Here is a 57,671-nt window from a genome sequence, read left to right as displayed (position 1 = left end):
TGGACTACAGTTACAAATCTAAATAAGTTATATGATAATTGCAAATTCTTACAAACTAACTTTTACGAGTATGAAGACTATGCTATATGTGGTGGTAGAGGGTGGATTTGCCCAAATGATGTAAAATTTGATAGTAAAGATGAACAGATATATAAAAGAGAAGAAAATCGTATAAGAATATCTTTAGAATCAGCTAGAAAAAAAGGATATGAAAAGATAATAGTCATAACTCATTATCCACCTACTAATGATAAATTAGAAGAGTCAATATTTACAAAGCTGTATGAAGAATATAATGTAGAAAAAGTTATATATGGTCATCTACATGGAAGAGAATCTTTTAAGATGGGACTTAAAGGAATTCGAAATGGAGTAGAGTATATATTAGCTTCTTGTGACTATTTAAATTTTAATTTAGTTAAAATATTAGATTAATAAGTAAATTAAATGTAAATAATATAAAAATGGGGGGAAATATTAATTTTATTTATAAAGGAGAATTTAGTAAATGAGATGGATATTAGTATTCATATTTTTATATGTTATACCCCTAATAATATTATTTAGAAATTATAAAAACTTAAAACGCTCATGTATATATGGAAGTATATATGTTGTACTGGTTACAACTATAGCAATTAGTAATGTATATATGAGTGGACTTAGTAAAATAGAGGAATCTTTGTATTATAAAAATTCTGATATTGATCAAAGATATAAAGAAAAATATGAATCAAACTTTGATAATAGCATGAAAAATAATATTGCAAGGGAAGAAAATAAAGAAAAAGAAAATAAAGATAAATCAGTATCTAAAATTGAAGATGAGAAAATCAATATGGAGACTGAAAAGGATGAATCTGTTATAAAAAATAATAAAGTAACTGATTTAGAAAAGTTAGATGAATTTAAAAAAGATATTTATGATATAGAAAGGGTAGCATTAATTCCTATGAGGGAATGTATTCCATATACTAAAGACATAGCTAAAAGTCTTAGTAAAATATCACAAATTAAAGATGATATTTTATATGCACAGGAAATGTGTAGAGATGTAATCGATATATATGAAAGTATGGATATACCAAGTTTATCTAAGGGTGAATATGAATTAGTTCTTAGTAATGCAAGGGATGATGTAAAAAAAGCATATGAGCTAAGAGAAAAAGCTATGGAAAATGCAGTTAAACTTTTAGAAACAAAAAATCCTAAATATATAGGTAAAATAACGGAGTATTTAAAACTATCAGATAATCATATATCTAGCTTTAAAGAAAAAGTAACAGACTTAAAAGAAGAAATAAATGAAGAATAAGTATAAAATATTAAAAAGCTTGCCTTATTAGGCAAGCTTTTTGGTATTATATACATATACTTAGATTATAGATTTTAATTTATAATTGAAGTTGTACTATAATTTAAAACTATTAATTTAGAAGATATTAGTGGAGGGGTTTATGAAAAAATTAAACATATGTGTTGATATAGATGGGACAATAACTAGTCCTTACCATTTCCTACCGTATTTAAATGATATGTATAATAAGAACTTAACTGAAAAAGAATGTACAACTCTTGACTGGAAAGAGTTATACGGAGATGACATGGAAGACTTATTAGGTAAATTTCATAATGAATATATGCATGCTTATGAAGAAGCAGAAGTTATTGAAGGTGCAAATGAGGTTATAGCTGAATTATGTGCAACAAATAACCTATATTTCGTTACAGCAAGGAGCTCAGATTTGACTGATATTACAACTAACTGGCTAAAACAAAAAGGTTTTTCAGACATAGAGGTATATTTACTAGGTAGCGATTATAAAATAGAAAAAGCAAGAGAATTAGGTTGTCATATATTTATAGAAGATAACCCTTGGAATGCTATTCAAATAGCTAATGCAGGAATAGACGTTATCTTAATAGATACAAACTACAATAAAGACATTGATCACAATAGAATAACTAGAGTAAGTAATTGGAGTCAGATAAAAGATTTAATACAAAGTAACTACTAACACTTATTATGGGGGAGGCGATTTAATGATAGAGTTAAAATTAAAAAACAGAAAAGGAAATTTTCGAGCGAATAGCAATGAAGTAAAGGATATTTTAAATTTGCGCCCAGATTTTGAATATGTACAAGATATATCAAATAGTATAAAACAAAATAATATGATGGCATTTGATTGTAAATTATCAGAAGATATATTTTCTATGGAAGAGATAGAAGAGTTGTTAGATGAAATGGGAGAAAATATAGATGAATCTTACTTCGATGTTATTTTTGATGATATAAGAGTTTATTTAAAGGATGCAACAGATGAAATTGAAGCTGAGTTACAAGATAAATATTTAGTGGATAATATAAGATGTTTCTTTGATGTTTATAATATTGATCAAGAATTTACAGACTTTAAGTTTGTATTTTTAGTAAGCTTTGAAGATATAAAGATATCATCACTTACGAACTTAGCAAAAATAGTATCTAAAAGACAGTTAGTAGGAGCATCTAAATTTTATAGCTAGTAAATGTAAAAGGGAATGTTTAAAACATTCCCTTTTACATTTATAATATATAGTTTAAGAATTATGCTTTATTTATTGAACCGAATAATTCCATTTTTTCTTTAACACATGCTTTTATAGCTTCAAATCCTGGAGCTAATAATTTACGAGGGTCAAATCCCTTACCTTCTAAATCTTTTCCAGATTCTATGTATTTACGAGTAGCATCAGCAAATACTAATTGACACTCTGTATTAACATTTATTTTAGAAACCCCTAATGATATAGCTTTTTTTATCATATCTTCAGGTATACCAGTACCACCATGTAATACTAATGGCATTTCACCTGTAGCTTCGTTTATAGCAGCAAGAGCATCGAAGTTTAACCCTGCCCAGTTTTCTGGATATTTACCATGTATATTACCTATACCAGCAGCTAACATATCAACACCTAATTCAGCTATTTGCTTACATTCAGCAGGATCTGCTATTTCACCAGCACCAACAACACCATCTTCTTCTCCACCTATAGAACCAACTTCTGCTTCTACAGATATACCTTTAGAATTTGCTATTGATATTATTTCTTTTGTTTTAGATATATTTTCTTCTATAGAGTAGTGAGAACCATCAAACATAACAGAAGAGAATCCTGCTTCTATTGTTTTTAATGCTCCTTCATAGCTACCATGGTCTAAGTGAAGAGCAACTGGAACTGTTATGTTTAATTCTTCTAACATTCCATTTACCATTCCAACTATAGTTTTATAACCACCCATGTATTTTCCAGCACCTTCAGATACACCTAATATAACTGGTGAATTGTTTTCTTGAGCTGTTAATAATATTGCCTTAGTCCATTCTAAGTTGTTTATGTTGAATTGACCTACAGCATATTTCCCTTCTCTTGCTTTATTTAACATTTCTTTAGCAGAAACTAACATAGTTAAACCTCCATAAAACGATATTTATAAAATTTACCCATCTTCTATATTATAACTTTAAAATAAAAAAAGGTATATAGTAAATTGTAATAACTTTAAAATAAAAGTATAATAATATCTATAAATTAGTATGAGAAGAAATTTTTATTATAACTACCGTAAATGATGGTTATATTGTTAAATGAGGTCAAAATTTTTACTTAAGGAAAGGTAATATAAATGGCAAAAAAATTACGTATTGATAAAGTACTTTCAAATATAGGTTGTGGAAGTAGAGCGGAGATAAAAAAGTATTGCAAGCAAGGTATCATAGTAGTTAATGGAAAAACTGTATCTAATCCAGGATTACAAGTAGATACAGAAAAAGATGAAATATTATTTAATGGAGAAAAAGTTACATATAGAGAATTCATATATCTAATGATGAATAAGCCAGATGGATATATAAGTGCAACTTTTGATAAAAGAGATCCTATAGTACTAGATTTAATAGATTCTTCATACTTGGTATTTGAACCATTTCCAGTTGGTAGATTAGATAAAGATACTGAAGGATTATTAGTACTTACTAATGACGGTCAATTATCTCATAGAGTTTTATCTCCTAAAAAGCATGTACCAAAAACTTATTATGCTAAAATAGATGGAGTAGTTACTGATGAAGATATAAGGGCATTTGAAAAAGGTGTTATTTTAGATGATGGGTATGAGACTATGCCTTCACAATTAAAAATATTGAAAAGTGATGAAGAGTCAGAAATAGAATTAACTATACATGAAGGAAAATTCCACCAGGTAAAAAGAATGTTTGAGAGTGTAGGTAAAAAAGTAGTATACTTAAAAAGACTTTCTATGGGAAAATTAAAATTAGATGAAAGTTTAGCTTTAGGAGAGTATAGAGAGTTAACTGAGGAAGAAATAAAACTAATAGAAGAAAGATAGTTTTAAATATATAATTTAGCGGAGGAAATACAGTGAAAAGAAGAGACATAATTGAATTTGAAGTAGATAAAATGGAGTTTGGCGGAACTACTGTTAGTATGCTAGATAAGAGAGAAATCCACATGAAGGGCGGAATAAGTGGACAAAAAGTTAAAGCGGTAGTAAAAAAGGCTAGAAGTAAAAAAGCAGAAGTTAAGATGATAGAAGTATTAGAAAAATCACCAATAGAAACAGCAACTACTTGTAAACATTTTGGAGAATGTGGAGGGTGCTCTATATTATCTGTTCCATATGAAAAGCAACTTGAAATAAAAGAAAGACAAGTTATGGACTTATTTTTAAGTCAAGATATATTTGGATTCCAATTTTTAGGGATAGAGGGTAGCCCTCAAAATAGGCTTTATAGAAATAAAATGGAGTACACTTTTGGAGATGAAATGAAAGATGGACCACTTACATTAGGTCTTCATAAAAAAGGTAGACACATAGATATATTAACTGTTGATGGATGTTTACTAGTAGATAAGGATTTTATAAAAGTATTAACTTCAACTGTTAAATATTTTGATGAAAAAAAATTGCCATATTACAGATGTATGAGCCATAAAGGATACCTTAGAAATCTTGTTGTGAGAAAAGGTATAAACACTAATGAATTAATGGTTAATATAGTTACTTCATCTCAAGAAGATTTTGATATGACTGAATATAAAGAAATGTTATTAAATCTTGATACAGATGCAGAAATAGTAAGTATATTGCATACTATAAATGATGGGCTTGCTGATGCAGTTCAATGTGATGAATTACGAGTATTACATGGTAGAGATTATATCAATGAAGAACTATTAGGACTTAAATTTACAATATCTCCATTCTCATTCTTCCAGACAAATACTAAAGGAGCTGAAAAACTTTATACAATAGCTAGAGAGTTTGTAGGTGATCATGAAAATAAAGTAGTATTTGACTTATATAGTGGTACAGGAACAATAGGACAAGTTATGGCTGGTGCAGCTAAAAAAGTTTACGGAATCGAATTAATAGAGGAAGCAGTTGTTGCAGCTAATAATAATGCTAAATTAAATGGATTAGATAATTGTGAATTTGTAGCAGGTGATGTTGCTAAGACTGTTAAAAACTTTAAAGTTAAGCCTGATTTAATAATAGTTGATCCACCAAGACCAGGTGTTCATAAAGATGCTATAAGGGATATATCAGGATTTGGTGCGAAAGAAATAGTTTATATTTCATGTAATCCAAAGACTTTAGTTTTAGACTTAGTTGAATTTAAAAAGTTTGGATATGATGTAGAAAAAGTTAAGTGTATGGATATGTTCCCAAATACTCCTCATGTTGAAACTATAGTTAAGTTAAAAAAAGTACAATAAAAATACACTAATATGATCAAAAATGGCTAAACAGATTCTGTTTAGCCATTTTTATTTTTAAGAAATAAGAGTATAATATTAAGCTAGATTATAAAAAATGTTAATTTTGGGAGGATAATATATATTTATGGATTTTAGTGGATTGATTAATTTGCAAATTATGATGTTTTTACTAGTTGTAATTGGTATAGTATTAAAAAAGAAAGATGTTATTACGGAAGAAGGAAAAAATGTTATTACTGATATTGTTATAAATGTTATCTTACCATGTAATGTTATAAATTCTTTTTATGTTGAATTTTCAAAAGATATATTGATAAATGGAATAACTATTCTATTAGTATCTTGTTTACTTCAATTTGTATGCACATTTCTAAGCTCTACATTATTTCAAAAGGTTAATAAGGAAAGACGTACAGTACTTCAATATGCAACTGTTTGTTCTAACGCAGGATTCTTAGGTAATCCTGTAGCAGAAGGAATTTATGGATCGATGGGACTTTTATACGCATCTATTTACTTAATACCTCAAAGAATTGTAATGTGGTCTGCAGGACTTTCTTATTTTACTGAATCCTCTAGTAAAAAAGACTTAATAAAAAAAGTAGTAACTCATCCATGTATAGTAGCAGTTGGAATAGGGCTTATTATTATGATATTTCAAATTAAATTACCGATATTTTTAAGTGATACTATTAAAAGTATTAGCGGGTGTACAACATCAATATCCATGATTTTAATAGGTTCAATACTTGCAGATGTTGATATAAAAGATATGTCATCAAAGCTTATGTGGGCATTTTCTTTATTAAGATTAATTATAATCCCCCTTATAGTTTTAGTTGGATGTAAAATAACTAATATACAATCTTTAATAACGGGAGTAGCAGTTGTTTTAGCTGGTATGCCTGCTGGAAGTACAACTGCAATTTTAGCATCTAAATATGGTGGAGATGCAGAGTTTGCAAGTAAATGTGTCGTTTTAACAACAATACTTTCAATGCTTGCAATACCTATGTGGTGTATAGTATTATCTTTTGTATAGATATTTAAAGCAAGTAATTTTTATGGTTATATTATAATATATAGGTAGAGTATTTTATGAATTAGACCACAAGGGGGAAATATATTTATGATAAAATTAGTAGCAGCAGATATGGATGGAACTTTGTTAAATAGTAAAAAAGAATTATCACCAAATTTATTTGAAACAATAAATAAATTAAAGGAAAAGAATGTTAAATTTGCAATAGCAAGTGGTAGACAATATTATAATTTATTAAAAATATTTGAAGAGATAAAAAATGATTTAATATTTATAAGTGATAATGGTTCGATAGTATTTGAAGGTGAAGAGAGTATATTTATTAGTGAGATAGATGAAGAAAACTTAATTGAACCAATTCAATTAATAAGAAAAATGGATAATGTATATCCTATATTATGTGGGGAAAAATCAGCATATGTTGAAAATGATGATACAGAATTTTTATATAATGCAAAAATGTATTATGAACATTTGGAAATAGTAGAGAATATATTAGAAGTAATAAATAAAGATAGAATATGTAAAATAGCAGTTTATGATGGAAATGGAGCCGAAAAAAATAGCTATCCTAAATTAAAAAAATTTAGTGATAAATTACTTGTTTGCTTATCAGGTGAGAATTGGGTAGATTTTATGAATCTTGATATAAACAAAGGCCAAGCAATAAAAAGACTTCAAGAGATTTATTCTATATCATATGATGAATGCATGGCATTTGGAGATTATTTAAATGATTATGAAATGATGCAAGAATGTAAACATAGTTATGCAATGGCAAATGCTCATCCAAAGTTAAAGGAAGTTTGTAGTTATGAGGCAAAGTCTAATGATGAAGATGGGGTAGTAGAAGCATTAAATAATTATCTAACAAACTATTAAGAATTAAATCTTTAGACAAATTAGTTGGCAATTAGAAACTCTGTCCTATATAGGATGGAGTTTTTTTATAAATTTATAAGGAGATGTAAATATGAATAAAGAGGTTATATTAACAGGGGATAGACCTACAGGAAAATTACATTTAGGACACTACACAGGTTCATTAAAAAATAGAGTTGAGCTTCAAAATACAGATAAATATGAAATGTTTATAATGATAGCAGACCAACAAGCGTTAACTGATAATGCAAGAAATCCAGAGAAAATAAGAAATAACTTATTAGAAGTTTTATTAGATTACTTATCAGTTGGTGTAGATCCAAGTAAATCAAATATATTTATACAATCTCAAATACCTGAACTTAATGAGTTAACAATGCACTATTTAAATTTAGTTACAGTATCTAGACTTGAAAGAAACCCAACTATAAAATATGAAATTAAACAAAGAAATTTTCAAGCGAGTATACCAGCAGGATTTCTTATATATCCAGTAAGTCAAGCAGCAGATATAACTGCATTTAAAGCTAGTATAGTTCCAGTTGGAGAAGATCAAGAGCCTATGATAGAGCAAACAAGGGAATTAGTTAGAAGTTTTAACTCTATATATGGGGAGATTCTTATAGAACCAAAAGGTATATATCCTAAGGGAAATGCAGCTAGAATGCCAGGGATTGATGGAAAATCTAAAATGAGTAAATCATTAGGTAATGCTATATACTTAAGTGATGATCCAGATACTATAAATAGCAAGGTTATGAATATGTACACGGACCCAAATCATATAAGGATTGAAGATCCAGGAAACATTAAAAATAATACAGTATTCACATATTTAGACATATTCTGTAAAGATGGAATATATCTAGAAGAATTAAAAGAAAATTATACAAGGGGTGGATTAGGTGATATAAAGGTAAAAAAATATCTAAATGAAGTACTACAATCACATTTAGAGCCAATTAGGAATAGAAGAAAAGAATATGAAAAGGATAGAGACTATTTATATGAAATTTTAAAAGAAGGAAGTAATGTTGCAAGGAATGTAGCAACATATACTTTAAAAGAAGTCAGAGATGCTATAGGAGTAAATTACTTTAATATGTAATATATTAAAATTTAACAGAATCTTTATCCTATATTAATTATCTTAATACCATATTTATATAAGATTTTATAAGATATTAAGTATAAAAGATGATTAAAAAAGGAGCAATAATATGTTATCGTTTGAATATAAAATAAGTTATTATGAAGAAATGGATAAAGCAATAAATTACTTAAAAAAATATGATTACAAATTAGCTAAAAATCATATATATAATCTTATACTAGAAAATGATTCTAATCCAGAGGCTCATAATTTACTAGGTATTATGTATGAGCTACAAGGGAACTTAGATTTAGCAAGAAAACACTATAGAGCATCATATGATCTTGATCCAACATTCAAATCAGCAGATAAAAACCTACAAAGAATAACAAACTTTCGCTATAGTTTAAATATAGAAGATATAGACTACGGAGATAAAATTTATAGCAATGAAAGTGAGTTTTATAAAATAGAATATGATGAGAAAAACATAGGTCACTTAGTAAGAATATAGTCAAGTGCATGCTTCAATTCATATAAGTTAATATATGCTTGAAGCATGCATTTTTACTTATATTGTGTTTTTATTAAATTATACATATAATTTAATAAAGTGGTTATAAGGAGGTATCTATATATGGATTTAGATGATATATATGATAGTGTTACAGAGAATAGCTATGCTTATAAAAAAAATAAACCTAAAAAATATATATTAGTAATAAATTTATTAAAAATTATACTTATTATGTCAATATCAACGCTTATAGCGTTGTTTTTTAAGCAAATTCAATTAAATGAATCGAGCATAATATTAGTCATCATACTAGGGGTTTTATTTTCCTCAAGTATAACAGACGGATATTTATTTGGTATTTTATCATCTATACTTGGTGTATTGATATTTAATTTCTTTTTTACAGAACCATACTATACTTTTTTAGCATATAGAGCTGATTATCCAATAACCTTTTTTATTATGTTAATATCAGCTATAATAACAAGTACATTAACATCTAAAATAAAAAGGGAAGTAGAAAAATCTAATTTAAGAGAATATAAAATTAGACTGCTATATAAAAATAGTAAAAAATTATTAAAAACAAAAAATAAATGTGAAATCATAGAAGTATGTAATAAAAGCTTAGTAGATATATTAGGTAAATCAGTTGCCACTTCTATAATTGATTCAGGTGGGAATTTAAAAAAACCGGTTATATATGAATTTAAAGAAGAAGATGGACATAGTCTATTTCAATCACCTTTAGAAAAATGTTCATTTAAGGAAAGTTTTATATTAGGTAAAGAGACAGGAATAGGAACTGATTTATATCAAGATGCTTTGATATTCAACTACCCAATAAAAAGTAATGACAATGTCTTAGGGGTTATAGGGGTTGCATGTTTTAACAAGAAATCATTAACAGAAAATGAAAAGTTACTATTAAAATCAATTTGTAATCAAGTTATTATAGCGATTGAAAGAGAAGATTTGTATGAAAGAACAAAACAAGCAAATTTAGCTGTTGAAACAGAGAGACTAAGAAGTAATTTATTAAGATCTATATCACATGATTTAAGAACACCATTAGCTGGAATAATGGGGTCATCATCTGCTATGATAGAAAATTATGAGTCTATAGATGAAGTTACTAAAAAAGATCTTTTAAAAAATATCTATGATGATGCAAGTTGGCTAACAAGATCTGTTGAAAATATAATTAGTATAACTAAAGTGGATGAAGGAAGATTAGAGATCAAAAAAAACTTAGAAGTTGTTGAGGAAATAGTAGCAGAAGCGATTTCTATAGTTGAAAAATACTCTAAAAATCATAAGATTAATGTAGATATACCTGATGAAGTAATTATTTTAAATGTAGATGGATTATTAATAGAACAGGTACTGATAAATATAATTGATAATGCAATTAGATATACTCCAGATTATTCTGAAATAATAGTAAAGGTTATGAAAATAAATGATTATGTATACTTTGAAGTTGAGGATAATGGATATGGATTAAAGGACGAGGATATAGAATATATATTTGATAGATTTTATAGCAAAAATAATGGTAGGTCTTTAGATAAAAGAGGTGTGGGGTTAGGTTTATCTATATGTAAGTCTATAATAGAAGCTCATAATGGTGATATAGAAGCTTTTAATAATAGCTTAGGTGGAGCAACCTTTAGATTTAAGTTGCCTTGTGGAGGAGGAGAAGAATAATGAGTTTAAAGCCACTAATATTAATCATAGAAGATGAAAAACCAATAAGTAAATTTATAAAAGTATCACTTGAGACACAAGGATATGAATGTATAGAAACACAAAGTGGAACTAATGCAATAAGTTTAGTTTATTCTATAAATCCAGATATAATAATTTTAGACTTAGGTCTACCAGATATAGATGGAACCGAGGTTATAAAGAAAATAAGAGATGTAACGTTATCAAACATAATAGTTGTATCTGCAAGAGAGCAAGAAAGAGAAAAAGTAAATGCACTTGATTTAGGTGCTGATGATTACTTAACAAAGCCATTTAGTGTTCCAGAGCTTTTGGCACGAATTAGAGTAGCTCTTAGACATAGGAGTATTAATAATATGGATAAAAATAAAGCTATAACTAAATTTGAAGTTAAAAACTTAAAAATTGATTTTGAAAAACATGAAGTAATTATAGATGATAATGAGATTCACTTAACTCCAATAGAATATAAACTAATGGAATTATTATGCAAAAATGCAGGTAAAGTACTTACACATAAATTCATAATTGATAAAGTTTGGGGAGGATATCTAGATACAGACACACAATCACTGAGAGTATTTATGGCAAATATAAGAAGAAAAATAGAAAAAAATCCAGCTAAACCTGAATATATAAAAACAGAGGTAGGAGTTGGATATAAGTTAATTGATGAATAAATAATCTTAATAAAATCTTTACATCAATATATATATCTTCACACAATCTTTATATCAAATTAATTATACTGTGAATATAAGTAATAGATAAATGAAATTTGATTAGAAGGTGATGTAAGATGAAGGATAGTTATTTTGAATATATAATAGTAGTAGGATGTAGCAGATTTGGTACTAATATAGCTACAACTTTATCACTAAGTGGTAAGGATGTTGTAATTATAGATATAGAAAACAATTCATTTAGAAAGCTATCAAAAAGTTATAGTGGATTTGAAATTATAGGAGATGCTACAGATATTGATGTACTTATTAACGCAGGAATAAAAAAAGCAACAATGTTAGTAGCAGCTACAAATGATGATGATGTTAATATAGCAGTATCCTTAATTGCTAAAAAGGTATTTAATGTAAATAAAGTTATATCAAGACTATACGATTCTGAAAAAGAAGTTGCATATAAAGATACAAATATAAGTTTAATTGAACCTATTACTTTAACTATAAATGAGTTTGAAAAATTAATACAAATGGATGAAAGTGAAACTAATGTATTAACAAAAAGAGTAGGTGTTTGTTAAATGAAAATTGTAATTGTAGGTGGAAGAAAAAAAACTGAATTTTTATTAAAGTCGCTTTTAAATAAGAAGCATAAAGTTTCTGTTGTAAATAAAGATTATGAATATTGTAAGTTTCTTAGTGAGAATTATAATTGCGATGTTATTTGTGGAGATGGAAGTAAAAGTTATATTTTAGAGGAATCGGGGATTAAGAGTTGTGATGTACTAATAGCGATAACATCGAAGGATGCAAGTAATTTGACAATATGTAAATTAGCTAAGAATATATATAATGTCAAAAAAGTATTCTCAGTAGTTTCAAATCCACAAAATGTAGAGGTATTTAAATTATTAGGTGTTAACGATGTAATAAGTGCGACATATATAGTATCAGATATTATTGAACAAATGGCTATGGTAGATGATATATATAACTTTATTCCTATAAATAATAGTAAAATTAATATTTTAGAAATTGGGGTAAAAGATAGTTATAATATATGTAATAAATATATAAGTGAAATTAATTTACCACAAAAATCTATAATAGGGTGCATTATAAGAGGTTCAAATAGTATTATTCCAAATGGTAGTACGAAAATAATTCCATATGATAAGCTTATAATACTTTGTGATGAAAATATACAAGATGACGTTATAAAAAATGTGAGTGAAGGTAAGTAGCACTATGGTTTTAAAAAAAATAAATGATTTTAAAGGAGTACTTTATTGTATTGGTATTTTAAGCTTTATAGTAGGATTAATACTATTACTACCACTTTTGATATTACCTTTTTACCCTGATGAAGTAAAATATATATTTGATTTTATTATACCGTCATTAATATCTATTTTATTAGGATGCATACTTAATAAGATATCAAAACATAATAAAGAAACAACATTATCAGTAGGAGAAGATGCCTTAATAGTAGTACTAGGTTGGATATTAGCAACTGTATTATGTGCAATACCATTTATATTAGGTCAAAAATTAAATTTTACTCAAGCATTTTTTGAGTCTGTAAGTGGATGGACAACAACAGGATTATCTGTTATAAATGTAGAATCAACTCCTAACATATTTCTTATTTTTAGAAGTATAATGCAGTTTTTTGGTGGAGTAGGAATCATACTAGTTATGCTTTCTGCCTTATCATCATTATTTGGAATGAGTCTTTATAATTCTGAAGGGCATACAGATAAGTTACTTCCTAACCTAGTAAAGTCATCAAGAATTATAATTTCAATGTATCTGGGATATATAATTTCAGGGACTATATTATATGTTTTGTTTGGTATGCCTTTATTTGATGCAATAAACCATGCTATAGGTTCTTTATCTACAGGTGGTTTTTCAGTTAAATCAGAAAGTATAGGATTTTATAATAATGTTCATATAGAATTAATAACTATTATTTTAATGATTCTTGGAACTACTAGTTTTGCAACTCATTTATTGATAATAAATGGAAAGTTTAAAAAAGTAATAAAGATTGGTGAAATTAGGTTTATGTTTTTAATTTTAGGTATAGCTATACCTTTAGTTGCATTTATATCACTAAGATATATATATTCTGATATAAATAAATTAATTAGAGTATCAGTATTTGAAACTGTATCAGCACTATCAACAACAGGATATTCTACAGTTAGTTATAATAGATGGCCATCATTTGCGATTTTTATTATGATTATATTGATGCTTATTGGTGGAGGTTCAGGATCAACCTCTGGTGGTATAAAGCTGTATAGAGTATATTTAATATTAAAACAAATTTTTTGGAATATAAAAAGACGATTATTGCCTGAACATATGGTTTATAGTAATTATGTATATAAACCAGAGGGCAAGCATTTTATAAATAAAGAAAATATGATGGAAGTTTATAATTATATCACTTTATATTTATTCATATTTATCTTTGGTGTAGGAGTTATGCTTGCATATAATTATCCTTTGGAAGATGCAATGTTTGAATTTTCATCTGCATTAGGTACAGTTGGGCTATCTATAGGGATAACTAGTGCATCAGCTCCACCTATTGTATTATGGACAGAAATTATAGGGATGCTATTTGGAAGATTAGAAATAGTAGTAATATTGATAGCTATAGTAAAGATAATTAAAGGATTTAAATAACTATAAATTTAGTTATTTAAATCCTTATTTTAATGGATAAAAACACTTAAAAAGTCTAAATATAATTAGAAGAGTTATATTTAGGAGGAAGTTTAATGAAAGTAGCTAAGAACTGGATTAAGCCAATTGTATTTTTGGCTATTGGAATTTTAATTATAATTACTGTTAAGTCAGGAGATATATTCATATTGAAAAAAGAAGTAAAAACTAGTATTGGAGAGTATCTAAAGGTTATAAAGGTAACTGAAGAGAAAATGACAATAAAAGATAAATACATATTTATAGATGCAAAAACACCAAAAATTCACTATGAAAATGATGAAGTAGAAAGATATATAAATTCATATATAAGAAAAGATATTAATGAGTATATTAATCATCAGAGACAGCTAAGTAATATCAATAAGAGTAAATCTAAAGTAAATATTGATATAAACTATCATGTAGTTTATGAAGATGAAAATTTAATAAATATAATAATTTATAAAAATATAAATTTTAATAAAAATGAATTTAAATTAGAAAAAGATAGTTATGTATTTGATTTAAAAACAGGTCAAAGAATATACTTGGATAACTTTTTGAAAGATAATGAAGATTATCAAGAAGTAATAGAAAGGTATATCGAAAAAAGCTTAAAAAGTGGAGATTTGAAAAAATATAAGAATAAAATTAAAATAGATAAAAATACAAATTTTTATATAGGAGATGATGGTATAAATATCTATTTTAATCCATATAAAGAAAGTAATACTAGAGGAGAATTTGAATTTAAGATACCTCTTGGTATTTTTAAATCTAAAATAAGAATGATAAAAACAGATGAAATAGTGGCTAATATAGAAACTCAAACTATAAATAAAAATGATAAATATATTAATAGTATAATAAATATTCCTATAGTTATGACTGAGAATAAGGCAGTAGAAAAAAAGATAAATGATATACTTAGAAATGAGATAATGAACTTTTATAATCAATCTATAGAAGAAGCTAAATCATATCTAAGTAATTATCCAGAAGCAGATAATAAATTTATAGCAAATACAAATTTTGAAGTAAAGAAAAATAGTAATAATATGCTTAGTATAGTGGTGACTTATTATAAGTATAGTGGAGGAGCTCATGGAGATTATAATAATATCGCATATAATGTATATATGAAAAATGGTCAACTTTTAAATTTAAATGATCTGTTTAAAAAAGATACAGATTATAAAGGTATAATAAATAATGAAATAAGAAATCAAATAGAAAATTTAGTAAAACAAGATAAAGATAATTTAGGTATATATCAGTTTACATCTATAAAAGATAATCAGAAATTTTATATACAGGATGATAATATAGTTGTATTTTTTGATCTATATGAAATAGCACCTTATGCAGCAGGTATACCAGAGTTTAGAATTAATAAAGACATATTCAATCATATACTAAAGGATGAGTATGTAGACATATTTAAATAATTAAGCTTAATAATAAAATGACTATATATTACTTTATTAATATATAGTCATTTTATTTATTAAATAGTAGGATTCAGTGAAGCTATTTTTGTAACTGCAACATAAATTCTTGATAATTCGTACCATGTTTTAAAGTCTACGATTCCATTTTGAGGTAATCCGAATATACCTTGGAATGTTCTTACTGCCTCTGCAGTACTTTCTCCATAAATACCGTCTTCTTTAACTTTAGGTATAGCAGGATAAGACCTTGATATAGCATTAAGTTGATTTTGTATCGTTCTTACATACTTATTGTTAGATCCAATTTGCAAAGTTTCATTAGGGTAAGATACAGGAACACCACTTACAACAGGAGCTTGATCAAATACAATTTCATCTCCATAAAAATATCTTAGAATACCTTCATAGCTGTATCCTTGGTCTCCTAAGTCTTTACTACCCCATTGAGTCATCTGGTTTGGACATTGTGATTTTTGACCATCACAATATTGTGCTAAAAGTGGCTGTCTGGAAGTTGGAGGTCTTTTTATAAATGTATTAAAAATATCATCTACAACTACACTTATAGTGTCAAAAAAGTTTCTATTATAAATAAACTTATGATCATAAGCTGTAGAAGATGTTATCGTATATGAATAACCCTTACTTCTATACCATTCTGTATAAACCCTATTTAATGTAAATGAAATTATGGCAATTACATTGGCATAAATTGTTTGTTCTGGCCATGTTGAATAAATTTCTGATGAAGCAACATTTTTTATATACTCTTTAAAAGGTATCCAATAATTCGGAGCAGACGTATTTTCAGGAAGCCCATCATGAACAACTATAAATTCTGGAACTACAGGATTATCTAAAACAACAAATCCAGTAGGTGCAGGCAGAGGTTTTAAATCACTTTCTGGGATTTTAGGAGGAAAATCACCCCATAACGTATTAGGAGGTATATAAAATACTACCTCATTTTGTCTAGAATATGAACCACGAGATCTTTGTCTTGCACTAATTGGAACTCCTTGTCTAGACTCGATAGTAGGAAATAATTGAGTCCCATTTATAATTACAGTTTCATATCCATCCGCTATGACTTCTACAGTATAAGTACTGTAAGGTTTAACATCTGAAGGTTGTTGTGAGTAAGCAATATCTGGAGCAGGTAGTGATAAATTAGTTACTTGACCAGAAATATTACTTTTTAAATTACTATATATAATTGTTTGACTTTCTGAACTATTTTCAGGAATAGAGTATATATTTATAGTAGCACCTTCTATGGGACGATTTGTTGTGGAATCAGTAACACTAACAGTTAAAAAACCATCTTGCATATAATCACCCTTTCTTTAGAGAGATTTAATCCTTATTATATTTTATTCTATGAAGTAAATCTTATTTTGTTAAGGAAATGGAAATAATAATAAATAAAATAAATAGAAAGGGAACATGTAATGAAGATAAGAGTTTTAATATTGGCGATATCACCTGTGTTAGCCTGTTTAATTTGGATTTATTTAAAAGATAGATATGATAAAGAGCCTATAATTATACTAATCAAATACTTTATATTAGGTATTGTCACAAGTATATTAGGAATAGGCATTGAACGATTATTAATAAATACTAATATATTAGATGGAATTGATTTTATATTTTACATATCATTTGTAGTAGCAGGGCTTACAGAAGAGTCTTTAAAAGCATTGATATTAATACCAAGTTTATTAAAAGAGAAGTATTTTAATGAAAAATTAGATGGAATAATATATTCTGTATTTTTATCTTTAGGATTTGCAACTATTGAAAATATAATATATATATTGTATGAAAATGAATCATTAATTTTACAAGTTAGTTTAAGTAGAGCTATTATTTCTATCCCAGCACACATAATGTTTGCTATTACAATGGGATATTATATAGGAAAATATAAATTTGAAGAAAATCAGATTAAAAAAAGACAGTATCTTATGATGTCGGTATTAGTACCTATATTTATTCATGGTGTTTTTGATTTTATATTAATGATAAGATATAAATGGTCAATATCAGTATTTGTAGCTTATTTAGTATTGCTTTGGAAAATAAATCTAGATAAGCTAGATAGATATATGGAGCTATCTAAAATTAGATTTTTAAAATATATAAAAATAAGACAAAAAAAAATTAGACAGAGAAGAAAATAGCAATTTATTAATAAAATATATAATCTTGATAAATACTAAAAATAACACGGTATTTTTAGGAGGTAAATTTATGTACTCTATGGATAAAACTCAAGAATATGTAATCGCTAAATTTTTAGAAAGATATGATTACGGAGGAGTTTTAGAGATTTTAGAAGAATGTGGAATAGAAGAGGGAGATTTATATTTATTGATTAAGTCATGTAAATATGCTGTTAATTTTGATTTTAAAAGTGCCTTGAGTATTTTGGAGTCTATAGATTTTCAAATATTATCAAGAGGAGATGTTCAATTTTTAATTACTAATCTAGAAAATTTAATAGCTGGAGAACCTGAAGACATAATGTCAGAGCTAATAGCAAATATAAAAATCCAAATAGTTAACGAGGAATATATAGATTTTTTAGGAAGATTGTATAGATTAAAGGAAGCATTATTTAAATATATTTTTGTAAACACAAAAGAAAATAAAAAATATAAAGTATGTATGCATGGGAGAATGGTATCGAAGAAAAATATTCTATACACTTTAAAAAAGAAGTATAATATATATAATGCTAACTTAATTCATGGTGTAACAAACTACATACACAGATATGTAAGACAAACAAAAAGAATGGATAGGGTTTTAGAAATTTTAAATGGAGAGAAGCTTGAAAATTTAATAAAACTTAGAAATGATAGCCTTGTAGGTCATGGATTTAAAGGAGTAAGCAAAGAAGATATTGAATATATATATGGGAATCCGATGGAAGTTACAAAAGATTTAGTAAAGGCCTGTGAGTTACTTGATTTAGGAATAAACATAGATAAATACGACCATATTAATGAAATAGCAATACAATTAATCGGTAACTATTCTAATTATTAGTTTGAAATTGTGTTTTAGGGGAGAGGATATGGGTGTCAAAGTTATTAAAAGATACGGTATTTGAATGGGTTAAAATTATTTTAACAGCTATTGTGATTGCAATTATTATAACTCAATTTATAAGACCTACCCTAGTTAGAGGGGAATCAATGTATCCGACATTAGAAGAAAATGACTATTTAATTATAAGTAAAATTTCTTATAAAATAAAATCACCAAAAACTGGTGATATAATAGTTTTTAAAACTAACTTACTTCAAGAGGACGGGACTCATAAGGATTTAGTTAAAAGAGTTATAGCAACGGAAGGAAATCATTTAGTTATAAAAGATTCTAAAGTTTATGTAGATGATAAACTACTTGATGAACCATATATTCATCATCAATATACAACTGGAGATATAGATATTATAATTCCAGAAAATAAGATATTTGCTATGGGGGATAATAGAGAAAAAAGTTTAGATAGTAGATATGAAGAAGTAGGGCTTGTAGATGAAAGTGATGTAATAGGCAAGGTTACTGTAAGACTATATCCTTTTGATAAAATAGGAATAGTTAAATAAAATAATAGAAATTCATTCTAAGTAAAAGACATAGGAGAGATAAAATGAGTGACAAATTAAAAAAAGAAATAATTGATTGGGTGAAAACTATAGCAGTTTCACTAGTATTAGCATTTTTAATTGTTCAAGTTGTTAAGCCAACAATTGTAAGTGGAGAATCTATGTATCCAACATTAAATGATAAAGATTACTTAATTTTAAATAGATTATCATATAAATTTGGAGATATACAAAGAGAAGATATAATAGTTTTTAAAACTGATTTAAAACAGGATAATGGAAAAGAAAAGGATTTAATAAAAAGAGTTATAGCTATACCTGGTGACCATTTAGTTATAAAAGATTCTCAAGTTTATTTAAATGGAGAATTGCTAGAAGAAGAATACATACATAATGCATATACATCAGGTGATATAGATATAACTATACCAGATGAAAAAATATTTGTAATGGGAGATAATAGAGAAAATAGTAAAGACTCTAGATCAGAAGAAGTAGGTCTTGTTGATGAAGAAGATATTTTAGGTGAGGTTATGATCAGATTACTTCCTTTAAATGAAATTGGTTCAGTAAAATAGGTGATAATATGAAAATTGGAATATCTGCTCTTTTATTTAATATAAATGAAGCTTTAGATATTTGTAAAAATAATAAAGATATAAATCATATAGAAATTGGAATTGATAACTTAGAAGAATGTGATCAATTATTAAGTTATATGAATGAATTTGAAAAATTAGATATATCTATAGGAATTCATCTTCCTATGGAACTTAATACTTGTGAAAATATTAAATATATAAGACATTCATGGATAGAATTTATCAATAAAATAAATGAAAAAATAAATATATTAAATATAAAATACTTCAATTTACATCTAGGATATGCAATGACAAGTAGATTAAGAAGAAGTAGAGAGTCATATTTAGATAATTGTATAGAGTTTTTTGATAATGATAAATTAGATAAAAATATTACTATAACAATAGAAAATACATATTCTAAATATGGTGATTTTTCAAATATTGGAGACAATGTTAAAGATTTTGAGTATATATTTAATGGTGTTAAAAATAAGAATATATATTTTTGTTATGATACAGGTCATTTTCTAATAAATAGAGATGATTATATAAATAAATTAAGCAAAAAAATAGAGATAGTTCATTTGAGTGATAATGATGGAAAAAAAGACAGCCATATTGGTATAGGAAAAGGAATCTTACCTGAGGAGCATATAAAATCAATTATAGAAAAAAATGTAAAGTACTTGATTTTGGAAATGAATTACATGGATATTGAAGATACACTAAGAATTTTAAAAGCGTATAAAAAGAGGTATTAATACCTCTTTTTCCTATATATAAAAAAGAAGGGAGAAAGATCATGGGGAAATTAAATTTAAATATAAATGGTAAAGTTAAGAGTTATTTTATTGAGGATAATAGTGGAATAAAGTTGGAAGATATAGCAAAAGAAAATGAATCAGATGGGATTATAACTTTAGTACTTATAGATAATAAGTTAAAAGAGTTAAATTATGTTGTAAAGGAAGAGTGTAGTATAAAATTTTTAGATACTACGAATATAGATGGAGGTAGAGTATACTCTAGGGTTTTAAACTTCATATTTATAATGGCTTGTAATGAGTTATTTAAGGACAAAAGAGTTACTATAGAACATTCATTAGCTAATGGATTATATTGTGAAGTTCATATAGGAAGAAGATTAAATGATGTTGATATAGATAATATAAAGAATAAAATGAAAGAAATTATTGATAATAATTATAAAATAGAAAAGATAAGTACAACAAAAGAAAAAGCGATATCTATATTTGAAGAATATAACATGATAGATAAAGCAGAACTATTAAAGTACAAAGAATATAATGATGTGAAAATATATAAATGCAATGATTATATAGATCATTTTTATGGACATATGTTACCATCAACAGGGTATATAAGAACATTTGATTTAAAATTATATAAAAATGGAGTAATAATCTTAGGTCCAAGTAATACTAATAAGAATATTCCTAAGGAATTTAAACCTCAACCTAAGTTAGCAAATATATATCATGAATCTGAGATATGGTCTCAACTTATTGGAGTTGAAAAAGTTCTAAATTTAAATAAAATAATAGAAAATAAAGAATATGGTGATGTAATAAGAACTGTAGAAGCACTGCATGAAAAGAAGTTATCGCAAATTGCAGATATAATTCAATTACAGAAAAAAAGGATTGTACTAATTGCAGCGCCATCATCATCAGGGAAAACTAGTTTTGCACATAGATTATGTATACATCTTAGAGTGAATAATCTAAAGCCAGTAACTATATCACTTGATAATTATTTTGTAGATAGAGATCTTACACCATTAGATGAATATGGAAATTATGATTTTGAATCAATTTATGCTATTAACCTAGAACAGTTTAATAAAGATTTAAAAGATTTGTTAGAAGGTAAAGAGGTTTGCATACCTAAATTTGATTTTAAATTAGGTAAACAAGTTAAATCTAATAAAAAGCTAAAAATAGATAAAGATCAGCCTATAATATTAGAAGGTATACATGGTTTAAATCCAATGCTAACATCATCTATAGATAATAATGAGAAATTCAAGATATATCTGAGTGCTCTTACTCAAGTAAATTTAGATGATCATAATAGAATACCTACTACAGATTTAAGGCTAATAAGAAGAATAGTAAGAGATTATAATTTTAGGGGTTATAGTGCAGAAACTACAATTTTAAATTGGAGTTCAGTAAGACGTGGTGAAGAAAAGAATATATTTCCTTATCAAGAAGAAGCCGATATTATATTTAACTCAGCTTGCTTATATGAGTTAGCTGTGCTAAAAAAATATGCTAAGCCTTTATTAGAAGAAATAAAAGATGATAGTAGTGCATACATTGAAGCAAATAGGTTATTAAAGTTTCTTCAATATTTTGTAGAGTTAGATGATATATCAGATATACCTTCAATATCAATATTAAGAGAATTTATAGGTGGAAGTAAAATCGTAGATTAGAGAATTAAGGGCTGTTTAAAAATACATTAAATTTATTTTTAGGCATGCCTTTTTGTATTATAATATATAGTATATAAAAAACAAAGTGACGGTATAATGAAGACAGAGGAGGAAGTTATATACTAATGGAAAATTTATTAAATCACATTATAAAAACAAATAAGAAGTATGCAAATTACGGACAGGTAGCAAGTTATATACCTGAATTAAGAAAATCAAATGCCGAAGACTTAGGTATTTGTATAATAGATAAAAATAATAAAATATATTGTGCAGGAGATTATAAAACTAAATTTACAATACAAAGTGTTTCAAAAACTATAATACTAGCTATGGCATTAATGGATAATGATTGGTCTTACGTTTTTTCTAAGGTTGGTATGGAGCCAAGTGGAGATCCATTTAATTCAATAATGAAGCTAGAAACAGATGATACAACTAAACCTTGTAATCCAATGATAAATGCAGGAGCTATAGTAACTACATCTTTAATTAAGGGAGATTCATTAAAGGAAAAAGAAGAAAGAATGTTATCATTCTTTAGAAAAATATCTAAAAATGAAAATTTAAATATTAATAAAGCTGTATATGAATCAGAGAAGCTTACAGGTGATAGAAATAGAGCAATGGCTTATTTATTAAAAAATGATGGAGTAATAGCTGGAGATGTTGATGAAATACTTGATTTATACTTCAAACAGTGCTCTATAGAGGTTGATGCAGTTGATTTAGCAAGAATAGGGCTTCTATTTGCTAACTATGGTGTAGATATAGAAACAGGTGAGCGTGTACTAAGTGAAAGTGTATCTAGAATGGTGAAGACATTCATGGTTACTTGTGGGATGTATGATTCATCTGGAGAATTTGCAATAAAAGTTGGGATACCTGCAAAATCAGGTGTAGGTGGAGGAATAATGGCATCTGTACCAAAAAAAATGGGAATAGGTGTTTACGGGCCATCACTAGATAAAAAGGGGAATAGTATAGCTGGAATTAAAGTTCTAGAAGACTTATCTAAACAATTAGAACTAAGTATATTTTAATATATAGAATTTTTTGACAATTGTATACACTTCATATATAATTAGAATATAATAAAATAATTTTTTTTTAGGGGTGGAGGAATGAAAGAATTACTTGTGCTACGAGATTTAGAATGTATAAAGGCAATAGCACATCCTCGTAGAATAGACATTCTAAAAGCATTTGGGAAAGAGCCATTATCAGCCAAGCAATTGTCAGAAATGTTAGATGAGCCTCATGCAAAGATTAACTATCACATAAAAACTCTATATAAAGTTGGAATATTAGAGTTAGTAGAAGAAAAGATAAAGTCCGGAATTGTTGAAAAATACTATTATCCAACTGCTAAAAATATAATAGTTGGCAAAAAAGTTATTGACTTTTCATTAGATAATATATGGGATAATGAAGAGAAAGATATTTGTGTATCTAAATTTGAAAATATGAGTGAATTTTTTTATAAAGCAGCGGAGGATGAAATACTTGGGTCTAATAACGTGATAGATTATGATAATGTGTGTTTCACAGAAAATGAGATCGAAGAAATAAATAATGCTATAAAAATAAAAATAGACGAGATAGTAAGTAAAAAATCTGAAAATGATTCAGAAATAGAGTATAATATAGCTTTAGTAAGTATACCTATAGCTAAAAAAGAAGAATATAGTTTATAATAAGTATCAACATTAGTTGATACTTATTTTTTTGGGTATAATGAATTTATATAGAATTAATCTTTATTAAATATTAAGGAGGAGACTCATGTTTGTAATAGGACCACATATTTCAATATCGAAGGGGTTTGCCAAAGCAGCAGAATCTGCTGTTAATATGGATGCAAATACATTTCAATTTTTTACTAGAAATCCAAGAGGAGGTAATGCAAAAGCTTTTGATGAGAAAGATATAGCTAAATTCCAAAAGATAAGAGAAGAAAATAATTTTGGACCATTATTAGCTCATGCTCCATATACTATGAATTTAGGCGGAGCAAAAGATGATGTATATGAATTTGCAAGAAGAGTTATAAAAGAAGATATAGAAAGAATGAACTCTTTAGGTATAGAGTATATGTGTTTTCATCCAGGCAGTCATGTAGGTGGAGGCATAGACTTTGGTATAGATAGGATAATAAAAGGATTAAATGAAGCTATAACAGGAAATGAAACATTAACTATTCTTTTAGAGACTATGTCTGGTAAAGGGACTGAAATAGGATTTAAATTTGAACAATTAAAAAAAATTATAGATGGTGTGGAGCATAATGAAAGACTAGGAATATGCTTAGATACATGCCATATATTTTCTGCAGGGTATGATATAGTAAATAGCTTAGAGGATGTATTAGATGAATTTGATAGAATAATAGGATTAGATAAACTAAAAGCTATTCATTTAAATGATAGTTTGATGCCATTTGGAGATAAAAAAGATAGACATGCTCCATTAGGAGAAGGTAAGATTGGGTTAGAAGCTATAGTTAATATAATGACACATCCAAAATTAAAAGATTTACCATTTTTCTTAGAAACTCCTTTTGATGAAGAAGGACATAAAAGAGAAATAAAAATGGTAAGAGAAATAGTAAATAGTTAATAAAATAGGAAGTATATAAAGAGTGATTTATTAGAATCTAACTTGATATACTTCCTAATTATTATTACTTTTTGGAAATAGTATAAGAAACATCGTATTCAGCGACTGGATAAAGTTCGATTTCAACTCTAGGATTTTCTTTATCGATGAAATCGAATAATAGTACAGGTTTTAACTGCTTATCATTTTTTATTATTCCGCTTTTTTCTATACCATCACATATACTTTTTGGGTAATTGTGTAAATCTCCCATTTTTTTATTAGGGAAATAAAGTTTTAAAACTAATATCAAATCTTCTTCAATAGTTTCGCCAAGGTATTGCTGGTTTATATATCCTGCAATCATATTTTCATATGCTAAATACTTTGAGTGTTTACCTGTTGAAGGCATCCATGCTTGACCATGTATGTTATGAAGTTTAAAATTTGATTTACTTATTGGTCTACCTGGTATTGTTAATTTAATCAAAATATCACATCCTTACGATTAGTAATTATAAATGTAAATATAAATTAATGAAAGGAAGATTTTATGAATAAAGAGAAATTAAAAGATTTTTGTAAAGGATTAGGATTGAAATGTGTAGGAATTTCAGGGGTTGGACCCTATAATGATTTAGAAAAGGTAATAAAAAATAAATTGGCAAATGGATATTTTACAGGAATGGAGGAACCATTAATTGAAAAGAGAATAAATCCTAAGCTTATTATGGATAACGCAAAATCAATTATAGTATGTGCATTTCCATATTATACAGGAGAAAAAGAAGGTTCAAATTTATCTAAATATTGCTATGGAAAAGATTATCATATAGTTGCTAAAAAATATTTACAAGAGATATGTGATTATTTAAATGGTGAAGTAAATAACTTTGAATATAAGATTTTTGTTGATAATGGCCCTCTAGTAGATCGATATTTGGCATATTTATCAGGGATAGGTTATTTTGGTATAAATAATAACATAATAACAGATGAATATGGTTCATATGTCTTTATAGGTTATATTGTGAATAATTATGAGTTTTATGCAGATGAGCCGTTACCTAAAACATGTATAAAATGCAATAAATGTGTAAAATATTGTCCGGGAAATGCTATATTAGGAAATTATGAACTAAATCCAAAAAGATGTTTATCATATATAACTCAAAAGAAAGAAGAATTATCAGAAGAAGAGGAAATGTTATTAAGAGATAATGAGAAAGTATTTGGTTGTGATATATGCCAGGATATATGTCCACATAATAGTAATATACAAAAAACTAATATAAGAGAATTTATAGATAATCAAATTACTAATTTAAATTATGAAGAAATAAATAATATTTCTAATAAAGAATTTAAAAGAAGATATGGAGATAGAGCCTTTAGTTGGAGAGGTAAAAAAATAATACAAAGAAATATTGAAATAATTTTAAAGGAGCCTAAATAAAATATAAAAAGGCTTCTTTTTTATATTGGAAAAAATAAGAAGTATAATACATATAATTTAATATCCTAAGATATGGTGATAAATATTAAATTATTTATATATAAGGGAAAGAGGGGGGAAATATGCAAAAATTTAATAACACATCTGAAATAGAAGAATTAGATGAAATACTAGGTCAAGAAAGAGCAATAGAAGCTATGGAAGTGGGGCTTAAAATAGACAATTCAGCTTATAACATATATGTATCAGGACATTCAGGAACAGGGAAATCAACATATACATTAAAAGCATTAAATAAATATGCCAATGGAAATACAAAACATAAAGACTGGTGTTATGTGCATAACTTCGAACATCCTAGAGAACCTATAGCTATAGGATTAAAAATAGGTCAAGGAAAGGTATTTAAAAAAGATATAGAAAAGCTTATAGAGGCTTTATTGGGTGAATTAAAAGATGCCTTTGAAAGTGAGGATTATGAATTAGGTAAAAATCAATTATTGGAAAGTTACGATATAGAAAAAGAAGCTCTTTTAAAAGAAATCAAAAAATATGGCGAGGATAGAGGATTTAAATTAAAAAATAGTAGAATAGGTATGGTATTTGTACCATTGAAAGAAGACTATGAAGATGAAGTATCAGATGAAGAGTTTTATAAAACTAAAAGAGATCTAGAACATATGGCAATTCAAACTGTATATAAAATAAGAGATATAGAAGATGAAGCAAAAGAAGCACTTTTAGAATTAGAGGAGGAAATAGGAAGATTTATAATAGATCCACATATAGAAGAATTAAGCAAAAAGTATGAAGATTATGAAAAAGTTCAACAATATTTAAAAAATATAAGAGAGGATATATTGGAAAATATCTTTTTATTTTACTTGGATGAAGAAGAATTAAAAGATAAGATTGATAAAGATCATTTTTTAAAATATAGAGTAAATTTACTTGTAGATAATGATAGTGATAAAACTAAATTATCTGCACCGATAGTAGTAGAAACTAATCCAAGTCCAGCTAATTTATTTGGAAAAATAGAATATGATTACTATAATGGAAACTTAAAAACTGACTTTACAAAGATAATTCCAGGAGCTGTACACAAAGCAAATGGTGGGTACTTAGTTCTATATGCAGAGCAACTACTTAGATATGCTTTATCATGGGATATGTTGAAAAGAACGATACAGTCTAAAAAGATAACAATAGATACTAATACCGCTATAAATCCGGAAAGTATCCCAGTCGATATAAAAGTAATTTTAATAGGTAGTAATTATGTATATAATGTTTTATACAATTATGATAGTGATTTTAGTAAATATTTTAAAATATTTGTTGATTTTGATAGTGAAATGAATAAAAGTGAAAATAATGAAATGGGAATAGCAAGATTTATAGCACTTCAATGCAAGAAAAATAATTTAAAGCATTTCACATATGATGCAGTTCAAGAAGTTATAAATTTTAGTACTAGATTATCAGGAGATGTAGATAAATTATCTACTGAGTTTAATAAAATTATGGAAGTTGTAGTAGAAGGTAATGCATATTCTCAAGAAAATAATTCTGAGTTTGTGGAGAAAGAGGATGTGAAAAGAGCTATAAAAGAAAGAAGAAAAAGATTAAATAAAATAGAATGTAAGTTAGATGAGTCAATGGAAAATGGATTTACATTAATTGATACAACAGGAAGTAGAGTTGGAGTTATAAATGGATTATCTGTATTAAGTACAGGTGAGTATTCATTTGGTAGACCATCTAGGATTACAGTAACAACAAGTGTAGGAAGTAAAGGTGTAATTAATATAGAAAGAGAAGTAAAAATGAGTGGATCTATACATGATAAAGGTGTAATGATTTTATCAGGATATTTATCTGAAAACTTTGCACAAGAATCTCCATTATCAATGAATGCATCTATATGTTTTGAACAAAGTTATGGAGGTGTTGATGGAGATAGTGCATCAGGAGCAGAGTTATACGCGATTTTATCGTCTTTATCAGGAATACCTTTGAAACAAAATATTGCAGCAACCGGTTCTATAAATCAAAAAGGGGAGATTCAAGTAGTTGGTGGAATTACGGAAAAAATAGAAGGTTTTTATTTTACATGTAAGCAAAAAGGATTAACAGGTATTCAAGGTGTTATAATTCCGCAAAATAATAGTAGAAATATAGTATTGTCAGATGAAGTAACAGATGCAGTTAATAAAGGATTATTTCATATATATACAGTTAATAATGTTGAGGAAGCAATGGAGATACTTACAGATGTGAATTTTGATAAAATTAAAGAATTAGTTAAAAATCGTTTAGATAGCTTTAATCAAATAAGAAATTCAGCAAATAAATGATTTATACTGTAAAATTAAGGGTAATATATAAAATAAAAAAGCAGGAACTGTAAAGTTTTTGCTTTTTTTATTTGTAATAGATTAGGAAATTTGATAGATAATATAAATAATAAGTTAAATTAAAGGGGAATAAAACTATGAAAGATGTAAATGAAATATTAGATAAACTAGAGGAATTATATCCTGATGCAAAATGTGAGTTAGATTATACAACTCCATTTGAATTATTAATAGCAACAATATTGTCAGCTCAATGTACAGATATAAGAGTTAATATTGTTACAGGTAAAATGTTTAAAAAATATAATACACCATATGATTTCAATAAATTAAGTGTTGATGAAATTATCAAAGAAATAAAAACATGTGGATTATATAAAAGTAAGGCAGAAAAAATAAAGCTAACATCCAAAATTATATGTGAGGAATATGATGGACAAGTTCCAAATACATTTGAGGAACTAGTAAAACTTCCTGGTGTAGGAAGAAAAACAGCTGGTGTTGTATTAAGTAATGCATTTAATGTACCTGCAATAGCTGTAGATACTCATGTTTTTAGAGTTGCAAATAGAATAGGAATAGTACATACTACTACTCCAGAAAAAACTGAATTTGCACTTATGAATACTATACCAAAACAAAGATGGTCACACTCTCATCATTTATTAATCTTTCATGGAAGGAGGATATGTAAAGCTAGAAAGCCAGAGTGTGGTGATTGCCCTATAAAAAGCTATTGTGACTATTATAAAGAAGGGAATGACAACCTTGAAAAAAAATAAAATTATATCATTATTAATAGTAGCTATATTTTTTTTAGGAAATATAAAGTTAGTACAAGGTTTTGAAAGAGAAGGTAAAATTCATAAAAATATATATGTAGAGGACATAGACTTATCTAACTTAAGCAAAAAAGAAGCGAAGGATAAAATTACTAAAGTAATAAATGAAAATAATGAATTAATTTTAAAGTTTAGTGAAGGCAATTATAATATAAATAAGAATGATTTAGGTGTAAGTTATATGGTAAATGAAGCTATTGATGAAGCCTATAATGTATGTAAGGAAAATAAATTCCTTGAAGATATTAAAGTTAAAATAAATTTAGATTTAGGTAAGAAAAAAATAATAACCTTAAAATATAATTATGATGACCAAAAATTAAATGAATGCATAGAGAATATTGGTAATGAATTATATATATCTCCAGTTAATGCTACTATAAGGGTAGATAATGGAAAATTTGTAAAAACAAAAGAAGTATATGGGAGAAATATAAATAAAGATATTTTAAAAGAAAAGTTTATACAAAGCTTTGAAGATATTTATGTCAATTCAATAGATATACCAGAACAAAACATTGAACCAAAATATAAAGAAGATGAGTTATCTAAAATAGATACTGTATTAGGAACTTATGAAACATATTTTAATCCTAAAGTTATAAATAGGGTTGAAAATATAAAAATTGCATCAAATGCTACAAAAAATATACTTATTGGAAAAGATGAGGAATTTTCTTTTAACTCTATAATTATAAAATCTAAAGCAGCAAAGGAGATGAAGGAAGCTCCTGTAATTATAAATGGCAAAGTAGAAAAAGGATTGGGTGGAGGAATTTGCCAAGTATCTAGTACTATATATAATGCAGCACTTTATGCAGGTATGAATATAACTAATGTAAAAAATCATAGTATACCAAGTGCATATATTTCAAAAGGAAGAGATGCTACAGTATCACTAGGTGATATAGATTTTAAATTTAGAAATAAATTTAATACACCTGTCCTTATTTATAATGAAGTTTTTGATAATAGAATAGTTTCTACAATTTATGGAAATAAAGAGGATAAGAAAGAAATAGAGATAATAACAGAAGTAACAGAAACTCTTCCAAATAAAACTATTGAGAAAGAAAGTAAAGATTTATATGAAGGAGAAAGAGTTGTAGAACAAGATGGAAGGATAGGATATAAAGTTAGTACATTTAGGATATATAAATCTGAATCCCAAGAAAGAAAAGAGCTTATATATAATAGTTTTTATCCTCCTATGGATAAAGTTATAATTAATGGTTCAAAGAAAAAAGAAGAACATAAACAACCACATTATAAGGGTTTAAATATATTTACGGAATATGTATAATTTCTAATAGTAAGTAATAGTGTGATTATAAATATTTTCTGATATAATAATATTTAGAAAATAAAACCAAAATCAAAGTTTAAATAAAAAGTTTTTAAATTGGCTAGGAGGATTAGTATGTCATTAAATATAGTTTTAGTAGAGCCAGAAATACCACAAAATACTGGTAATATATTGAGAACATGTGCAGCTACAGGATCTACATTGCATTTAGTTAGACCATTAGGATTTTCGTTAGAAGATAAATATTTAAAAAGAAGTGGGTTAGATTACTGGGATATAGCAAATATTCAGTATTATGACAGTTTTAAAGAAGTAAAAGAAAAAAATCCAGATGGTGTATTTTTCTATTCAACAACTAAAACAAATAATTTCCACTCAGATATGAATTTTGTAGAAAATTCATTTTTAGTATTTGGTAAAGAAACGAAAGGATTACCTGAAGATTTATTAAAGGAAAATCCAGAAACTTGTATGAGAATACCTATGTTAGATCATGAAAGAGCAAGATCGTTAAACTTATCAAATGCAGTTGCGATAGCTGTATTTGAGGCTTTAAGACAAATTGGGTATCCAAATATGAAGTAAATTTAAAATATAGAATGTAAAGTATAATTTGATGAGGGGGTATAATGTATAATGAGTAACTTAAAAATTGTATGTGATAGTTTATCTGATATATCTATAGAATTGGTTAATAAATATGATATAGAAGTAATTCCACTTACTGTAATTATAGATGGAAAAGAATATAAAGATGGGATAGATATTGCAAAAGAAGAATTTTATAAGAGATTAAGAAAAGAACACATATATCCGAAAACATCTCAAGCTACTTACGCTCAATTTAAAGAAGTTTTTACAAAGTACGTAAATCAGGGGAAAGAAGTACTTTATGTTGCAGGTTCATCTACTGCAACAGGAACGTATCAAAGTGCTAATATGGCTAAGAATGATATAGATGGAAAGATTTATATGTATGATTCACAAAGTTTTTCTTATGGAATAGGTGTTTTAGTTGTAGAAGCAGCTAGGTTAGCAAATGAAGGTAAAACTGGAGAAGAGATAATTCAAAGGCTTCAAAATTTAAGAGAAAAATCCTATTTATTATTTTCAGTAGATACATTGGAATATCTGCAAAAAGGTGGTAGGATATCGTCAACAAAAGCAACTATAGCAAATATATTAAATATAAAACCTATATTAGATGTAAAAGATGGACTTGTATCTCCTGTAACTCAAGTTAGAGGTAAAAAAAATGTTGTATCTAAGATGATTGAACTGATAAAGGAGAATTGTGGTGATGACTTATCGGATCAAGTTATTTACATAGGATATAGTGATGATGAAAAAGAAAAATTAAAATTAATAGAAGCTGCAAAAGAAGAATTAAATCCAAAGGATATACAATTCTTTATGGTTGGTACTTGTATAGGTTCACACTCAGGTCCAGGAGTAACAGGAATTTTAACTTTTAAAAAATAAAATGTAGAATATATAAAATAGATGGTCTTAAAATAAATTATATTTTGATATCATCTATTTTAATTTTTTATAGAAAATATATAAATGAATTATAATTATTACTATTAAGAATATATAAAAGTTAGAAAAATAACTAAAATAATAAATAGTATGTAATAAAGGGTATAAAAACACATACTAATTAGACTTCTAACTATTAAGTACAACACATATTTACAAAAAAATTAAAAAAAATACATAAAAAGTATGGCTAAAAAAGAAAAAATAGTGTAGAATGGAGTTAATTATTACATATATAGAATAATTTGGAGGAAATTTATGAAACTTAAAAAATTATTAGCACTAGGTTTAACTACAGTTATGACTGCTGGATTACTAGTAGGATGTGGTTCAAATTCAGGAGATGCTGATGCATCATCAGAAGATAAGGTATACAAAATAGGAATGATAACAGATACAGGTGGAGTAAATGACGAATCTTTCAACCAATCTGCTTGGGAAGGTCTTCAAGACTTAAAGAAAGAATATGGAGATAAGGTAGAAGTTAAGTATTTAGAATCAACTCAAGATGCTGACTATACACCAAATGTTGAAACATTTGTAGATGATGAATATGATTTAATAGTAGGTGTTGGATATAAATTAGAAGATGCAATAAAAAGCGCTGCTAAGTCTTATCCAGAACAAGAATTTGCTATAATAGATGCTGTTGTAGAAGCTGACAACGTAAACTCTTTAACATTTGAAGATAATGTATCTTCATTCTTAACTGGATTAGTAGCAGGTAAGATGACTGAAACTGGTAAAGTTGCATTTATAGGTGGTATAGAAAGTGATTTATTACGTACATTTGAGTATGGATACAAAGCTGGTGTCTTAACTGCAAACCCAGATGCTACAGTATCATCTCAATATGCAAACAGCTTCTCAGATGCTGCTAAAGGGAAATCAATAGCTAACCAAATGCACAGCGACGGAGTTGATATAATATTTACAGCTGCTGGTGCAACTGGAACAGGTGCAATAGAGGCTGCTAAGGAAAATAATAAAAAAGCTATAGGTGTTGACTCAGATCAATATAACTTAGCTCCAGACAATATGTTAACATCAGCTATGAAAAACATAGATGTTGCAATATTCAACTTATGTAAAGATATGGTAGAAGGTAACTATGAAGGTGGAAAAGTTATAGTTAATACATTAGCTACTGGAGGAGTTGGTATAGCTCCAACTAGTGATAAAAATGTAGCGCCAGATGTATTAAAATACGTAAATGAAATGGCTGAAAAAATAAAGAGTGGAGAAATAAAAGTTCCTTCAACTAAGGAAGAATTTGAAGCTCAATTTGCTCAAAACTAATTAAATAATTTATATAAAGAAAAAAACTACCCTAAGTTTAGGGTAGTTTTTTTCTTTATATAAATTATTGGATAAAAGAATTATAAAATGAGAAACCTACAATTATACATAAATTTCTTTCAAGGAGGCATAAGTATGAAATTAAAAAAACTGTTAACCTTTACAACATCTTTAATTTTATCAACATCTATGATGGTTGGGTGTAGCAACAAAGGTAATGAAAGCTCATCAGGTAATTCATCAAATGTTATAAAAATCGGAATGGTAACAGATACAGGTGGAGTAAATGATGAATCTTTTAATCAATCAGCATGGGAAGGTCTTCAAAGACTAAAAAAAGAATATGGTGATAAAGTTAATGTTAAATATCTTGAGTCTAAACAAGATGCTGATTATACTCCAAATGTAGAAACTTTTGTAGATGAAGAGATGGATTTAATAATTGGAGTTGGATATAAGTTAGAAAATGCAATTAAAGAAGCTTCTAAAAACTATCCAGATAATAACTTTGCTATAATAGATACACAGGTAGATGCAAAAAATGTAGATTCATTATTATTTGCAGATAATGAGTCATCATATTTAACAGGATTAATAGCAGGTAAAATGACTAAAACTGGAAAAGTAGGATTTATTGGAGGTATGGAAAGTGAAGTAATAAGTAAATTTGAATATGGTTATAAGGCTGGTGTGTTGGACTCTAATCCAGAAGCTAAAATATCCACTCAGTATACAAATAGTTACACTGATTCAGCTTTAGGAAAATCAATAGCAAACCAAATGCATACAGATGGAGTAGATGTAATATTTACAGCAGCAGGTGCATGTGGAACAGGAGCTATAGAGGCAGCTAAAGAAAATAATAAAATGGCAATAGGTGTTGATCAAGATCAAAATAAACTAGCACCCAAAAATGTAATTACATCTGCTATGAAAAATGTAGATGTAACAGTATATAATATATCAAAAGATTTATTAGAAGGAAAATATGAAGGTGGAAAAGTAATAGTAAGTACTTTAGAAACTGAAGGTGTTGGAATAGCACCAACTACAAAAGATAATGTTCCTCAGGATATATTAGATTATGTCAATGAAATTAAAAACAAAGTAAAATATGGAGATATAAAAGTTCCAGCAACTAAGGATGAATTTGAAAAAACATATCCTAATAATAAATAGATAAAAAGCTTTCTTACTTTATGATTATTAATAAAATAATTATTTTGTAAGAAAGCTTATTTAATTAATAAGTTCATTAAAATACAGACTATTTATTATATGAAAAACTTATTGTTTGTTATTTTTTATATGAAATTTAATTAAAAATAATTATGTAATTAAATTTAATCATAATGAAACAAATAGATTAGGAGTTTTATGGATAATATATAAGTATATGCAATTATATTTACTAATTTTGTAAATAGTATATAACAATGATAAAAGAGAGAGGCTAAATTAATTAAAATAATTTAAATAATGTGCATCTTTTAAATAAAATACAAAAAAATGTCGAAAAAAGTTTGTTATATGAATTATATTTTAGTATAATAAAAAGTGCTGATTAGTAAATAAGGAGGGTAATAAAGAGCGATGAATAAAAGTAATGTGGATTACAGTCAAAAAGTTGTTGAGATGAAAAAGATAACTAAAAAGTTCGGAAACTTCGTGGCAAATGATAATATAGATTTGACTGTACATAAAGGAGAAGTACATGCTCTTTTAGGAGAAAATGGAGCAGGAAAATCTACACTAATGAATATATTATATGGTTTATATCATCCAACTTCTGGAGAAATACATATAAATGAAAAATTAGTAAATATCGATAACCCAAATGTAGCGATTGAAAATGGGATAGGGATGGTTCATCAACACTTTATGCTTGTTCAACCATTCACAGTAGCACAAAATATAATACTAGGTACTGAGCCAGTTAAAGGTTTAGGTGCTGTAGATATGAAAAAAGCTACTGAAGATGTTAAAGCATTATCGGAAAGATATGGACTATATGTAGATCCAAATGCAAAGGTTGAAGATATAACTGTAGGTATGCAACAAAGAGTAGAAATATTAAAAGCCTTATATAGAGGAGCTGAGATATTAATACTTGATGAGCCGACTGCTGTTCTTACACCTCAAGAAATAAATGAGCTTATGCAAATTATAAGAAATTTAACTAAAGAAGGTAAATCTGTAATAATAATAACTCATAAGTTAAAAGAAATAAAAGCAGCAGCTGATTACTGTACTATAATAAGAAGAGGTAAATATATAGATACAGTTAAGGTTTCAGAAACAAGCGAAGATGACTTAGCAGCAATGATGGTAGGTAGAGAAGTAAACTTCAAAGTAGATAAAGATGAACCTAAGTTAGGTGATGTTGTTTTATCAATTGAAGATTTAGTAGTAAGAGATAATAGAAATATAGCAGCTGTTGATGGATTATCATTAGAAGTTAGGGCTGGTGAAATACTAGGTATAGCAGGTATAGATGGTAATGGACAATCTGAATTAGTAGAAGCCCTTACTGGACTTAGAAAATCTGAATCTGGAAGTATAAAAATAAATGGACATGAAGTTATAAATAATAAGCCTATAGAAGTTTTCAAAAAAGGTATAAAAAATATACCAGAAGATAGACAAAAAAGAGGTTTAATATTAGACTTTACAATAGCTGAAAATACAGTATTACAAAATTATAAGGATCCTAGATTCTCTAAAAATGGAATTTTAAATAAATCAGCTATAGAAAAACATGCAGAAGAAATAATAAAAAGGTTTGATGTAAGACCTACGGATTATACTACAAAAGCGAGAGCTTTATCGGGTGGTAACCAACAAAAAATAATAATAGGTAGAGAAGTTGACAATATAGAGGTTTCAAGAGCAGCAACAAAAGAGCCACAATTATTGATAGCAACTCAACCAACTAGAGGTCTAGATGTTGGGGCGATAGAATTCGTTCATAGTTCTTTAGTTAAACAAAGAGATGAAGGAAATGCGGTACTTTTAGTATCTCTTGAATTAGATGAAGTTATGAATGTATCTGATAGAATCGCTGTAATATACGAAGGTAAAATTGTAGGTATAGTTGATGGTAAAGATGCAGATGAAAATACATTAGGATTTATGATGGCAGGAGGTGCAGAAGATGAGCAATAATAAGATTAAGAAAAAATCTGCTGCCAATAATGCTATTCTATTCTCACTAATATCAATAGTATTAGGTTTAATAGTTGGAGCAATAGCATTATTAATAGCTGGATTCAACCCAATTGATGCATATTCAGCTATGATAACAGGTGTAATTGGTAAGCCTAAATTCATAGCTTGGACTATAATAAGATCGACTCCGCTTATATTAACAGGTCTTTCTATTGCATTTGCATACAAGACAGGATTATTCAATATAGGAGCAGAAGGTCAGTTTATAATAGGTGCATTATTTGCAACTATAGTAGGTGCGGGTATTGAATTACCAGCAATAATACACATCCCATTAACTCTTTTAATAGCAGCAATAGCTGGTGCAGTTTGGGGTGGAATTGCAGGATGGTTAAAATCTAAATTTGGAATAAATGAAGTTATAGCTACAATAATGTTAAACTGGATAGCATTCTATTTAAGTAACTACTTAATAAGAACTAGCTTCTTAGCTCAAAATAATAGTGAAACTTCAATTAGTATACATGATAGTGCAAGCATAGGTATAGACTGGTTAAAAGGTTTAGTAGGTCCAGCTACTTCAGTAAACTGGGGAATAGTTATATCTATAGTAGTTATATTAATAGTATCATTCATATTATTCAAAACAACTTTAGGATTTGAATTAAGAGGTGTTGGACATAACATGTTTGGTGCAGAATACGGTGGAATAAACGTAAATAGATCTATACTACAATCTATGGCCATAGCAGGTTTAATAGCAGGTCTTGCTGGTGCAATACAAGTAATGGGTGTATCTCATAACATATCAGTATTAGCAGCACAAGAAGGTTATGGATTTGATGGTATAGCAGTAGCATTAATCGCTAATAGTAATCCAATAGGAGTTATATTCTCTGGATTATTATTCGGAGCATTTAAGTATGGAGGAACTAAAATGCAAGCCGTTGGAGCTCCTTCAGAAGTTGTAAGTATAGTTATTGGATCAATAGTTTACTTTATAGCATTAAGTAGTGTATTAAAAATGTTATATGATAAAATGAAAGAAAAAAGAAGTAAAGGGGGTAATGCATAATGCAACAATTAGCTTTAATAATCAGTACAACTTTAATGTACTCTACACCCCTTATATTTACAGCATTAGGTGGAGTATTTTCTGAAAAATCAGGTATAGTAAATATAGGTCTAGAAGGTATGATGGTTATGGGTGCATTTGCGGGTGCAGCATCAGGATACCTTTTAGGAAATCCATGGTTAGCGTTTATAATTGGTGGACTTGCAGGTGGATTATTTGCTCTAATCCATGCTATAGCAACAGTTAGTTTTAATGCAGACCATACAATATCAGGTGTTGCTATAAACTTACTTGCACCAGGGGTAGCATTATTTGTATCAAAAATAATGTTTGATGGAGCAACAATGACTCCAACAATACCAATGGAAAATAAGATACCAAGACCATTAAATGGATTATTTGAATCAGGAAGTATCTTAGATACTATATTTAACTCATATGCTACAGTTTATTTAGCATTTATATTAGTTTTTGTAGTATGGTATGTACTATATAAAACTAAGTTCGGTCTTAGAGTGACAGCGGTTGGGGAACACCCAGGTGCAGCAGATACTTTAGGTATAAATGTTACTCGTGTTAGATATGCTGCAGTTATAATATCTGGTATACTAGCTGGATTTGGTGGAGCATCCATGAGTTTAGCTGTTGTTTCATCATTCAGACCAACATTAATATCTGGTCAAGGATATATTGCTATGGCAGCAGTTATATTTAGTAAATGGAGACCACAATGGGCGATGGTAGCTTGTTTATTATTTGGTTTCTCAACTGCTTTAACTGTTTTCTTTGGAAATCCAGAATTACCATTTGTTATAAATGAAAACTTATTATCAATGATACCTTATATAGTAACTTTAATAGTACTAGTATTATTTGTTAAGAGTTCTAAGGCTCCATCAGCGCTTGGAAACCCATACAAAAAAGGTGAAAGATAATTAATATAAAACTCGTTATTTGTACAATATAGTACATATAGCGAGTTTTTTTATTATAAATAAAAGAGAATAAATATAGTTTAAAAATACTATTTATTGAAATAATAAACTATAAGATAAGATTTTATTATTAGCTAATCCTCTTTTATATAGTTAGAAAGGGGCGATACATTTGACCAATAAAGAAATTCATATAAGTTTCTCACCTCATCCTAGGATTAAGGCCCAAGAAATTTTGGAATCTAAGGAAGTAGATAAAAATGTGAGTTTAAATGGAGGTATGGTAGAATTAGTAATCAATCTTGATATGAAAAATGATATTGACTTAGAGGAGATAGGACAGGAAATTACCGATTTAATAATATGTATAGTAAAAGATAAATACTTAAAAGAATATATAGATAAAAGATACAAGGATAGTTATTTAAATGAGCTTGATATTATATATCAATATTCATTAGAAGTCTTTAATCGAATGGAAAATTTAATTAAAGATAGTATTCTAACGAAAGTATCTAATTATTTAAAATATGAAAATTACATAAATATAGAAGGTTTTTTAAAATTTAGGTTAAAAGAAGTTATTGTGTATTTATCTTCTATAATAGAAATTGCAATAGAGGAATATCAAGAGGAAAAAGACCAAAGTGAGTTTATAAATGTGCTAAAGTATTTTGTAGATATGCAAGATACTAAAATAGATTTACTTGTAGTGAATATATTAGAGGATAAAACATTTAAATTGTATGATAGTCAAGGTAAAAAAATAGATAATCTTGATAATGAAGACATTATAAATATGGTTATAAAAGAAGAGTTAAATTATGAAGATTTTTTAATAAGCACATTACTAGCGCTTTGTCCTAGAAAAATAAAGATACTAGATTATTTAAATGATAACTCGTCTAAATTGGTAATTGAAACTATAAAATCTATCTTTGAAGAAAGAGTTAGCGTTATATCAAAATATAAATAGTTATATATATTGATAGTAAAAAAATTCTTTTTTTAATTTATCATAAGCTTTATAATTGTATATATCTAAAATAAATATACAACATTATAAGGAGATTTTTATGAGCAATATATTAAAAGTGATGCTATTAGCAAGTATTGGTGGAGTTATTGGATACATAACTAATGTTTTAGCTATAAAATTAATATTTAGGCCAATACAACCTATAAAAATACCGATATTAAACTTTGAAATAATAGGTCTTATACCGAAAAGAAGGAATGAAATATCTAAAAATATAGGTGAAATAATTCAAGATGAGTTTTTATCTATGGATGAGATACTAGAGAGTATAATGACCGAAAATGATAAAGAAAAAATTATAGAATACATAAAAGAAAAAATAAATAATATAGCACAAGAAAAAATGTCTTTTGTACCATTTCCAATAAGAGGAATGATAGAAGGATATATTATGGATGCAGTTGACTCAGAAGTAAGAGTTGCTATAAATGAGTTAAGTGAAGAAATGATAAATAAAGCGAAAGAACGTATAAATATACAAGAAATGGTAGAAACTAAGATAAATGAATTAGATCTATACGAGCTTGAAGATTTAATTATAAGAGTTGCTAAAAAAGAATTAAAACATATAGAAGTATTAGGATTAATATTAGGATTTTTAATAGGGATAATACAAGGCATTATCGTAATATTCATATAAAATATTAAGGTTGATACAAATTTTACTATCTGATATAATAGTGATAATAACTCAAGATTATTGCTAAGATAAGGACGAGTAAAGTAGAACTAATTTACAGAGAGGAAGGGTCATCGGCTGTAAGCCCATCTAAATATAGCTATTTGAAAACTACCTTTGAGCAGAACTTATTAGCATAAATTTATGTGAAAGTGTTCGGTTGACAACCTTATAGTCAACAAGAGGATTTATATTATTGTTATAAATCAACTTGGGTGGAACCACGAATTAATACTCGTCCCAATATTTTTATTGGCGACGAGTTTTTTTAATATATAAAATAAATAGGAGGCACTAGGTATGATAAAGATTACATTAAAAGATGGATCTGTAAGGGAATTTGAAAATGAACTTTCAGTTATGGAAATAGCTAAATCTATCAGTGAAGGATTAGCTAGAGCAATAGTTGCAGCTTCTGTAAATGGTAAAGTTGTAGGACTTGACTACATAGTAAAGGAAGACTGTGAATTAAACTTATTTAAATTTGAAGATGAAGAAGGTAAAGATGTATTTAGACATACATCAGCTCATATGTTAGCACAAGCTATAAAGAGATTATACCCAGAAGCTAAGTTTGCAATAGGACCAACTGTTGAAAATGGATTCTATTATGATATAGACTTAGAACACAGATTAACTAATGAAGATTTAGAAAAACTAGAGAAAGAAATGAAAAAAATAGCTAAAGAAGATGTAGCTATAGAAAGATATGAATTACCAAGAGAAGAAGCTTTAGCTTGGGCTAAAGAAAATTCAGAAATATATAAAGAAGAACTTATATCAGAATTACCTGAAGGGGAAGTAATATCATTCTATAAGCAAGGTGATTTTACTGATTTATGTAGAGGACCACATTTACCTTCAACTAAGAAAGTTAAAGCTGTTAAGTTATTAAGCGTTGCAGGTGCATACTGGCGTGGAGATGAAAAGAATAAAATGCTTCAAAGAATTTATGGTATATCTTTTGAAAAAAATAAAGATTTAGAAGAATACCTACACATGTTAGAGGAAGCTAAAAAGAGAGACCACAGAAAATTAGGTAAAGAATTAGATTTATTCTTTATACCAGAAGAAGGTCCAGGTTTCCCATTATTTTTACCAAAAGGTATGGAACTTAAAAATGAATTATTAAAATTCTGGAGAGAAATACACAGAGCAGATGGATACCAAGAAATAGAAACTCCAATAATATTAAATCAAAAGCTATGGGAGACTTCTGGACACTGGTTCAACTATAAAGAAAATATGTATACTGTAGATATAGATGACCAACAATTTGCTATAAAACCAATGAACTGTCCAGGTTCACTAATATACTATAACTTTAAACCACATTCATATAAAGAATTCCCAATGAAAGTTGCGGAACTTGGTAGAGTTCATAGACATGAATTATCTGGTGCATTACATGGACTTATGAGAGTTAGAGCATTTACTCAAGATGATGCTCATATATTCATGTTGCCAGAACAAATAAAAGATCAAATAAAAGGTGTTGTAGATTTAATAGATAGAGTTTATAAGACTTTTGGATTTGAATATCACTTAGAGTTATCTACTAGACCAGAAAACTCAATAGGAAGTGATGCAGACTGGGAGATAGCTGAAAATGGATTAAGAGAAGCTTTAGAAGATCTTAACTTATCTTATATATTAAATGAAGGTGATGGAGCATTCTATGGACCTAAAATAGACTTCCATTTAAGGGATTGTTTAGGTAGAACATGGCAATGTGGAACAATACAATTAGATATGCAGTTACCTCAAAGATTTGACATAACTTATGTTGGTCAAGATGGTGAAAAGCATAGACCAGTAATGATACACAGAGTTGCTTTTGGAAGTATAGAAAGATTTATAGGTATATTAATAGAACACTATGCTGGTAAGTTCCCAGTATGGTTAGCGCCAACTCAAGTTAGAATACTTCCTATATCAGATAAATATAATGATTATGCTAATGAAGTTAAAGATACTTTATTTGCAAAAGGTATAAGAGTTGAAATAGATGATAGAGCTGAAAAAACAGGATTTAAAATAAGAGAAGCACAACTTCAAAAAATACCATACATGATAATAGTAGGAGAAAAAGAAGAAGCGGATAAGACTATATCTGTAAGATCAAGAGATAAAGGCGAAATAGGAGCTGTATCTGTAGATGAATTCGTTAACACTATAACTGAAGAAGTAGTAAATAGAGTAAATGTAGAACAGTTTTAATTTAATAAAATAAAAATAAAAATCCACTGATATGTAACACTATATCGGTGGATTTTTTAATTAATATTAATTTACCATTTCTTTTTTTATTAAAGATTGTAATTCTTCATGAGTCATAGTCTCCTTGTCATGAAGATACTTAGAAACTATATGTAAGTCATTTATATTATTGTTTAATAGATCTAGAGTTTCCTTATAACAATCCTGGACTATACTATTTGCTTCTTTTTGAACTTGTTCGGATAAAATTGTTTTGATATTTCCATCAATAGTCATAAATCCTAATTTACTCATTCCATATTCACATACCATTTGGTTTGCTATATCTGTTACTTTTTTCAAATCATCCTTAGCACCTGTGGATTGATGATTAAATATTATTTCTTCTGATGCTTTTCCTGCTAATAGAATTTTTATTTTACTCATTAATTCTTCTTTAGTATAAATATATCTATCCTCATCAGGTAGTTGGAGAACATATCCAAGTGCTTCTCCTCTTGGAACTATTGAAATTTTTTGAATAGGACAAATTCCTAAAATATTGCTGACTATAGCATGACCAGCTTCATGATAAGAAACTATTTCTTTTTCTTTTGCTATTAAAGTAGAATTTTTAGATTCTAATCCTGCAATAACTCTTTCTAAAGCTTTATCAAAATGAAGAGCAGTTATAATAGGGCTATTGTCTCTTACAGCAAATATAGCGGCCTCATTTGCAATATTAGATAAATGAGCACCATTGAAACCATGAGTTTTTTTTGCTAGAAGCTCTAAATCAACAGATGCATCTAAAGGTTTATTATTAGTATGAACTTTTAAAATTTCAAATCTAGTGTGGAAGTTAGGTGATCCTATATGAATATGTCTATCGAATCTTCCTGGTCTAAGTAAGGCTTCATCTAATAAGTCAAGTCTATTTGTAGCTCCAACAACTATTACATTGGAATCTTTATTAAAACCATCCATTTCTACTAAAAGTTGATTTAATGTTTGATCTTTTTCATTATTACTCTCTAAGTGTCTTTTTGCTCCTATGGCGTCTATTTCATCAATGAAAATAATACTTGGTGCTTCTTTTCTAGCTTTTTCAAATAAAGTTCTGACACGTTTTGCACCAACACCTACATATTTTTCAACAAACTCAGAACCTGTTACGTTAAAAAATGATGAATTAGTTTCTCCAGCTACTGCTGATGCAAGAAGTGTTTTTCCGGTACCAGGTGGTCCGTAAAATAAAACACCTTTAGGTATTTTAGCACCCATTTTTTTGTACTTATCTGGGAACTTCATAAAATCCACTATTTCAAACAACTCTTCTTTTACTTCGTCAAGTCCAGCTACGTCTAAAAAAGTGGTTTTAGGTTTTGTACTATTTGTATCTTCGTTTTGCGTATCCTTTTCTATTTTTGTTTGTGCAAATACAGGAACAGGATTATTAAATTTTTTAAAGAAATTATTTAACATTTTCATAGACATACACCTCAGATAATAAAAATTATTAATTTATTTTATATTTTCCATAGTTACTAATATTTATTATTTAAATTTTTCCATAAATAAATTATTTATGTGATATTTTTAAGTATAGCCACAAATTGTATAATAATTACTCAATTAAGCAAAATAATAATATAATATAAATAGTAAGATATAATAATCATTAAATAAAATTAAAAATAAAAGTTAATATATTCTTGACACAATAAAAAATATGTAGTATATTATATGAAGTAGTTAAGAAAAAACAAAGAAGAAGTCCGCTTCTCACCTTGCAACGCAAGTTCGTAAGGTCAATATAAGTTTAACCTTTATTTATAAAGAGGTTATGATTATTATGACTTATATTAGCGGATGATTTAAATATCATTCGCTTTTTTTAATATATATATAAAATTTTGGAGGTGTCCTACCATTAGCAAAGAATTGTCAATGAATGATCAAATAAGAGATAAGGAAATAAGAGTTATCTCAGAAACTGGAGAGCAACTTGGAATAATGTCATCTAAAGAAGCTCAAATATTAGCAAATAATAAAAATTTAGATTTAGTTAAGATTTCACCAAATGCTAATCCACCAGTTTGCAAAATAATGGATTATGGAAAATATAAATACGAACAAGCGAGAAAAGAAAAAGAAGCAAGAAAAAACCAAAAAACAATAACAGTTAAAGAAATAAGACTTAGACCAGGTATTGAATCTAATGACTTACAAACTAAGGCTAACAATGCTATAAAATTCCTTAAAAAAGGAGATAAAGTTAAAGTTGAACTTAGATTCAGAGGTAGAGAATTAGGACATAAAGATATTGGTAAAGAAGTAATGCTTAAATTTATAGATATAGTAAAAGAGTTTGGAGAACCAACAAAAGCCCCAGCATTCGAGGGGAATAATATGGTTGTAATTATAGATCCAAAAAAATAGATAATTAACTGAGAGGAGGAATTTATCATGCCAAAAATGAAAACTCATAGAGGTGCTGCTAAAAGATTCAAGAAGACTGGAACTGGAAAGTTAAAGAGAGCTAAAGCTTTCAAAAGACATATACTAACTAAGAAAAATGCTAAGACTAAAATGAACTTAAGAAAGTCTGCAATAGTTAGTGAAGGTGATGCTAGAAGAATAGCACAATTATTACCATACTAAGATTTAAAACAAAAGACAAAAAATAGATTAACGTAAAGATTATTAAAGGAGGTCACGACGATGGCAAGAGTTAAAAAAGCTATGAACGCTCGTAAAAAGCATAAAAAAGTATTAAAACTTGCAAAAGGATTTATAGGATCTAGAAGCAAATTATATAGACCAGCAAATACTTTCGTAATGAAAGCATTAAAGAACGCATATATAGGTAGAAAGTTAAAGAAGAGAGACTTCAGAAAACTTTGGATACAAAGAATAAACGCTGCAACTAGAATGCACGGATTATCTTACTCAAGATTCATGAACGGATTAAAATTAGCAGGTGTTGAAGTTAACAGAAAGATGTTATCTGAAATGGCTATACAAGATCCTCAAGGATTCGCTCAATTAGTAGAAGTTGCTAAATCAAAATTAGCTTAATTATACGATAAAACGGTAAACTGATATGAAGTTTACCGTTTTTTTATGTAATTTTTTAAGTTTGAATAGAGAATATTATAAATAAAATGTGTATAATATTATTAAGCAAAATAAATGATAATTAAATCAAATCCTCCTATTATTGTTTTTAGGTTAAATTTGGAATATAATAAAATAATGGTTACTAAAGCGTACTTATATAAGGAGGTCAAGAAATTGAAGTCGTTATTAAAAAGGACTATGGGTTACATAAATAATTTAGATCCTGCTCAGATAATGGTAATGGGATTTGCAGCTGTAATATTATTTGGTGCTTTTTTATTGAACTTACCAATAGCAACTAAAAATGGAGAAAGTATAGGATTTTTAGATGCAGTATTTACAGCTACATCTGCAGTGTGTGTTACAGGACTAATTGTAGTAGATACAGCAACATATTGGAGTCATTTTGGTCAAATAGTAATTATAACATTAATACAAGTAGGTGGACTAGGATTTATGACTATAGCCACTATGTTTGCACTTTTAACAAAGAAGAAAATTAATTTAAGAGAAAGACTACTGATTCAAGAATCTTTAAATCAAAGAGATTTATCAGGTATGGTAAAGTTAACTAGATATGTAATATTGATAACTCTTTTAATAGAAGGTATAGGTGCGATTCTATTATCATTTACTTTTATACCACAATTTGGATTAGGTAGAGGTATTTGGTATAGTATATTTCATGCCATATCAGCATTTTGTAATGCTGGATTTGATTTGATGGGTTCTGTTAGTGGACCATTTACATCTTTAACATCATATGTAGATAATTTTATGATAGTTATGACTATATCTATGCTTATAATACTAGGAGGAATTGGATTCCCAGTAATGCTAGATGTGATAAATACTAAGAAATTATCAAGATTGAATATGCATTCAAAGATTGTTTTAGTAACAACATTAATACTTATTGCTATTGGGACAGTATTTATATTTATTGTAGAATTTAATAATCCTAAAACTCTAGGACCATTAAGTATTTTTGGCAAAGCTTTAGCAGCGTTCTTCCAGTCAGTTACAGCTAGAACAGCTGGATTTAATACAATAGATTTGACCTTAATACAAGAAAGTAGTTTATTTATAATGATAATACTAATGTTCATAGGAGCATCTCCAGCATCAACTGGTGGTGGTATAAAAACTACTACGTTAGCATCTCTAGTTATAACAGTTAAAAGCTTTATATCTGGAAAGGCTGATATAGAAGCTTATGAAAGAAGAATAAGTGCTTCAGTTGTAACTAAGGCTGTAGGAATATTCTTTATAGCCATATCACTTGTAGTACTTGGAACTTTAGCACTATCGCTAACTGATCCAGGATTTACTTTAGTTGAATGTGGATTTGAAATAGTTTCAGCAATAGCTACAGTAGGTTTAAGTACAGGGGGAAGCCCTAATTTAACATCAATGGGTAAAATAGTAGTAATGATAGCTATGTTTATAGGTAGAGTTGGATCTTTAACTATTTTTGTGGCATTATTATCAAGAGGAGCTAAGAAAAAGCCACCAGTTAGATATCCAGAAGGAAAAATAATAGTAGGATAAATTATACATATTGAGAGGATAAAATCATGAAACAATATATAGTTATTGGTTGTGGAAGATTTGGTGCATCTGTAGCTACTACAATGCATCTTTTAGGTCATCAAGTTATGGCTATAGATAAAGGTGAAGAAATAATTCAAAATATATCAGATAAAGTTACTCATGCAGCAATTGTTGATGTGACTGATGAAGCTGCTCTAAGATCCCTAGGACTTGGAAATTTTGATGTTGCTATAGTTGCTATAGGTTCGGATATAAGGGCATCTATAATGGCTACACTTATAGCTAAAGAGATGGGTGTAAAGCAAATTGTATGTAAAGCAAAAGATGAATTACAAGCAAAAGTACTTTATAAAATAGGAGCTGATAGAGTTGTATTTCCAGAGAGAGATATGGGAGTTAGAGTAGCTCACAACTTAGTATCAGATAATATATTAGATCATATAGAGTTAGATCCAGAATATTCTATAGTAGAAATTGTTACTCCAAATAAATGGGTAGGAAAAACATTAATCGAGTTAGATTTAAGAGCTAAGTATGAGATAACAGTTCTTGCTATAAAATCTGGTAAAAGGATAAATGTAACACCTTCTCCTCAAGAAGAATTAAAGGCTGGGAGTATATTAGTTGTAATTGGACAAAATAATAATATAAGTTCTATTGCTTCAGAAAATAAGGACTTGATTAGGAGAAGATAATAATCATGACAGTTATGATAAGCAGTAAAGATAATGAAAAAGTTAAATATACAAAATCGTTGCTAAAAACTAAAAATAGAAATAAAGAAAATAAATTTATAATAGAAGGATATAGAATCTTAACCTTAGCAATAGAATGTAATGCAGATTTAGATTATGTATTTATTAATGAAGATTTTGAAAATAAAAAAGAGCATTCTCAATTTTTAGATGTTCTTAAAAATAAAAATATAAAAATATATAAAGCTACAAATAAGATATTTAATGAATTAGTTGACACAGAAAATACTCAAGGTATTTTAGCTGTTGTAGGTTTTAAAAATAGAGATATAGATAATAATATAGAAGATTCGCATAAATTTGTATTGATTTTAGATAGAATACAAGATCCAGGTAATATGGGAACTATAATTAGAACAGCAGATGCAGCTGGTGTAGATGCAATAATAAATTTAAAAGGATGTGTAGATATATACAATCCAAAAGTTATACGCTCAACTATGGGGTCTATTTTTGATATGAATATAATACAATCAACACAAGAAGAGGCTCTTAGAGTTTTGAAAAATAATAATTTTGAAATTGTATCGAGTTATTTAAATACAGATAATTATTATAACACTGTAAGTTATAATAATAAGGTAGCATTAGTTATAGGAAATGAAGCTAATGGAGTTAATGATGAACTAATAAGTATCTCAGACACATTAGTTAAGATACCGATATATGGAAATGCAGAATCTTTAAATGCAGCTATAAGTTCAGCTATATTAATGTATGAGATAAAGAAATCTTTAGTATAGAATATTGTAAGTATATATATTGATATGTTATAATATTGTATCAGTATATACATAAAATATAATTCAAATACAGTGAAAGAGAAAAGTATTTTAGATTAACTTAGTATAGAGATAAGTACCTTGGCTGGAAGTACTTTCTAAGTATTTAAAAGAAGTTCCCTCTGGAGTTTTAAAGCTGAATTAATAGTAGGCTTTAACGTTAAAACGCGTTAAGTTTATACGAGGTGGTTTAGAATATTAATTTTCTAAGCTACTAGGGTGGTACCGCGAAATTATAACCTTTCGTCCCTAGACAGGGATGAAGGGTTTTTTTTATATTTAAATAAGAAAAATTGAAAGGGTGATAAATAGTGCAAGAAAAATTACTTAATCTAAAAGATATCGCTTTAGGTGAAATACAAGATGCTTCTACTATAGAAGAATTAGAAGGTTTAAGAGTAAAATACTCAGGAAAAAAAGGTCAATTAACTGCTATCATGAAAGAAATGGGTAAATTATCGGCAGAAGAAAGACCTGTTGTAGGTAAAGTAGCTAATATAGTTAGAGAAGCTATTGAAGGTGGGATAAACACTAAAAAAGAAGAAATAAAAGCAATAGAAAAAGAAAAACAATTAGCTAGCGAAGTTATAGATGTTACAATGCCAGGTAAGACATTTACAGTTGGTAAAAAACATCCTATAAGCCAAATAATAGATGAAGTATCAGAAATATTTATGGGACTTGGATTTTCAATAGCGGAAGGTCCTGAAGTTGAGACAATAGAAAATAACTTTGATGCATTAAATGCTCCAAAAGACCATCCATCAAGAGATATGAGTGATACATTCTACATAAATAGTGAATTATTACTTAGAACTCAAACATCTCCAGTTCAAGTTAGAACTATGAAGAGTCAGGATTTACCGATAAAAGTAATATCTCCAGGTAGATGTTTTAGATTTGACTCTCCAGATGCTACACATTCACCAATGTTCCATCAAATAGAAGGATTAGTTGTTGGTAAGGATGTTACAATGGCACAGCTTAAAGGAACTTTAGATAACTTCGTTAAGAAACTATTTGGAGAAGAAACTAAAACTAAGTTTAGACCACATAACTTCCCATTCACAGAGCCAAGTGCAGAGGTTGATGTTACATGCTTTAAGTGTGGTGGAGAAGGATGTGCAATGTGTAAACAAGAAGGATGGATAGAAATATTAGGAGCTGGTATGGTTCATCCAAACGTACTAAGAAATTGTGGAATAGATCCAGAAGTATACAGTGGATTTGCATTCGGTATGGGTGTAGAGAGAATTGGTATGCTTAAATATGAGATAGATGATATAAGATTATTATTTGAAAATGATATGAGATTCTTAAATCAATTTTAATTAGGAGGTAGATAATATGTTAGTATCTTTAAAATGGCTTAGAGATTATGTTGATATAGATATGGACACTAAAGAGTTTGCTGACAAAATGACTATGACAGGAACTAAAGTGGAAAAAGTAGATTTCTTCGGAGAAGAAATAGAAAATGTTGTTGTTGGTAAAATACTAGAAATAACAGAGCATCCAAATGCTGATAAATTAATTGTGACTAAAGTTGATGTAGGAACTGAGGTTATACAAATAGTAACTGGAGCTAAAAATGTATCTGTAGGGGATTTTATACCAGTTGCAAGAATAGGTGCGAAGTTACCTGGTGGAATAAAAATTAAAAAAGGTAAACTAAGAGGAGAGCTTTCAGAAGGTATGATGTGCTCTGCTGAAGAATTAGGAATAGATGAGCATTTTGTAGCTGAACATAAGAAAAATGGAATATACATATTAGATCATGAAGATTCTTATGAATTAGGAAAAGATGTAAAAGAAGTAATGGGAATAAATGATGCTTTAATAGAGTTTGAATTAACATCTAATAGACCTGATTGTAGATCTATGATAGGTATAGCTAGAGAAGCTGCTGTAACTATAAACTCTAAATTAAAGTATCCAGAAATAGTTGTAAAAGAAGAAGGACAAGATATAAACTTTGATATAAAAATAGAAAATGAAGACTTATGTAATAGATATTGTGCAAGAACAGTAAAAAATGTAAAGATAGGTCCATCTCCATATTGGATGCAAAGAAAACTTATAGAAGCTGGTGTTAGACCAATAAATAATATAGTAGATATAACTAACTATGTAATGATAGAACTTGGCCAACCATTACATGCATTTGATTTAAGCAAATTAACTACTGGTAAAATAGTTGTTAAAAATGCTCAAGATGGAGAAAAGTTTACTACTTTAGATGAAGTTGAAAGAACTCTAGATAAAGATATGTTAGTTATAACAGATGGAGAAAAATCTTTAGCACTTGCAGGTGTTATGGGAGGACTTAACTCTGAAATAGATGATAATACTACAGAAGTTTTATTAGAAGGTGCAAGCTTTAAGAGAGAAAATATAAGAGCAACATCTAAAAAATTAGGTCTTAGAACTGAAGCTTCAGGAAGATATGAAAAAGGAATAGATACTAACCTTGCAAAAGAAGCTGTAAATAGAGCTGCTCAATTAATAGAAATGTTAGGTTGTGGAACTGTTGATAAAGGAGTAGTAGATATATATCCAACTAAGCCAGAAGTTAAGAAATTAGTAGTTAATCCACAAAGAATAAATAAATTATTAGGTGTAGAAGTGCCTATGGATCAATTTGTAGGAATATTAGAATCTTTAGAATTTAATTGTAACTTAGTTTCTAGTGAAAAATTAGAAATAGAAGTTCCAAGCTTTAGATTAGATATGGAACAAGAAGCAGATGTATTTGAAGAAATCGCAAGAATATATGGATTTGAAAATATACCTTCAGCACAATTAGAAGGAAATGCTACTGCTGGAGTTAAAACTGCTAAACAAAAGTTCATGGATAATGTAAAAAATACTGCTACATCTATAGGATTAAATGAAATATTAACTTATTCATTTGTAAGTCCAAAAGGAGTAGATAAAATACAACTTCCAGAAAATGATCCAAAGAGAAGCTTTGTAACTCTTATAAATCCATTAGGTGAAGAAACTTCAGTAATGAGAACTACAATGATGCCAAGTATGCTTGATGTTTTATATACAAATATATCTCGTAAAGTAGACAGTTCATGTGCATTTGAATGTGGTCACACATTTACTCCACAAAATGGATTACCTAAGGAACATAATCATGTATGTATAGGAATGTATGGCAAAGATGTAGATTTCTTTGCATTAAAAGGTGCTATAGAGGTTATATGTAAGAGTGTTGGATTTAACGATTATGAAGTAATACCAGAAAAAGAAAATTCAACATTCCACCCAGGAAGATGTGCAAGATTAGAATATAATGGAATGTATGTAGGTACATTTGGAGAGTTACATCCGAATGTAATAGAAAACTATAGTTTAGGTCAAAGAGTTTACATAGCTGAATTAGACCTTGATGTAATATTTGAAAATAGTAGCAATAATATAGTTTATAGCCCATTACCAAAATTCCCATCTACATCAAGAGATATAGCTTTAATAGTTAAAGATGATGTATATGTAAAAGACATAGAAGATATAATAAAATCTAATGGAGCTGGACTTGTTGAAGCTTATAAATTATTTGATGTATATAAAGGTGCACAAATAGAGGAAGGTCATAAGTCAATAGCGTATTCTATAACATATAGAAGTAAAGAAAAAACATTAACAGATGAAGATGTGGCTAAAGTGCATGACGTAATACTAAAAGAATTAGCAGAAAAATTAAATGCAAATTTAAGATCAAACTAACTCATCTGTATAGGGGGGATTAGTGTGAATAATGTTAATAAAGTAACTGTGAAAATTCAAGGTGTAGAGTATCCAATGGTTGGAGATAAACCTGCACATGAGATGATTAAAGTAGCAAGCTATGTTGATCAAGAAATGACAAAAGTTGTAGAAAGTAACCCTAAATTAAGTACAGTTATGGCTGGAATAGTTACTGCTATAAATATAACAGATCAACTGTTTGAATGTGATAATTATAGTAGTGAATTAGCAAAAGAAAATGATGATTTAAGACGTAGAGTAGATCAAACTGATGAGGGTCTTAAGTTAGAAATAAAAAAATTACAACTTCAATTAGACAGTAGAGATAAAGAAATTACTGAAAAAGTATCTAAAATAGAAAGTTTAAATAAATTAATTGAAGAGAAAAATAAAGCGTTAGAAGCAAAAGAGGCTGAAATAGATAACTTAAGTATTTCAACAGAAGGATCTCAATCAGAAGTAGAAAATTATAAATCAGAAATAGAAGATTTAGAAATGCTACTTAAAGGAGCAGAAGAGAGAGCAAAAATTGCAGAAAGCTTATCATCAGAGTTCCAAAATAAAGCATACAAGCTACAATTAAAGTATACTGAATTAGAAAATGAATTGAAATATTTAAGAGCTATGAGATAGTTAGAAATTAGGGGATGTCTAAAATGAGTTAAATCATTCAAAGGCATCCTCTTTTAATTTAAAAATTTAAAGTAAAGTTTATATGTTTTTAATGTATACTTAAGTGGGTATAAAACTTTATTAGACTTAAAAATTAAAATATAGGAAAATAGAAGATACTATTAATATTATAAATTTCCTTGAAGGAGGATCAAAATGAAAGACATAGAATTACTAGCACCTGTTGGTTCCTTTGAAGCTTTAAAGGCAGCTGTACAAAATGGAGCAAATGCGGTTTATTTAGGAGGAAAAGATTTTAGTGCAAGAGCATCTGCAAATAACTTTGATAGAGATGAATTAAAAGAAGCTGTTAGATATGCACATATAAGAAATGTACAAGTTTTTGTTACTGCAAATACATTAATCAAGCAAGATGAAATTGAAAGCTTTGTAGAGTATGCTAAATTTTTATATGATATAGATGTAGATGCAATAATACTTCAAGATATAGGAATTGCAAAATTAATAAAGAAATTACTACCAGATTTTGAATTACATGCAAGTACACAAATGGTAGCACATTCACTAGAAGATGTTAAATATCTTGAAAATGCAGGATTTGATAGAGTTGTACTAGCTAGAGAATTAACGGTAGAAGAAATAAAAGAAATTTGTGATAATACAAGTGTTGATATAGAGGTATTTGTACATGGAGCATTATGTGTATGCTATTCAGGGCAATGTTTAATGAGTAGTATGCTAGGAAATAGATCTGGAAATAGAGGTAGATGTGCACAACCTTGTAGACAAAAATACGAATTAATTGATATACACACAGGAGAAGTAATAAATAGCAATGGAGATTACTTGTTGAGTCCAAGAGATTTAAGTACAATAGAAGAAATAGATAAGGTAATAGATGCAGGAGTTCACTCTTTAAAAATAGAGGGTAGAATGAAAAGACCAGAATATGTCGCAACAGTTATAAGTAGTTACAGAAAGACTGTAGATAACTATTTAAAAAAACATAAAGTAAATGTTTTAGATGAAACTATTAATGATTTATATACTATTTTTAATAGAAAATTTACAAAAGGTCTTATACTAGGTGAAGTAGGTAAAGGTGTAATGAACCCTGAGATTCCTAATAATCAAGGTTTATACGTAGGAAAAGTTTTAGACTTTAATAAAAAGGCTAAAAGGCTAAGATTAAAGTTAGAAAATACCCTTAAAAAAGGCGATGGTATAAATCTAGGAGGAGGAACTATTGGTAGAATAATAAAAGAGGGTGAAATAACTACAATAGCTCATAAGGGAGATATAATTGAATTAGATTTTGTTGGAGAAGCAAGAAAGCATCAAGTAGTATTTAAAACTTCAGACAGTGAGCTTATGGACAGGGTTCAAAGTACGTTCCAACAAGATAAGGAACTAGTGAAAAGCAATATAGATGCCAAGTTAACTATAAAATTAGGTCAAAAGCCAGTATTAACCTTCATAGATTCAAAAGGAAATAAAGCTTCTATAGAAGGTGATAAAGTTGTAGAAGAAGCTATGAAGGTAGCTTTAAGTAAAGAGAAGGTAGAATCTCAGATTCAAAAGCTTGGAAACACTCCATATCAATTAAATAAAATAAATACAATTCTTGATGAAGGTGTAAGTTTACCAATAAGTATAATTAATCAAATGAGAAGAGATTGTATAGATTTATTAAATGAAGAAAGAGTAAAAGTAAAAGATAGAAAATATAAACATGAAAAAATATCATATAGACCAGTTAAGGTTAGAAAAGATGTAAAACCAAAGCTTAGAGTAAAAGTTAAAAACTTAGAACAATTAAAATCTGCATTAGAATGTGAAATAGATGCAGTTTATTATGAAGATATATTAACTTTAGATAAAGCTTTAGAAATGGGGATTAAGTATAATAAAAAGGTTATATATTCATCCCCTAGAATAATTAGAAATAGAGAATACAAGAGTTTAGAAAAAGCTAATAAATTAAATTTAAATGAAGTACAAGTAGGTACATTAGGTGGAATAGATTACTTTAAAGGTAAGAAATTAAGTATAGATTACTTCTTAAATGCATTCAATAGTGAAACAATAAACCATTTTAAAAATGAAGGTGCGCAATCTCTATGTATATCTCAAGAGCTTAATTTACAAGAGATAAAAGAAACTCTACAATATACTGATATGGAAATTGAAGGTGTAGTATATGGATATGCAACCATGATGGTAACTGAATATTGTCCAATGGGAGTTTTAGTTCGTGATTGTAAAAAAGATAAAAGAGCAGCTAAATGTAATCAAAGTATATATGCATTAAAGAGTTTTAAAGGAGATATGTTCAGAATATCTCAAGATATATTCTGTAGAAGTACAATATATAATTCAAATGTTACTTGCATGTTAGATAATTTAGAAGAGATAATAAAATGTGGAATAGATGTGTTGAGATTAGATTTTACACAAGAAAATGGGCGAATGGTTAGAGATATTATAGAAGCTCATACAGAAGTACTAAATAATAATTATAGGTTGGGAGCAAAGGCAACTAATTTATATAATTATTTAGATTCAAAAGGAACTACATCGGCTCATTACTATAAAGGTGTAGAATAAAGATATGAAAAAAATTATATTAATAACTGGTTTATTACTGTTGATAATAACATTAATATCCACAATAGTATTAAAAAGTATATCATCAAGAGATAATAATACACAGTTTGCAGAGAAAAAAGCTGAAGATTTAAATCCAATATCAAAAGAAAGTGCAATAAAAGTATTAAAATCTGAATTCGGTGATGGTGTAATGAATACAATAGAAGATATAGAGGAAGAAAATGATAATTATATCATAGATGTAAATATTAATTTAGGTGCTTCAGAAGAACATACCCACACAGAAGAAGAGTTATCAACAGAAGAAGTAAGTATATCAGAAGATGGAGAGCATATAATCAACTTAGGTATTCACAAAATTAACAAATACACAGGTGAATTAGTATATAACAATTAAACATAATAAATTAATTAAAAATCAATTTATTATTTGGTAAATAAAAAATAGATTCAAATATATCTGTTTTAATGATAAATTTGAATCTATTTACTTAAATATTAATTAACGAATTGATTTTAATATTTCTAATAAGTAATTCCATGTATTTTCAGTAGATTTTATATTTAAATGTTCATTAGGAGTATGAACATCAAACATATCAGGACCTAACGATATAGCTTCAGCATTAGGCATTTTGTCTAATAATAATCCACACTCAAGTCCTGCATGAATTGCCATTATTATAGGTTTTTTGCCTGTTAATTTTTCATAAGTTTCAACACAAATTTTTTCAAGTTCAGATCCCTTTGCATATTCCCAAGCAGGATAATCACTTTCAACAACAAACTTACCACCTAAAGAGTTTGTTAATAAATCCATTCTATTTAAAATGTCATCCTTTAAAGTACTAACAGAACTTCTAACTGCACTTTCAAATAATATTTCATTATCGTTATTAACTACAACACCTAAATTAGTAGAGCTTTCTACAAGACCGTTTATATCCATACTCATAGTTTGAATTCCATTTGGAATTAGATTATACATTTTGATTATTTTATCTTTTAATTCAGGCGTGAATACTTTATCAACGTTTGTTTCTTTAACTTCTACAATAAGTCCTGGATCAGAAGTACTAAACTCATGCTTAAATAAACTTTCTATTTTTGATATTTGATTTTTAGTTTCATCAAGTAAGTTTTTATCAATTACTATTACACATTCTGCCTCACGAGGAATAGCATTGTTTTTAGAACCACCATGAATATTAGCTAAATCATAATCAACCTTTAATAAATTTAGAAGTCTACCTAATAATTTATTTGAATTAGCTCTTTGTTTTATGATATCCATACCAGAGTGACCACCTAAAAGTCCTTTTATATCTATTGATAGACCTACTTTATTATCTGAAACTTGAGTATATTCAACTGGT

Annotated in this window: 55 protein-coding genes and 2 other annotated features (2 of these 57 running past the window's edge); of the genes, 50 read left to right on the top strand and 5 right to left on the bottom strand. The window is 27.7% G+C overall.

Annotation, left to right across the window (positions count from 1 at the left end; genetic code table 11):
* From I2A66_RS10530 to I2A66_RS10515, 4 genes are all read left to right on the top strand, one after another.
* Positions 1 to 435 carry the 3' portion of a metallophosphoesterase gene (locus I2A66_RS10530; protein WP_122639359.1) on the top strand. It extends 258 nt beyond the left edge of the window, so 435 of the gene's 693 nt are visible here — the last part of the coding sequence; the start codon falls outside the window, past its left edge; the stop codon is at positions 433 to 435.
* Positions 436 to 508: 73 nt separating this feature from the next.
* Positions 509 to 1,315 (top strand): hypothetical protein, encoded by an 807-nt coding sequence (locus tag I2A66_RS10525; RefSeq protein WP_122639358.1) that lies wholly within the window; start codon positions 509 to 511, stop codon positions 1,313 to 1,315.
* 142 nt (positions 1,316 to 1,457) lie between these two features.
* Positions 1,458 to 2,018 (top strand): 5' nucleotidase, NT5C type, encoded by a 561-nt coding sequence (locus tag I2A66_RS10520; protein WP_122639357.1) that lies wholly within the window; start codon positions 1,458 to 1,460, stop codon positions 2,016 to 2,018.
* Positions 2,019 to 2,043: 25 nt separating this feature from the next.
* Positions 2,044 to 2,529: a hypothetical protein gene (locus tag I2A66_RS10515; RefSeq protein ID WP_122639356.1), complete on the top strand. Its 486-nt coding sequence runs from the start codon at positions 2,044 to 2,046 to the stop codon at positions 2,527 to 2,529.
* A 61-nt stretch (positions 2,530 to 2,590) separates the two neighbouring features.
* Here I2A66_RS10515 and fba read toward each other — a convergent pair whose 3' ends face one another.
* Complete coding sequence (gene fba / locus I2A66_RS10510) at positions 2,591 to 3,454, bottom strand: class II fructose-1,6-bisphosphate aldolase (protein ID WP_122639355.1); 864 nt, start codon at positions 3,452 to 3,454, stop codon at positions 2,591 to 2,593.
* A 219-nt stretch (positions 3,455 to 3,673) separates the two neighbouring features.
* On the opposite strand from fba, the gene I2A66_RS10505 reads away from it, so the two are divergent.
* The 12 genes from I2A66_RS10505 (at position 3,674) to I2A66_RS10450 (ending at position 15,907) form a co-directional block, all read left to right on the top strand.
* Positions 3,674 to 4,396, top strand: coding sequence for a pseudouridine synthase (locus I2A66_RS10505; protein ID WP_122639354.1), 723 nt, complete (start codon positions 3,674 to 3,676; stop codon positions 4,394 to 4,396).
* 32 nt (positions 4,397 to 4,428) lie between these two features.
* A complete protein-coding gene (gene rlmD, locus I2A66_RS10500; RefSeq protein ID WP_122639353.1) occupies positions 4,429 to 5,787 on the top strand; it encodes a 23S rRNA (uracil(1939)-C(5))-methyltransferase RlmD in 1,359 nt (452 codons plus the stop codon).
* 127 nt (positions 5,788 to 5,914) lie between these two features.
* Positions 5,915 to 6,832 (top strand): AEC family transporter, encoded by a 918-nt coding sequence (locus tag I2A66_RS10495; protein ID WP_195251582.1) that lies wholly within the window; start codon positions 5,915 to 5,917, stop codon positions 6,830 to 6,832.
* Positions 6,833 to 6,919: 87 nt separating this feature from the next.
* The gene (locus tag I2A66_RS10490; RefSeq protein WP_147516358.1) at positions 6,920 to 7,714 is read left to right on the top strand and encodes an HAD family hydrolase; all 795 of its coding nucleotides are present in this window, start codon (positions 6,920 to 6,922) and stop codon (positions 7,712 to 7,714) included.
* Positions 7,715 to 7,805: 91 nt separating this feature from the next.
* The gene (gene trpS / locus I2A66_RS10485; protein WP_195251580.1) at positions 7,806 to 8,822 is read left to right on the top strand and encodes a tryptophan--tRNA ligase; all 1,017 of its coding nucleotides are present in this window, start codon (positions 7,806 to 7,808) and stop codon (positions 8,820 to 8,822) included.
* 112 nt (positions 8,823 to 8,934) lie between these two features.
* The gene (locus tag I2A66_RS10480) at positions 8,935 to 9,321 is read left to right on the top strand and encodes a tetratricopeptide repeat protein (protein WP_122639350.1); all 387 of its coding nucleotides are present in this window, start codon (positions 8,935 to 8,937) and stop codon (positions 9,319 to 9,321) included.
* A 123-nt stretch (positions 9,322 to 9,444) separates the two neighbouring features.
* The gene (locus tag I2A66_RS10475) at positions 9,445 to 11,034 is read left to right on the top strand and encodes a DUF4118 domain-containing protein (protein ID WP_243238717.1); all 1,590 of its coding nucleotides are present in this window, start codon (positions 9,445 to 9,447) and stop codon (positions 11,032 to 11,034) included.
* Positions 11,034 to 11,735 carry a response regulator gene (locus I2A66_RS10470; RefSeq protein ID WP_195251578.1) on the top strand — a complete coding sequence of 234 codons (702 nt, stop codon included), beginning with the start codon at positions 11,034 to 11,036 and terminating at the stop codon, positions 11,733 to 11,735. Before I2A66_RS10475 ends, I2A66_RS10470 begins: the two co-directional genes overlap by 1 nt.
* A 119-nt stretch (positions 11,736 to 11,854) precedes the next feature.
* On the top strand, positions 11,855 to 12,316 hold the full coding sequence (locus tag I2A66_RS10465; RefSeq protein WP_147516360.1) for a potassium channel family protein: 462 nt from the start codon (positions 11,855 to 11,857) through the stop codon (positions 12,314 to 12,316).
* Positions 12,317 to 12,979, top strand: coding sequence for a potassium channel family protein (locus tag I2A66_RS10460; protein ID WP_122639347.1), 663 nt, complete (start codon positions 12,317 to 12,319; stop codon positions 12,977 to 12,979).
* Positions 12,980 to 12,983: 4 nt separating this feature from the next.
* On the top strand, positions 12,984 to 14,438 hold the full coding sequence (locus I2A66_RS10455) for a TrkH family potassium uptake protein (RefSeq protein ID WP_195251576.1): 1,455 nt from the start codon (positions 12,984 to 12,986) through the stop codon (positions 14,436 to 14,438).
* Between the two features lie 95 nt (positions 14,439 to 14,533).
* Positions 14,534 to 15,907, top strand: coding sequence for a DUF3298 domain-containing protein (locus tag I2A66_RS10450; RefSeq protein ID WP_122639345.1), 1,374 nt, complete (start codon positions 14,534 to 14,536; stop codon positions 15,905 to 15,907).
* 59 nt (positions 15,908 to 15,966) lie between these two features.
* On the opposite strand, the gene sleC is transcribed toward I2A66_RS10450, so the two are convergent.
* Complete coding sequence (gene sleC, locus I2A66_RS10445; RefSeq protein ID WP_122639344.1) at positions 15,967 to 17,241, bottom strand: spore cortex-lytic germination protein SleC; 1,275 nt, start codon at positions 17,239 to 17,241, stop codon at positions 15,967 to 15,969.
* Between the two features lie 120 nt (positions 17,242 to 17,361).
* Here sleC and I2A66_RS10440 point away from each other — a divergent pair, with 120 nt between their 5' ends.
* From I2A66_RS10440 to I2A66_RS10400, 9 genes are all read left to right on the top strand, one after another.
* Positions 17,362 to 18,096, top strand: a complete 735-nt coding sequence (locus I2A66_RS10440; protein ID WP_195251574.1) for a PrsW family intramembrane metalloprotease — start codon at positions 17,362 to 17,364, stop codon at positions 18,094 to 18,096.
* Between the two features lie 70 nt (positions 18,097 to 18,166).
* Positions 18,167 to 18,967: a hypothetical protein gene (locus tag I2A66_RS10435; protein ID WP_122639342.1), complete on the top strand. Its 801-nt coding sequence runs from the start codon at positions 18,167 to 18,169 to the stop codon at positions 18,965 to 18,967.
* 32 nt (positions 18,968 to 18,999) lie between these two features.
* Positions 19,000 to 19,533, top strand: coding sequence for a signal peptidase I (lepB, locus tag I2A66_RS10430; protein WP_195251572.1), 534 nt, complete (start codon positions 19,000 to 19,002; stop codon positions 19,531 to 19,533).
* A gap of 44 nt (positions 19,534 to 19,577) precedes the next feature.
* On the top strand, positions 19,578 to 20,111 hold the full coding sequence (lepB, locus tag I2A66_RS10425; protein WP_122639340.1) for a signal peptidase I: 534 nt from the start codon (positions 19,578 to 19,580) through the stop codon (positions 20,109 to 20,111).
* 8 nt (positions 20,112 to 20,119) lie between these two features.
* A complete protein-coding gene (locus I2A66_RS10420) occupies positions 20,120 to 20,881 on the top strand; it encodes a sugar phosphate isomerase/epimerase family protein (RefSeq protein WP_147516363.1) in 762 nt (253 codons plus the stop codon).
* Positions 20,882 to 20,922: 41 nt separating this feature from the next.
* The gene (locus tag I2A66_RS10415; RefSeq protein ID WP_195251570.1) at positions 20,923 to 22,581 is read left to right on the top strand and encodes a nucleoside kinase; all 1,659 of its coding nucleotides are present in this window, start codon (positions 20,923 to 20,925) and stop codon (positions 22,579 to 22,581) included.
* Positions 22,582 to 22,706: 125 nt separating this feature from the next.
* Positions 22,707 to 23,624 carry a glutaminase A gene (glsA, locus tag I2A66_RS10410; RefSeq protein ID WP_147516365.1) on the top strand — a complete coding sequence of 306 codons (918 nt, stop codon included), beginning with the start codon at positions 22,707 to 22,709 and terminating at the stop codon, positions 23,622 to 23,624.
* Between the two features lie 81 nt (positions 23,625 to 23,705).
* Positions 23,706 to 24,278 carry an ArsR/SmtB family transcription factor gene (locus I2A66_RS10405; protein WP_122639337.1) on the top strand — a complete coding sequence of 191 codons (573 nt, stop codon included), beginning with the start codon at positions 23,706 to 23,708 and terminating at the stop codon, positions 24,276 to 24,278.
* 88 nt (positions 24,279 to 24,366) lie between these two features.
* On the top strand, positions 24,367 to 25,200 hold the full coding sequence (locus tag I2A66_RS10400) for a deoxyribonuclease IV (protein WP_147516366.1): 834 nt from the start codon (positions 24,367 to 24,369) through the stop codon (positions 25,198 to 25,200).
* Between the two features lie 64 nt (positions 25,201 to 25,264).
* On the opposite strand, the gene I2A66_RS10395 is transcribed toward I2A66_RS10400, so the two are convergent.
* The gene (locus tag I2A66_RS10395) at positions 25,265 to 25,669 is read right to left on the bottom strand and encodes a RusA family crossover junction endodeoxyribonuclease (protein WP_122639335.1); all 405 of its coding nucleotides are present in this window, start codon (positions 25,667 to 25,669) and stop codon (positions 25,265 to 25,267) included.
* Between the two features lie 63 nt (positions 25,670 to 25,732).
* Between I2A66_RS10395 and queG the strand changes: the two genes are divergently transcribed.
* The 14 genes from queG to thrS all read left to right on the top strand — a co-directional run bounded on the left by queG (position 25,733) and on the right by thrS (position 43,100).
* Positions 25,733 to 26,635, top strand: a complete 903-nt coding sequence (gene queG / locus I2A66_RS10390; protein WP_122639334.1) for a tRNA epoxyqueuosine(34) reductase QueG — start codon at positions 25,733 to 25,735, stop codon at positions 26,633 to 26,635.
* 122 nt (positions 26,636 to 26,757) lie between these two features.
* Positions 26,758 to 28,995, top strand: a complete 2,238-nt coding sequence (locus I2A66_RS10385) for a Lon protease family protein (RefSeq protein WP_195251568.1) — start codon at positions 26,758 to 26,760, stop codon at positions 28,993 to 28,995.
* A 137-nt stretch (positions 28,996 to 29,132) separates the two neighbouring features.
* A complete protein-coding gene (gene nth / locus I2A66_RS10380) occupies positions 29,133 to 29,777 on the top strand; it encodes an endonuclease III (RefSeq protein WP_147516368.1) in 645 nt (214 codons plus the stop codon).
* Positions 29,764 to 31,140: a VanW family protein gene (locus I2A66_RS10375; RefSeq protein ID WP_164488999.1), complete on the top strand. Its 1,377-nt coding sequence runs from the start codon at positions 29,764 to 29,766 to the stop codon at positions 31,138 to 31,140. Before nth ends, I2A66_RS10375 begins: the two co-directional genes overlap by 14 nt.
* 117 nt (positions 31,141 to 31,257) lie before the next feature.
* The gene (trmL, locus tag I2A66_RS10370; RefSeq protein ID WP_147516370.1) at positions 31,258 to 31,728 is read left to right on the top strand and encodes a tRNA (uridine(34)/cytosine(34)/5-carboxymethylaminomethyluridine(34)-2'-O)-methyltransferase TrmL; all 471 of its coding nucleotides are present in this window, start codon (positions 31,258 to 31,260) and stop codon (positions 31,726 to 31,728) included.
* A gap of 51 nt (positions 31,729 to 31,779) precedes the next feature.
* Positions 31,780 to 32,625 carry a DegV family protein gene (locus tag I2A66_RS10365; protein ID WP_122639329.1) on the top strand — a complete coding sequence of 282 codons (846 nt, stop codon included), beginning with the start codon at positions 31,780 to 31,782 and terminating at the stop codon, positions 32,623 to 32,625.
* A 318-nt stretch (positions 32,626 to 32,943) separates the two neighbouring features.
* Positions 32,944 to 33,984, top strand: coding sequence for a BMP family lipoprotein (locus I2A66_RS10360; protein ID WP_122639328.1), 1,041 nt, complete (start codon positions 32,944 to 32,946; stop codon positions 33,982 to 33,984).
* A 135-nt stretch (positions 33,985 to 34,119) separates the two neighbouring features.
* Complete coding sequence (locus I2A66_RS10355; RefSeq protein WP_195251566.1) at positions 34,120 to 35,163, top strand: BMP family lipoprotein; 1,044 nt, start codon at positions 34,120 to 34,122, stop codon at positions 35,161 to 35,163.
* Positions 35,164 to 35,577: 414 nt separating this feature from the next.
* Positions 35,578 to 37,149 (top strand): ABC transporter ATP-binding protein, encoded by a 1,572-nt coding sequence (locus I2A66_RS10350; protein ID WP_122639326.1) that lies wholly within the window; start codon positions 35,578 to 35,580, stop codon positions 37,147 to 37,149.
* A complete protein-coding gene (locus I2A66_RS10345) occupies positions 37,139 to 38,227 on the top strand; it encodes an ABC transporter permease (protein ID WP_122639325.1) in 1,089 nt (362 codons plus the stop codon). The genes I2A66_RS10350 and I2A66_RS10345 overlap by 11 nt, the downstream gene beginning before the upstream one ends.
* The gene (locus tag I2A66_RS10340; RefSeq protein WP_122639324.1) at positions 38,227 to 39,162 is read left to right on the top strand and encodes an ABC transporter permease; all 936 of its coding nucleotides are present in this window, start codon (positions 38,227 to 38,229) and stop codon (positions 39,160 to 39,162) included. The genes I2A66_RS10345 and I2A66_RS10340 overlap by 1 nt, the downstream gene beginning before the upstream one ends.
* A 172-nt stretch (positions 39,163 to 39,334) precedes the next feature.
* The gene (locus I2A66_RS10335; RefSeq protein WP_122639323.1) at positions 39,335 to 40,138 is read left to right on the top strand and encodes a putative sporulation protein YtxC; all 804 of its coding nucleotides are present in this window, start codon (positions 39,335 to 39,337) and stop codon (positions 40,136 to 40,138) included.
* Positions 40,139 to 40,238: 100 nt separating this feature from the next.
* Entirely contained in the window at positions 40,239 to 40,841 is a 603-nt protein-coding gene (locus I2A66_RS10330) for a DUF445 domain-containing protein (RefSeq protein WP_122639322.1), read from the top strand.
* A gap of 56 nt (positions 40,842 to 40,897) precedes the next feature.
* Positions 40,898 to 41,126 (top strand) — a binding site (T-box leader).
* Between the two features lie 54 nt (positions 41,127 to 41,180).
* Positions 41,181 to 43,100 (top strand): threonine--tRNA ligase, encoded by a 1,920-nt coding sequence (thrS, locus tag I2A66_RS10325; protein WP_147516371.1) that lies wholly within the window; start codon positions 41,181 to 41,183, stop codon positions 43,098 to 43,100.
* Between the two features lie 66 nt (positions 43,101 to 43,166).
* Here the strand turns inward: thrS and I2A66_RS10320 are convergent, their stop codons facing one another.
* Positions 43,167 to 44,570, bottom strand: coding sequence for an ATP-dependent metallopeptidase FtsH/Yme1/Tma family protein (locus tag I2A66_RS10320; protein ID WP_147516372.1), 1,404 nt, complete (start codon positions 44,568 to 44,570; stop codon positions 43,167 to 43,169).
* A gap of 459 nt (positions 44,571 to 45,029) precedes the next feature.
* Between I2A66_RS10320 and infC the strand changes: the two genes are divergently transcribed.
* The 11 genes from infC (at position 45,030) to I2A66_RS10265 (ending at position 56,692) form a co-directional block, all read left to right on the top strand.
* A complete protein-coding gene (infC, locus tag I2A66_RS10315; protein ID WP_164488998.1) occupies positions 45,030 to 45,521 on the top strand; it encodes a translation initiation factor IF-3 in 492 nt (163 codons plus the stop codon).
* Between the two features lie 27 nt (positions 45,522 to 45,548).
* Positions 45,549 to 45,743 (top strand): 50S ribosomal protein L35, encoded by a 195-nt coding sequence (gene rpmI, locus I2A66_RS10310; RefSeq protein ID WP_122639318.1) that lies wholly within the window; start codon positions 45,549 to 45,551, stop codon positions 45,741 to 45,743.
* A gap of 60 nt (positions 45,744 to 45,803) precedes the next feature.
* A complete protein-coding gene (gene rplT, locus I2A66_RS10305) occupies positions 45,804 to 46,160 on the top strand; it encodes a 50S ribosomal protein L20 (RefSeq protein WP_122639317.1) in 357 nt (118 codons plus the stop codon).
* 240 nt (positions 46,161 to 46,400) lie between these two features.
* Positions 46,401 to 47,753 carry a TrkH family potassium uptake protein gene (locus I2A66_RS10300; protein ID WP_442970287.1) on the top strand — a complete coding sequence of 451 codons (1,353 nt, stop codon included), beginning with the start codon at positions 46,401 to 46,403 and terminating at the stop codon, positions 47,751 to 47,753.
* 26 nt (positions 47,754 to 47,779) lie between these two features.
* On the top strand, positions 47,780 to 48,451 hold the full coding sequence (locus I2A66_RS10295) for a potassium channel family protein (protein WP_122639315.1): 672 nt from the start codon (positions 47,780 to 47,782) through the stop codon (positions 48,449 to 48,451).
* 5 nt (positions 48,452 to 48,456) lie between these two features.
* Entirely contained in the window at positions 48,457 to 49,254 is a 798-nt protein-coding gene (locus I2A66_RS10290) for a TrmH family RNA methyltransferase (RefSeq protein WP_122639314.1), read from the top strand.
* Positions 49,255 to 49,317: 63 nt separating this feature from the next.
* Positions 49,318 to 49,547, top strand: a binding site (T-box leader).
* A gap of 57 nt (positions 49,548 to 49,604) precedes the next feature.
* Positions 49,605 to 50,624 carry a phenylalanine--tRNA ligase subunit alpha gene (pheS, locus tag I2A66_RS10285; protein ID WP_147516374.1) on the top strand — a complete coding sequence of 340 codons (1,020 nt, stop codon included), beginning with the start codon at positions 49,605 to 49,607 and terminating at the stop codon, positions 50,622 to 50,624.
* A gap of 16 nt (positions 50,625 to 50,640) precedes the next feature.
* Positions 50,641 to 53,031 (top strand): phenylalanine--tRNA ligase subunit beta, encoded by a 2,391-nt coding sequence (gene pheT / locus I2A66_RS10280; RefSeq protein WP_147516375.1) that lies wholly within the window; start codon positions 50,641 to 50,643, stop codon positions 53,029 to 53,031.
* A 24-nt stretch (positions 53,032 to 53,055) separates the two neighbouring features.
* The gene (zapA, locus tag I2A66_RS10275; RefSeq protein WP_243113331.1) at positions 53,056 to 53,685 is read left to right on the top strand and encodes a cell division protein ZapA; all 630 of its coding nucleotides are present in this window, start codon (positions 53,056 to 53,058) and stop codon (positions 53,683 to 53,685) included.
* Between the two features lie 195 nt (positions 53,686 to 53,880).
* Positions 53,881 to 56,292 carry a DUF3656 domain-containing U32 family peptidase gene (locus I2A66_RS10270; protein ID WP_147516376.1) on the top strand — a complete coding sequence of 804 codons (2,412 nt, stop codon included), beginning with the start codon at positions 53,881 to 53,883 and terminating at the stop codon, positions 56,290 to 56,292.
* A 4-nt stretch (positions 56,293 to 56,296) separates the two neighbouring features.
* A complete protein-coding gene (locus tag I2A66_RS10265; RefSeq protein WP_122639310.1) occupies positions 56,297 to 56,692 on the top strand; it encodes a hypothetical protein in 396 nt (131 codons plus the stop codon).
* Positions 56,693 to 56,797: 105 nt separating this feature from the next.
* On the opposite strand, the gene I2A66_RS10260 is transcribed toward I2A66_RS10265, so the two are convergent.
* Positions 56,798 to 57,671, bottom strand: the 3' portion of a protein-coding gene (locus I2A66_RS10260) for an aminoacyl-histidine dipeptidase (protein ID WP_147516377.1). The gene runs 572 nt beyond the window's last position; only the last 874 of its 1,446 coding nucleotides appear in the window; the start codon falls outside the window, past its right edge; its stop codon occupies positions 56,798 to 56,800.

It is taken from the genome of Romboutsia sp. 1001713B170207_170306_H8 (assembly GCF_015550495.1).
Taxonomy (GTDB): Bacteria; Bacillota; Clostridia; order Peptostreptococcales; family Peptostreptococcaceae; genus Romboutsia_E.
The sequence above is the reverse complement of the archived record's forward strand: the minus strand, read 5'-3'. Positions and strand labels throughout refer to the sequence as shown.

Excerpts from the sequence above, each read along its gene's own strand:
- I2A66_RS10525 (WP_122639358.1), top strand. The coding sequence starts at position 509 with ATGAGATGGATATTAGTATTCATATTTTTATATGTTATACCCCTAATA.
- I2A66_RS10520 (WP_122639357.1), top strand. The coding sequence starts at position 1,458 with ATGAAAAAATTAAACATATGTGTTGATATAGATGGGACAATAACTAGT.
- I2A66_RS10515 (WP_122639356.1), top strand. The coding sequence starts at position 2,044 with ATGATAGAGTTAAAATTAAAAAACAGAAAAGGAAATTTTCGAGCGAAT.
- fba (WP_122639355.1), bottom strand. The coding sequence starts at position 3,454 with ATGTTAGTTTCTGCTAAAGAAATGTTAAATAAAGCAAGAGAAGGGAAA.
- I2A66_RS10505 (WP_122639354.1), top strand. The coding sequence starts at position 3,674 with ATGGCAAAAAAATTACGTATTGATAAAGTACTTTCAAATATAGGTTGT.
- I2A66_RS10495 (WP_195251582.1), top strand. The coding sequence starts at position 5,915 with ATGGATTTTAGTGGATTGATTAATTTGCAAATTATGATGTTTTTACTA.
- I2A66_RS10490 (WP_147516358.1), top strand. The coding sequence starts at position 6,920 with ATGATAAAATTAGTAGCAGCAGATATGGATGGAACTTTGTTAAATAGT.
- trpS (WP_195251580.1), top strand. The coding sequence starts at position 7,806 with ATGAATAAAGAGGTTATATTAACAGGGGATAGACCTACAGGAAAATTA.
- I2A66_RS10480 (WP_122639350.1), top strand. The coding sequence starts at position 8,935 with ATGTTATCGTTTGAATATAAAATAAGTTATTATGAAGAAATGGATAAA.
- I2A66_RS10475 (WP_243238717.1), top strand. The coding sequence starts at position 9,445 with ATGGATTTAGATGATATATATGATAGTGTTACAGAGAATAGCTATGCT.
- I2A66_RS10470 (WP_195251578.1), top strand. The coding sequence starts at position 11,034 with ATGAGTTTAAAGCCACTAATATTAATCATAGAAGATGAAAAACCAATA.
- I2A66_RS10465 (WP_147516360.1), top strand. The coding sequence starts at position 11,855 with ATGAAGGATAGTTATTTTGAATATATAATAGTAGTAGGATGTAGCAGA.
- I2A66_RS10460 (WP_122639347.1), top strand. The coding sequence starts at position 12,317 with ATGAAAATTGTAATTGTAGGTGGAAGAAAAAAAACTGAATTTTTATTA.
- I2A66_RS10455 (WP_195251576.1), top strand. The coding sequence starts at position 12,984 with ATGGTTTTAAAAAAAATAAATGATTTTAAAGGAGTACTTTATTGTATT.
- I2A66_RS10450 (WP_122639345.1), top strand. The coding sequence starts at position 14,534 with ATGAAAGTAGCTAAGAACTGGATTAAGCCAATTGTATTTTTGGCTATT.
- sleC (WP_122639344.1), bottom strand. The coding sequence starts at position 17,241 with ATGCAAGATGGTTTTTTAACTGTTAGTGTTACTGATTCCACAACAAAT.
- I2A66_RS10440 (WP_195251574.1), top strand. The coding sequence starts at position 17,362 with ATGAAGATAAGAGTTTTAATATTGGCGATATCACCTGTGTTAGCCTGT.
- I2A66_RS10435 (WP_122639342.1), top strand. The coding sequence starts at position 18,167 with ATGTACTCTATGGATAAAACTCAAGAATATGTAATCGCTAAATTTTTA.
- lepB (WP_122639340.1), top strand. The coding sequence starts at position 19,578 with ATGAGTGACAAATTAAAAAAAGAAATAATTGATTGGGTGAAAACTATA.
- I2A66_RS10420 (WP_147516363.1), top strand. The coding sequence starts at position 20,120 with ATGAAAATTGGAATATCTGCTCTTTTATTTAATATAAATGAAGCTTTA.
- I2A66_RS10415 (WP_195251570.1), top strand. The coding sequence starts at position 20,923 with ATGGGGAAATTAAATTTAAATATAAATGGTAAAGTTAAGAGTTATTTT.
- glsA (WP_147516365.1), top strand. The coding sequence starts at position 22,707 with ATGGAAAATTTATTAAATCACATTATAAAAACAAATAAGAAGTATGCA.
- I2A66_RS10405 (WP_122639337.1), top strand. The coding sequence starts at position 23,706 with ATGAAAGAATTACTTGTGCTACGAGATTTAGAATGTATAAAGGCAATA.
- I2A66_RS10400 (WP_147516366.1), top strand. The coding sequence starts at position 24,367 with ATGTTTGTAATAGGACCACATATTTCAATATCGAAGGGGTTTGCCAAA.
- queG (WP_122639334.1), top strand. The coding sequence starts at position 25,733 with ATGAATAAAGAGAAATTAAAAGATTTTTGTAAAGGATTAGGATTGAAA.
- I2A66_RS10385 (WP_195251568.1), top strand. The coding sequence starts at position 26,758 with ATGCAAAAATTTAATAACACATCTGAAATAGAAGAATTAGATGAAATA.
- nth (WP_147516368.1), top strand. The coding sequence starts at position 29,133 with ATGAAAGATGTAAATGAAATATTAGATAAACTAGAGGAATTATATCCT.
- trmL (WP_147516370.1), top strand. The coding sequence starts at position 31,258 with ATGTCATTAAATATAGTTTTAGTAGAGCCAGAAATACCACAAAATACT.
- I2A66_RS10365 (WP_122639329.1), top strand. The coding sequence starts at position 31,780 with ATGAGTAACTTAAAAATTGTATGTGATAGTTTATCTGATATATCTATA.
- I2A66_RS10360 (WP_122639328.1), top strand. The coding sequence starts at position 32,944 with ATGAAACTTAAAAAATTATTAGCACTAGGTTTAACTACAGTTATGACT.
- I2A66_RS10355 (WP_195251566.1), top strand. The coding sequence starts at position 34,120 with ATGAAATTAAAAAAACTGTTAACCTTTACAACATCTTTAATTTTATCA.
- I2A66_RS10350 (WP_122639326.1), top strand. The coding sequence starts at position 35,578 with ATGAATAAAAGTAATGTGGATTACAGTCAAAAAGTTGTTGAGATGAAA.
- I2A66_RS10345 (WP_122639325.1), top strand. The coding sequence starts at position 37,139 with ATGAGCAATAATAAGATTAAGAAAAAATCTGCTGCCAATAATGCTATT.
- I2A66_RS10340 (WP_122639324.1), top strand. The coding sequence starts at position 38,227 with ATGCAACAATTAGCTTTAATAATCAGTACAACTTTAATGTACTCTACA.
- I2A66_RS10330 (WP_122639322.1), top strand. The coding sequence starts at position 40,239 with ATGAGCAATATATTAAAAGTGATGCTATTAGCAAGTATTGGTGGAGTT.
- thrS (WP_147516371.1), top strand. The coding sequence starts at position 41,181 with ATGATAAAGATTACATTAAAAGATGGATCTGTAAGGGAATTTGAAAAT.
- I2A66_RS10320 (WP_147516372.1), bottom strand. The coding sequence starts at position 44,570 with ATGAAAATGTTAAATAATTTCTTTAAAAAATTTAATAATCCTGTTCCT.
- infC (WP_164488998.1), top strand. The coding sequence starts at position 45,030 with ATGAATGATCAAATAAGAGATAAGGAAATAAGAGTTATCTCAGAAACT.
- rpmI (WP_122639318.1), top strand. The coding sequence starts at position 45,549 with ATGCCAAAAATGAAAACTCATAGAGGTGCTGCTAAAAGATTCAAGAAG.
- rplT (WP_122639317.1), top strand. The coding sequence starts at position 45,804 with ATGGCAAGAGTTAAAAAAGCTATGAACGCTCGTAAAAAGCATAAAAAA.
- I2A66_RS10300 (WP_442970287.1), top strand. The coding sequence starts at position 46,401 with ATGGGTTACATAAATAATTTAGATCCTGCTCAGATAATGGTAATGGGA.
- I2A66_RS10295 (WP_122639315.1), top strand. The coding sequence starts at position 47,780 with ATGAAACAATATATAGTTATTGGTTGTGGAAGATTTGGTGCATCTGTA.
- I2A66_RS10290 (WP_122639314.1), top strand. The coding sequence starts at position 48,457 with ATGACAGTTATGATAAGCAGTAAAGATAATGAAAAAGTTAAATATACA.
- pheT (WP_147516375.1), top strand. The coding sequence starts at position 50,641 with ATGTTAGTATCTTTAAAATGGCTTAGAGATTATGTTGATATAGATATG.
- I2A66_RS10270 (WP_147516376.1), top strand. The coding sequence starts at position 53,881 with ATGAAAGACATAGAATTACTAGCACCTGTTGGTTCCTTTGAAGCTTTA.
- I2A66_RS10265 (WP_122639310.1), top strand. The coding sequence starts at position 56,297 with ATGAAAAAAATTATATTAATAACTGGTTTATTACTGTTGATAATAACA.